The following is a 57,671-nucleotide window of genomic DNA, read 5'->3' as shown; positions in this document are numbered from 1 at the left end:
GCGGTCGTTTATCAAGATTTAAAACATTTAAACCAAAGCCCATAGCTCCTGAGGAAACTAGGACCAAATCCTTTCCTTGATTAATCAGGCTTGAGATCACAAATCCTAGCTCATCAATTTTTTTTAAATTTATTTTTCCATTCGCTAAAACCAGTGAGCTGGTGCCAATTTTAATAACAATACGGTTTACATCTTCAAAATTTCGCTTCATAAAGCTCATTATACCATACTTTTTTGTATTTTTCTGCTGATACTTACACCTGTCTAGAATCAGGAATAAAAACAGATCAAGCTGACTTAAAATCAGATGATCTGTCTTGGTTTATAAAATATTATCCATTAACTGCTTCTGTGGACTTTTCTACAATCGCACCTGTCTCAGAATTAATCGAATAACTATAATCTTGATGATTATAAACAAAATCAATCTCAAAGGTTATAGGTGTTTGATCAACATCTTGCTCAACCACTAGATTCGTCACTTTGGATTCTGTTACCCCAGCATCATCAAAGGCAATTTTCTTTGCTTCATCCTGTGAAATTTTTGTAGAACTAGTCGTTGTCTCAGTAATCTCTGTTTCTTTTTCAATGATAGAACCACTTGTCGTATCAATCGTGTAGCTATAATCTGTTCCCTTTGCAGAAAATTCTACATCATATTGACTTTGACCATTCTCTTGATCTAAGGTAATCGTCAAATTAGTAACCTCAGACTCTGATACTTCTGCATCATTAAAAGCTATTTCTTTAGCTTTTGTTTCTGAAATCTCTTGAGTAGTTGTTGTTTGACTGGATTGAACGGAGGATGTGCTATCATTACTATCCCAATCACAAGCAACAAGTGTCATCATTGAAAGAGCTATTAGCCCAAATGAAGTAAGCTTCTTAATAGACATAACATCACCTCTTTTTTATCATTTTAAACAATTTTATAGTTTTGAACTCATAACTGTCAACAAAAAAGCCTTGGAGAACTCCAAGACTTTCTATTTGTCTGATTTTATAAGGACTTGTAAAGATTAACAGCATTTTCTGCAGTGAAACCATATTCTTTAAAGATACGATCTCCTGGTGCTGATGCTCCCCAAGTATCAATCGTAAGGGTTTTACCTGTCAGACCAACGTATTTGCCCCAACCAAAGCTTGATCCTGCTTCAATGGCTAAACGTTTAGTGATAGCAGATGGCAGAACTTCTTCCTTGTAAGCTGAATCTTGCTCATCGAAGATATTTTGTGATGGCATTGATACCACACGAACAAAAATACCTTCTTTTTCTAACTCAGCTTGTGCATCAAGGGCTAATTTCACTTCTGATCCTGTTGCAACAAGGATACCATCCATCTCTCCCTTAGCTTCTGAAAGGACATAAGCTCCTTTATTAAGGCCTGCTGCAGCTAGACTGGCTGTTCCTTCAAGGACTGGTAAGTTTTGACGTGTTAAAACAAGGGCCGTTGGACGTTTTGTTTCTGCAAGGGCACGTTTCCATGCTTCATTAACCTCATTACCATCAGCTGGTCGAATAACATTTAGGTTTGGCATAGAACGAACGCTGGCTAATTGTTCAACAGGCTCATGTGTCGGACCATCTTCACCAACCGCAATGGAATCATGTGTTAAGACATAGACAGTTGGTAACTCTTGAAGAGCTGCCATACGAACTGCTGGAAGAAGGTAGTTTGAAAAGACGAAGAAAGTTCCACCATAGACACGTGTTCCACCATGAAGTGCAATACCATTCATCGCGGCAGCCATCGCAAACTCACGGACACCAAACCAAATATTACGACCAGCATAGTTATCTGCTTGGAAATCAGAATCTGCCGCAACCATTGTATTGTTTGAAGCAGAAAGGTCCGCTGAACCACCCCAGAATGATGGCACTTGTGCAGAAATTTGCTGAATAGCTTGCTGACTAGAAACACGGCTTGCCACACTTGAGCCAAGCTCATGTGCCGCTAAATCAACAGAAATCGGAGCATCTGTAAAGGCTTCTTTGTACTCTTTTGCTAATTCTGGATAAGCTTCTTCATAGTGCTTAAAGAGAGTATTCCATGCATTTTCTTTTTCTTCACCACGGAATTTAATGCCAACTTCAAAGCGACGGGCCACTTCTTCTGGAACAGTGAACTCTGGATAATCATAACCATAAACTTGCTTAGCATGAGCAATACCTTCTTCACCGATTGGTGCGCCATGAACAGCAGACGTTCCTTGTTTTTCAGCCCCATAACCAATAATAGTCTTCACTTCGATGATAGAAGGTTTCTCTGTTTCTGCTTTAGCTTCTTCAATAGCTTTTGCAATAGCTTCTAAATCATTACCATCCTCAACTAAAATATGCTGCCAACCATATGCTTCAAAGCGTCCTTTAACACTCTCAGTAAAGGCTTTTGAGGTTGGACCATCAAGTGAGATGTCATTCGAATCATAAAGAAGAACTAATTTCCCAAGCTTCAAGTGACCAGCCAAGCTTGCTGCTTCTTGAGAAACACCCTCCATCAAATCACCATCACCATTTAAGGCATAAGTATAGTGGTCCACAATGTCAAAACCTGGCTTATTGAATTTCGCTGCCAAATGTGCTTCAGCCATAGCCATTCCAACAGCATTAGCAATCCCTTGACCAAGTGGCCCTGATGTTGCTTCGACACCATCGGTATGGTTCACTTCAGGGTGACCAGGCGTTTTTGATCCCCATTGACGGAAGTTTTTAAGGTCTTCCATAGTCACACCATACCCTGACAAGTGAAGGAGGCTATATAAAAGGGCACTACCATGTCCAGCTGAGAGGATAAAACGGTCACGGTTTGTCCATGAACGACTTGTTTTTGGGTTGACATTAAGGTACTTGTTAAAGAGTACATAAGCCATCGGGGCCGCTCCCATTGGAAGACCAGGGTGACCTGAGTTAGCTTTTTGAATCGCTTCGATTGAAAGCGTGCGGACAGTGTTTACCGCTAATTGATCAATAGTGTCAAATGTCATTGTAAAGACCTTTCTAGATTGTTATCACTTTATTATATCACAATTTTCTGAATTTTTGAGAGGAAATCCTAGGGAGATAATAAAAATCGAGTACCTGAGAGCTTTCCTCAAATACTCGATTGTTGATTATGAATTGGGATCGTCTAAACTACGCCCATGAAGACCTTTTTCACGTTGCACTTGACGAAGCTTTTCAGGGGTCACATCATTTCCCTCTTCATCAACAATCTTAATCCCTTCAACATGATGGCGAACAGCACGGCGATAACCTTCAATATACTCTTCACGAAGTTTAGCTTGCTCAACTTTTTCTTCTGCTGTTAGAGTACCTTCCTTTTTCTTACGTGCCAATTCATTGATGCGTTCGATTTTTTTAGGATCCATCTTTTATTTCTCCTTACTTACTATTTAACTTATTAAAGACAGCAACACTGCTTGCTTTATCTGCCAATACTTTTAGAAGTGCTAAACGGTTAGCTTTGACTGCTGCATCATCTGCCATGACCATGGTATTGTCAAAGAAGGCTGCGATGACTGGGCTCAAAGCAAAAAGCTTGTTCAAGTTTTCTGTCATATCTTCCGTCAACTCTAAACCAACCACTGCTTCAAAGAGAGCTTTTTCTTCTGCATTTTCAAAGAGAGCTTCATCAATCGCAGTTGTTTCCGCCTTTTCAGCCAAGTTAAAGACACGTGACAAGTTTTCCACAGCTTCCTTGTAGTCAGCCTCTTTTGATTTTTGGAAAATAGCAGAGCTGGCTGCCAGTTGTAGTCTGACCACAAAGGTTGAGCTGGCAAGCACAGCTTCACGGATGTCTTTCGGAATCGCCTTATCCATCATCTTCTCTACACGCGCACGGATAAAGTCCATCACAGCTGGCTGGTTGTCATAGGTCAAGCTGGCAAAGTTCAAGCTATAGAGCTCCGCAATCAACTGATCCAATGGAATTTCCCAACCAAATGCTTCCAAGATCCGCACGATACCCTGTGTCGCACGACGAAGAGCATAAGGGTCGTTTGAACCAGACGGAATGAGACCTACTGAGAAGAAGGATAGAAGGGTGTCGAATTTGTCAGCCAGTGCCAAGACCGCACCAACCTTGCTTTCAGGAAGATCTCCTTCTGCAGAGTTAGGAAGATAATGCTCACGGATTGCTGCTGCTACCGCAGGTTTTTCCCCTGCAAGAAGGGCATACTTCTCACCCATGATCCCTTGCAATTCATCAAATTCACCGACCATGCCAGTTAAAAGATCAAACTTGTAGATGCTTGCTGCACGTGCTACATCAGCTTTTTCATCCGCAGACAAGCCTGCCAAGTCTGCCAGTTTTTCTGCGATAACTTTGGTGCGCTCCATGTGCTCGTAAAGCGAGCCGATTTTCTCATGGAAGGTCACGACTTTGAGGCGTTCTACCAAGTCAGCAATCTTGAGTTTTTGATCCTCACGCCAGAAGAACTCACCATCTTCCAATCGTGCCACCAAGACTTTTTCGTTTCCTTTGATGACATTATCAATATGTTGGTCATTTCCGTTTCGAACAGAGATGAAGTTTGGTAGAAGTTTACCAGATTTATCACGCACCACGAAGTAACGTTGGTGGTTTTTCATTGAAGTCACCAAAACTTCTTCTGGCACTTCTAAATACTTGGTATCAAAGGAGCCCATGAAGGCAGTTGGATACTCAACCAAGTTGAGAACTTCATTGAGCAGGTCCTCGTCAATCTCAACGGTCACATTGTGTTTATCCTCGATAGCCTTGATTTGCTCGACAATCATATTTTGACGCTCTGCGGGGTCTGTAATAACAAACTGTGCACGCAAGTCTGCCTCGTAAGAATCTGCACTTGCAATTTCTGTTTCTTTTCCAAGGAAACGATGACCACGGCTGATGCGAGCTGACGAAATGTCCAAGAAGTCCATATCCAATGCTTCATCATCCAACAAGACTGTCAAGGTATGAACAGGACGAATATAGGTAAAACTATTGTTAGCCCAAGCCATGCTCACAGGGAAAGTCAGGCTTTGCAAGAGTTCAGGAATAGCCACTAAAACGTCTTTAGCAGATTTTCCTTCTTCATTTTTAGTCACATAAACATACTCTTCACCCTTAATCTCACGAAACTCAATATCAGCGGTTGTTAAGCCTTTTCCACGAACAAAACCTTCTGCTGCTTTGGTGAAATTTCCATCTGCATCTAAGGCGATTTTCTTAGATGGACCTTTAAAATCTTCTGTTAAGTCTGTCTGTTTATCTGCCAGACCACAAACGCGTACTGCCAAACGACGCGGTGTTGAGAAAGTCTCAATCGTCTCAAAAGACAAGCGATGCTCTGTCAAAAAAGCTTCCATTTTTTGACCCAGTTGTTTTTCACTAGGTGTAACAACATAGGCTGGCAATTCTTCTAGTCCAAGTTCTACTAACAAATTTTTGGTCATGATTTCTTCTCCTAGTGATTTATTCTGTTTCTTCCGCTAATAATTTAGCACGACTAGCTTCATCCAAAAGAGGATAACCTAATTTTTTACGCTCTGCCACAAAGGTTTTGGCCACGACTCGCGCCAAGTTACGAATGCGAGCAATGTAACCTGCACGCTCTGTTACAGATACGGCACCACGTGCATCTAGCAAGTTAAAGGTATGTGAACATTTGAGTACATAATCAAAGGCTGGATGAACCAATCCTTCTGCTAAAGCACGCTCTGCCTCTTTTTCAAATTTAGTAAAGTTTTCAAGAAGCATGTCTTGATCAGATACTTCAAATGAATATTTAGAATGCTCGTATTCTGGCTGGATAAAAATCTCACCATATTTTACCCCTGCAGCCCACTCAATGTCATAAACTGAATCAACTTCTTGGATATAAGACGCTAGACGCTCTAAACCGTAGGTTACTTCTGCTGTGACAGGTCCTGTCGCCAAGCCACCAACTTGTTGGAAGTAGGTAAATTGTGTGATTTCCATACCGTCCAACCAGACTTCCCAACCTAGACCGGCAGAACCCGTCGATGGATTTTCCCAGTTGTCTTCAACGAAACGAATATCATGTTCCAAAGGGTTAATCCCCAAACGCTCCAAAGACTCTAAGTAGAGTTCTTGAATGTTAGACGGTGACGGTTTCATCACCACTTGGAATTGGTGGTGTTGATACAAACGGTTTGGGTTTTCCCCGTAACGACCATCTGCTGGACGACGAGATGGCTCTACATAAGCTGCATTCCATGGCTCAGGACCAATAGCACGCAAGAAAGTATAAGGACTCATAGTTCCCGCACCTTTTTCCGTATCATAGGCCTGCATCAACATACAACCTTGTTCATTCCAAAATTGTTGCAAAGTCAAAATAATTTCTTGAAATGTTAATTTTTTAGACATTGTTTTCTCCTTTTATTTATATTATCTTTTTAAATTTATTTATCAAGCAACCAAGAAAAAGCTGGGTCCTGAAAAATATGACGTTTGGGAACAGTTTGTAAATTCTGATCGCATTCATCTATTGTTCCTAATTTCAAAGCACAAACTTCTGGTATATTTTCTTGAGTAGTGAAAATTTGACTGTGACAGTTCTGGCAGTAATAACGTTGTTTCCCTGGAGATGAACTATAAGTAACCAACTTCTCTTTTCCATACAATACCAGGTTTTTGCTGCTAACTTTAGCATTAACTGTGTAGGCTGACGCAGTTACTTTCCTACAGAATGAGCAATGGCAAAAAACTATTTCCGACAATTCTTCATCTAAAGTGTAGGTGACTGCTTTACATAAACAAGATCCTTTAAGCATGATACTCCTTTCCACTTAGGTATTAGACGAAATTCAAAAAGAACCGAATTTCAACACCCAAGTCTTGCGACTAGGGGCGTCAGAAACGCGGTTCCACCCTAATTTATTACTTCATTTTTAATTGATAATAATCTCTGAAAGCGCCACTTCTTAAGATCACAATCTGGCTCACACTCTCCCAGACTCGCTATATGTTAGAGCTTAAGTCGTCTCTTTCTATCTGTTTATTCTAGCAAAATATTTTTCATTTGTCTATGGAAAATACTAAGCTTTCTGATAAACCACTTGACCTGCTAGATAAGTGGCACAAAGATTAAGCTCACTATCTAAAATAATAAAATCTGCTGGTAAACCTTTTTTTAATTGACCACATTGCTCTTCTATCTTCATAGAAAGTGCTGGAATAAAGCTAGCCATACGAACAGCCTCTAAAGGACTAGCTAAGCCCCAATCTACAATGTTTTTTAATCCATCTTTTAATTTTAAGATGGAGCCTGCCAAGCTCCCTCCCTCTTTCAAACGTGCTGTTCCATTTGAAACCACTACTGGATATTCTCCTAGCATATAATCACCATCATCTAATCCCCCTGCACTCATACAGTCTGTAATCAAGGCAACATGGTTATGCCCTTTTTGACGAAGTAAAATATCACAAGCAGAAGGATGAACATGGTAGCCATCGCAAATCAACTCCGCATAAGTATTTGGCAACTCATAAACCGCACCTACCATACCAGGTTCTCTATGATTCAGACCACTCATGCCATTATAAGCATGCACCCATACCGTTGCACCTGCTTCCACTGCACGAGTCGCCTCTTCAAAGGTCGCATCAGAATGCCCCAAGGCCACCACTAGCCCTTTGGATTTAGCATAAGCTACAAAATCCTCTACCCCCTCACGCTCTGGGGCAACCGCTATTTTTTTTAACCAGCCTTGACTTGACGCTAGCCAAGTATCCAATTCTTCCTTGCTAGGGTTTCGCATATACTTAGGATTTTGAGCCCCCTTATATTTTTCAGTAAAATAAGGACCTTCAAAATAAAGACCTTGAATACGAGCACCTGTTTCTGTTCCGGCTACTTCAGCTACCATCTGACAAACCTGATTTAAATCCTCAAAGGAAGCTGTTAAACCTGTTGGTAAAAAAGAGGTAACACCTGTTTCTAGCAAGTGCTGACTCATCTGATAAAGGCTATCTGTCTTTAGATCCATCACATCGGCTCCTGCATAGCCATGAACATGGGTATCCACCAACCCAGGTGCAACCTGATAACCGGTATAATCTAAAATCTCCCCATCATCAGGAACCTGACTAAACCAGCTTCCAAATCGACCATCACAAACCTCTAAATACCCTGCTGGCTTGATTTGATAAGGATAATAAAAAGCATCTGCTTTGATATAGTGTTTCATCGAAAACGCCTCCATTCTTTCTTTCATTATACTCTTTCCCCTTTATTTTGTAAACGGTATATACCAATTTGCTTTTAAAAAAAGTTATTGAAATTTTTTTCATTAGAACATATAATAGAAATGATAGCTCTCTTAGCTAAACTCTATAAAAAAAGGAAATATTATGAAATCTTCAAAAAATGAGTTACTCTACCTTATTTTAACTATCTTAGTTTTAATTGGGGGAGTTGGGATTTATGCTCTTTTTGGTCAACAGTCACAAAAAAGTACGGCTTCTGTGCAACAAAGTCAATCAACTAAGGCGACAAGCTCAAGCAGTTCTAAAGAAAGCAATCCTGAATTAGATAATCTGCTAAAAGAATTAGAAAAAGAAGCTACTCCTGACGACATTAAACGTGCTCAAGAAGCCATTGATAAGATGAACGATGGAGAGCTTAAAACTGAGTTCCAAAAACGTTTAGATGCCATCAAAGCAGATTTGGCGCACCAAACAGCAGCCGAAGATGCTGTAACAACACTAGAAGCTGAACAAACACAAGAAAATGTCGATAAAGCTCAAAAAGCGGTTGACAAAGTTAAAAATGCTGATAAGAAAAAAGCACTCCAAGAACGAATTGATGCTGTACAAGAAGCAATTGATGCAACAGCAGCATTAGCAAGTAGCTCCAGCAGCAGTCTTGAAACAAGTGTTTCATCTTCAACTGTCAGTGAAGTAGCCCCTACTACTGCTACTGAAACAGCAACTTATGTTGAACCAACTTATGCTTCAACTTATACGCCAACCTATGCTCCTACAGAGTCAGCTACTACCACAACCGTCACACCTAGCTCAAACACCACAGTAGCCAGTGACAACACCGCAACTTCAAGCGCTGACGATACCACAACTACTGTCACCCCTTAACTCAAAAAAATTCCAAAACAAAAATGTTTTGGAATTTTTTTTGATTAAATTTCATACCCCATTAAGATGCCACCATCTTCTGCGTAAAAACTACACAAACCTGAGGTTGGAAGAATACGAACATCAGCCTTTGGAAAATCTGCCTTAATGGTCTTAGAAAATTGTTCAGCCAGCTTATCATTATAAGCATGAGATAGCATCACACGTCCTCCTTGATAGCCTGCTTTTAGCATTTCAGCATAACCTGAGCTAATTGATTTTTTCTGACCACGTGCTTTATGAAGAAGTTCTAAGGTTCCTTCGGAACTAGCCTCTCCCACAAGTCGAATATTCAACATTCCCACTACTTTTCCTGCCAGTTTACTCAAGCGACCATTTTTGACCAAATTGTCGACTTTTTCTAAAATAAATAATAGTTTTGTTTTTTCTTGGTAAGCTGTGATAGCTGTGACCACTTGATCAAAAGATAAGCCTTGTGCTATCAATTCCACTAATTTTAAAACCAGTAAATCATTTTCTCCACCAGCTGATAGGGAGTCAATCACATGTACTTCTGTGTCAGGTTTTTCTTCTAATAAGAGATTTTTCGCCAGCTGAGCAGCATTGTGACTACCTGATAAGGCACCTGTAATGGTGAGAACAATCACACGATCGGCTCCTCTATAAGCAGACAAAAAGGCATCTGGGCTAGGGCAGGCAGAACTGGCTGCAGCTTGAGTAGAATAGAGCTTTTCCATCATAGCTGGAATATCGATCTTCTCATCATCAATATAAACTTCATTGCCGATTTGAAGCGTTAAGGGAACACTTTCAAATCGCACATTTTCTGGTAGATTCTCTAGCTGTTTCAAGTTACAACCTGAATCTACAACAATCTTCCACGTCATAGCAACCTCCTTAGGTTCACTGTTTTTATCGAAATATATTTTGATTATCAAAGTATATCTCTATTATACCATGATTGCACTCTTCCTGCATTAAAAAGATGTGTTAAAGGACATATTTCTCAATAGCTAAACCCACACCTGCTTGATCATGGTCGGCTGTTTCTACTGTTGCAAGAGCTTTAATGGCTGGAGTAGCATTTCCCATCGCCACACTTAAGCCTGCATAAGCTAACATTTCTGCGTCATTTCCAGCATCTCCTAAAGCCATGATTTCTGAAGGTGCAATAGAAAGATGTTCAGCTAATTTTTTTAGACCACTCGCTTTTGTCACACCTTTTGGCATCACTTCAAAAATATATGGCTGGCTACGAACCACGCTAAAACGTTCTGCTAAAGTTGCTTCCTCTTGAGCTTGAAAGGCATCGATTGCTTCGGGGTCACCCATGAACATAGCTTGAAAAACTAGCTTATCTGCCTGCTGGGCTTTTTGACTAGAGATAGATACAGGCTCTGCAAAAACTAAGCTCGCATCATAACGTACAAGCTCTGAAGGCTCCTCATCAACCACTAAAAAGTCTTCCTTTTCCGTCAACACAAGCTGAACCTGTAGATAAGCCTTAACCTTATCTGCCAAAAAAGCAATATCAGAGGCTTCAAGATAAGCATAGTCCACCAAAGACCAATCAGATGTCTGATGAATCGAACACCCGTTATTTAAAATAGCATACTCTTCCTTAGCTGAAAGACCTAGCTTCTCATAAAAAGGGACAACTCCTGATTGGGCACGACCTGTACAGATAACAATCTTAACCCCTTTTTCAGCCGCTGCTTGAATGGCAACTTGATTTTGTTTAGGAATCTCTTTTTTACTATTTAACAGAGTACCATCCATATCAATCGCAATGAGTTTAATCATAACTTTCTCCTTTGGAGTTTTTCTCTAGTGTATCACGAAATCAGCAAAATAAAAAGAGACTACTGTGCTCTAAAAAGTAGTCTCTAGTGAGGCTTATGATTTATGAAGTTGAAATTTGGTTCCCTTTAAGGCTGCCTTTAACAGCAAAGTTGGGGCAAAACCATCAATGGTAGCCTCTGACTTTTCTAAGTCCACTGATACGGACTTAACCCCTACAACCGAACTCAAGCGCTCTGTCACTGTATTGACACATCCTTGACATTTCATTCCACTAATTGTAACTGTTTTTTTCATTTGTTTACCTTTCTCATTTTTAAACGTAGGGCATTTAAGACCACTGATACGGAACTAAAACTCATAGCTAGACCTGCTAACATCGGATTTAAAAGCGGACCACCAAAAAGGTAAAGAACACCCATGGCAACAGGAATCGCTAAAATATTGTAAATAAAAGCCCAAAATAGATTTTCTTTTATCGTTGAAAGGGTTAGCTGACTAATGCGTAAACTTTTGACAAGGCTAGAAAGCTCTTGCTGCATCAAGACCACATCTGCTGACTCGATAGCAATGTCTGCTCCCTGTCCCATGGCAATCCCAATGTCTGCCAAGGCCAGAGCTGGCGCATCATTGATCCCATCTCCTATCATAGCCACCCGATGCCCCTTAGCTTTTAGTTTGGCAATAGCATCTGCTTTTTGATCTGGTAAGACCTGACTCATCACTTGATTGATTCCCAATTTTTGAGCAACGGCTTGGGCTGTCTGTTCGTTATCCCCTGTTAACATGATTAACTGATAACCTAAACTTTTAAGTTTAGAGAGAGCTTCTGGACTATCTGATTTGATCTGATCTGCCACCGTAATTAAACCAAGCAAGGTCTGATTTTTAGCCACATAGACGAGGCTCTGACCTTGTTGGCTAGCAGTTTGACCATCTTTTTCTGCCAGCTCAACCGAAATACCACTCTCCAACATCAAGGCCTGATTGCCAATTAAAATCTCTTGTCCCAAAACATTTCCCTTCAAGCCATGACCTGCCAAAGAGTGAAAAGCTTCCACTTCTGGAAAAGTGTAACCTTTTTCCACAAACTCATCCACAAGAGCTCGACTAATCGGATGTTGTGATAAGTTTTCCACAGCACCTGCCCAAAAAAGACTATCCTCATCACCATAGTTATAAACAGCTGCGACCTGCGGATGACCTTGGGTTAAGGTTCCTGTTTTATCAAAAACGAGAGTATCCACTTGATGTGCCAACTCCAAGCTCTCCCCGTTTTTATACAAGATTCCATTTTCAGCGGCTAATCCTGTTCCCACCATAATAGCTGTTGGCGTTGCAAGTCCCAAAGCGCAGGGACAAGCAATTACTAAGACCGCTAAGGCTGTTGTCAAAGCAAACGAAAAGCTTTCTCCCATGATGACAAACCAAAACAAACCTGTCAAAAGAGCAAGGACCATCACTAGAGGAACAAAAATTGCCGATACCTTATCAGCTATTTTAGCAATCGGAGCCTTGGTACCTTGTGCTTCTTCTACCAAATGGATAATCTGTGCCAGCAAGGTTTCAGACCCAACCTTTTGAGCTGTCATCTCAATTAAACCTTGACCATTGATAGAGCCCCCATAAACCAAACTATCTTTTGACTTATCCACAGGAATGGGCTCACCTGTTAACATAGACTCATCAATGGCAGACTGCCCTGTGACAATCACCCCATCCACAGGAATTTTTTCCTCTGGCTTAACCAAGAGACGGTCTCCCACTTCTACGGCCTCAATCGGTAAATCTTGCCACATCTCATCACGAAAGACATGGGCTGTCTTAGCTGAGAGCTGCATGAGCTTTTTAATGGTTTGAGAAGTCTTCCCTTTAGAGAGGGCCTCAAAATATTTTCCCAGAGTGATTAAGGTTAGAATCACCGCAACTGACTCAAAATAAAGCTCATGAGCAAAATGGTGATGCCCATTAAAAATATGATAACTGCCATACAAACTATAGATAAAAGCGGCGCTGGTCGCTAAGGCAACCAATGAATCCATATTAGGATGCCCTTTTAGTAAGGCTTTAAAACCTGACACATAAAACTGACGGTTTAAGAACATGACAGGTAAGGTTAAAGCGATATTAGCCAAAGCATATCGCCAACTGGAACTCCCATGAGGAGCTAAGACCTCAAAAATAGGGAGGCCCAGCATCGACCCCATTGTGAGATAAAACAAAGGAAGCGTAAACAGACTAGAATAAGCTAAACGCCGTTTTAAAGTCTGTAACTTTTGCTCTTCTCTTTTTTCTGGGCTTTCTAGCGGATTAGCCGTTTTTAAATGATAACCTGCCTCCTCAACAGCTTTAAACAAATCTTCTTCTTTTATCGAATGCTCTGTTTCCACTGTCAATTTTTCAGTTGCTAAGTTGACCACAGCCTTATCCACAAAATCCAGTTTTTGCACAGCTTTTTCCACATTAGCGACACAAGAGGCACAGGTCATGCCTTCTACAAGATATTCTGCTTTCATTTTAGCCCTCCAAATGTTCTAAACACTGACATTGGCCTTTGATACAGTTACAGGTGACCTCATCTACTGCTGATCCTTTTTTTGCCAATAAAAGCACTTCCATCGCTTTAATATCAGATAAAGTCATGGGGGTTTCTTTGATTAACTGATAAAGAACTGCTTGATGCTTAGTCAAACAGAACCGATCAAAAACTTGCTGAATTTCTTCATGAATGGCTTCTTTTTCAGATAGATTGGCTTGATAAAAAAAGCGATTCCCAACCTTTCTTGTCTTTAAATGTTCTTTTTCCACCAAACGAGCCAGTAAGGTCTTGATGGTCGAGACAGACCAGCCTTGCTTATCCTGCAAGATGGAGACGATTTCTTTACTGGTCGTTTCCTCTTTCGTCCAAACCACACGCATCACTTCCCACTCTGCTTGCGATATATGTGCCATAGCTTCCCCCTCTTTTTAGTTGTTTACATTTGTAGATATAGCATAAAACAAATGACGACATTTGTCAACGGCTTTCGTTTAAATGAGAATTTTCCTAAAAATTAGAATACCCCTTCAATCCCTCCTCTCCCCTTGAGAGAGTAAGGAGGGCAATGAGTTTAATGTATAATATGTGAGTATTATACATTAAACTCTCTTGAAAAGAGAGAGAGTTTAATGTATAATATGTGAGTATTATACATTAAACTCTCTTGAAAAGAGAGAGAGTTTAAAATTTTTATAGTAAGTAATAGGGACAAATGTGGCTATGAGATTTTCTTACTGCCACATTATTTATGGAGGAACTATGGCAAAATATCTTGTTGGACATGATGATTGGTTATTCTATGAAGCCTACAATGCTGCTAGCGACGGAGATATCATTGAATTCGATGAGGGATTTCATCTCAATTTAGCAAAAGGTGAGAGTTTTACCATCTCTAAAAACCTGACATTTATTGGTCATGTTATCACTAGAGAAAATGGCGGAAGAACTTTTAATAATATCCTATACGGGCAATTTGTTATCGATAACGGTGTAACTGCTACCTTTAAAAATTTCTGGGTTGATCCCCTAGATAATAGATCGGCTTTTTATGTCACCAATAAATCAACACTGATTCTTGACACCATTGTCTTTGAAAACAGCTATAGAGAGAATAAAAAATCTATCATCTACTCAGAAAAACAGTCGAAGATACAGATGAGCCAGGTCGAAACGAAAGTGGCTAATTCTAAAAACTTATCTTCTGATTTTATATTCTGTGATAACTCAAATGTTACAATTACCAATTCTAAATCCCTCAACAATACAATTACTTTGTTAGACAACAGTGACTTATCTCTCAATAATTGTCGAGTTTCTTACCCAAGTGGCAATGTTATCTATGCCAAAAACTCTAGAGTGTCACTAGTACAAACAATTATTGAAGGAGCAAGTGCTGAAAAAAATTTTCCTGCACTTTACTTAATAAATTCAGTTTTAAATACACATATTACTAGTATCACTCAAAAAGAATATAGTGCTGCAGTATCTTTAAATGATCGTTCAACTATCAATTCTAGAAATGATTACTTTAGTTCTATAAGGTTAGAAAACAGCAAGGGCATCTTAAAACAAACTAATATAGGAGTTAGTCTATATCTGTATCAGTCTTCTTCACTATTAAGTAAGGGGCTCTTAACACTTAATGGAGAAAGTGATAAGTGGCTCAATATCTATACAGAAGAATCTATCCTAGTAGCAGATAAAATAATGGTCAACCGAATTTCTAGTCCAAATTTTAACTTAGAAGAAGATTCCTTTCTATACGTAAAATCACTTGAGTGTCCTAATGGGAATAAAGATGAGCTTATTTTTGAGATAGATGACTCCAGTCAACTTATAGATGACACAACTAAAAATCAAACTCACTCAAATGAGGATGAAAATACGCAAGAACCCCAGCTTAGCGCTAAAGAAGAGCTCAACCAGTTGATCGGTTTAAAACGCGTTAAAGAACAGATCAACGTCATGTTAACACAGGTACAAGCCAATAAAATGCGTGCTGAAAAAGGATTAAAAACACAGCAGATGAATCTTCACTCAGTGTTTATGGGAAATCCTGGTACCGGGAAAACAACTGTCGCACGATTACTTGGAAAAGTTCTCTTTGAGGCAGGTATGCTATCAGGGGACACCTTTAAATTTAGAGAGGTTTCCGAACCCGATTTGATTTCTCAACACGTCGGTGAAACAGCCATAGAAACTCAGAAAATACTGGATGAGACCCGAGGAGGTGTCCTTTTTATTGATGAAGCTTATACCTTACATAAGGAAGGTGGAGGCACAAACTTTGGACAAGAAGCCATCAATACTATCATGAAATATATGGAAGATCACCGTGATGAAATCATGATCATCTTTGCTGGCTATACCAAAGAAATGGAAGCATTTCTCAAAACAAACCCTGGACTTACATCACGTGCGCCAAACCGATTTGACTTTGAAGACTATACAGATCAAGAAATCATAGATCTAGGTAAGACACTCTTGGACAACGACCAATTTGAATTGGAAGATGAGGATTACTATGCTAAGCAAGTCGCTAAAACTTATAAGGCATCACTTGATAAAAGTAATGGGCGTTGGATTCGTAACTTTAACGAAAAGCTATCGACTACAATGCTCAACCGAATTGTTAAAGAGAATAGTGATGATGTCATTACCATTCTAAATAAAGATATAGACAGCGTTACCCATCAAGGGCAATATCAAGAAGACCCTAAAAACGAAGATGCTCTTCAACAATTGGAAAATCTCATTGGTATCGCAAAAGTTAAAGAACAAGTTAAAGATTTTATTGCCCAAGCTGTCGTGAATCAACAACGCGAAGAACAAGGACTTTCCAACCCTTCATTTACCCTACACTCCATGTTCCTAGGCAATCCTGGCACTGGTAAAACAACCGTTGCACGTATTATAGGAAAACTTTTATACCAAAAAGGACTGACTAGCCAAAATAAATTTATCGAAGTGGGACGCAGTGATTTAGTTGGTAGTTATATTGGGCACACCGCAATCAAAACACGAGAAGTGTTGGAATCAGCACTGGGTGGTGTCCTTTTTATCGATGAGGCTTATACTCTTAGTAAAGGAGGTGATTCAAGGGACTTTGGTCGTGAAGCCATTGATGAAATTCTGAAGTTTATGGAAGACCATCGAAGTGATATAGTCATTATCTTTGCTGGTTACACCAAAGAAATGGGCGAGTTCTTAAGGATGAACTCCGGACTCCAAAGCCGTATTCCAAATACGTTTGATTTTGAAGATTACAGTCCAGAGGAAATCATTCAGATTGGTCTTCTAGGCATCAAAGCAGCTAAATATACAATCGATGCAGACCACTATGCTCAAATCGTTAAAGCTAGCTATCTTCACTCATCAGACCATAGTAATGGTCGCTGGATTCGTAATTTCAATGAAAAGCTACTGCGCATCGTATCTAGACGTATCACACAATCAGGTACAACAGATCTCACAACTATTACTAATGAAGATTTAGAAAGGTTAAAAGAAAGTATATCCTAATGTCAGAAAATGAATACGTACAGCCACCAAGAAGAGAAAAACAAGAAAATTATGTCCAACCTCCTCACAGAAGACGAAGTGAAGATTATGTCCAACCTCCTTCTCAACAAACTTATACGACATCTCAAGACTATTCAGAGGCTAACGAACCTTATCAAGGTTATTTCGATACCCCTAGGGTAGGAATAACCTTCTATCTGAACGGTTACCTATTCATCATGTTAGCATTGATTTTCACTTCGGAAGATACTTTATTTGTAAAGGGGATTTTAACCGCCTATACTCTATGGTCAAACTATACTTATTCATGGTATGCTGACTACCGTCGATTTATAAATGGGATGTTTACATGGTTATTCTTACCTTTTCAAGGAGTAAAAGCGGCTTCTGCCTCTTCATCCTTAGTCAACTTTCAAAAAGCTCATGTATCAAATGGTTTCCTCGGAGGATATAACGTTACGACAACAACAGATTTTTCTAAACATATTCTCTTTTTCGTAATAGTGACGATTGTGGTTGAAGCTATAAAATTTCTCATTACAATTCCGATTGCCTTCATTACCATATTTACCCATCGCTCAACGATAAAAAAATATACTCTGGCTGCTTCTAACAGCCAATTCTGAAATTTTTTGGAGGTTATGCATGACAACATCGTTAATCATCAACTTTAAAGATTACCCATCTGTTATTGAACTACTATTAAAGTTCAGTCATAGAAGATTAGCAGAAGAAAAGAAATGGGCAAGCAATAGCGCACAGCCGTCATTTCAAATCCAAGACAATGTCTATTATTTTACCAAATCAGGTTATTACGATCTTAAAATCACTCCTAATGGTGACAAATTGACGATTGAGGCTAACAGTCCTGCTCCTTATAATGAAGATATCATCAAGGATTTGGAAGATAATGCTTCTTCTAAAAATGTTGAAATCTCAAACAAACTTGCTAAGATTAAGCGACCTAAAAAAGATACTCCTGAGTATTCTGAGTTTATTGAACGTCGTGAAAACCTCTTTAATCAAGCATTCGGACAATTTATTATCAAATTTCCAAATCTCATAGTTCCAGAGGATACTCCTCCCACTGGAAATGGGGTCAAAATCATCAAAGAGGTTTCTTATGCTACAGAGGAAGGCGACAAAACTCTCCAACTCACCCTCTATAGCACTGGCAATGTCACCTCTCGTGGTGCTAACTGGGGTTACCACGAGGAATTTTGGAAACTATACCTTGAAATACAAGAAAAAACATTGGAGAACAAAAATGAAAAAGAATCTTATTAAATCACTAACTCTCTCAACTGCGACACTTGCAGCTTTTAGCTTGGCAAATACGGTCTTGGCAGATGAAACAACTACCACCAACACCCCTGAACAAGCCAGCCAGGTCAATACGACCAGCTCACAAGAGCTTGAAAAACAGGTGGCTCAAGCTGAAACCACAGCTACTACAGCTAAAAGCAATCTTGAGCAATCTCAACAAGCGCTAGCACAAGAAGAAAAAGCACTTGCTGAGGCACAAGCACAGACAACATCAGCTCAAGCTGATGCAGATACTGCTACAGACAACCTCGCTAAAGCTAGTGAAACAGCTAAACAAGCCACAGATGAAAACATCGCTTCGGCACAAAAAGACATCGACACAGCAAGCACAACGGTTGCTCAAGCGACTAGCCAAATTGACGCGACAGAAAAGGCGCAAAAGCAAGCACAAGATGCTTATACACAACAAGCTAACCAAGTGGCTAATGCCCAGTCTAACCTAGATGCCAAAACAGCAACTTACCAAGCCACTCAAGAAACTATCAACAACACCCAAGAACAAGAAGCTCAGGCAAAAGCGCAACTCCAGAAAGACCTCAGCACTAGTCAAACAGAAGTGACGACTCTTGAAAACAAGATTTCAACCAACTCTAGTCAACTAGACAGCGCTAAAACAGAGCTTGATGCCCTAAAAAACAGCGTCAATGTCGATGAACTAGCGCAAGCCCATCTAGATAAAGTTGGGGAAGTCATGACAGCTGAAAAGGAGCTAAAAAGCGCTCAAGCACAGCATGACAAACTCCAAAAACGCTCAGAAAAACTGCTAAATGCTCAAGCAGCAGTTACCCTCACTACCCAAACCCCTACTGTTGTAAAGGAGAAACATAAACATCCAGAGATGTCAGCTACCATCTACTCTGGTGAACGGACAGAGACCATCTACCTAACCGCAGAGCAAGCCAAAGAGTATGCTGAAAAAGGCACAGTCACTTATGTCCCAAATAGCACCAAGATTACCGAATACTTTGTTGCCTACCTCAACGAGCTTAAACGCCTCAATGGTATGACCGATACCGTCGATGCAAGTAGTTCAGACCTCATCGCTTACGCGGCTGCCCGAGCAGAAGAAAATGCCGCTAGAGGACTACTAACCCATCAGACCGATTTAAATCTTTCTGATTTTAATTTAAGACAAGCTTACGACGTATCAAGCTACGACCCTAACAAACTTGCTCATTGGTTAGAAAATGCTGCAGGAGGCTATGGCAACTTATCCTATGACTCCGACTCATATCTAGATGTCAATTACACTTACTTATCTGACCAAGCTGTCGCTTACAACCTACTGTTGGGGTGGTTTACAGATTATAATAATATCGGTCGTACTGAAACAAGTAGTGAAAAATCGAACTATGGTCACCGTATTACTGAACTTATGGCAGCAGGTCCTATCGGTATCGGTCTCTCAGCTGATGGTAGTCAGGCAACATTACAAACTAGTCGTACATTTGACTCCATTGGTACAGATACTTCTAACTTTGAACCTGACTTTATCACTAACGACAAGGGGGAAACCGTCATGGTTAGACAAGGCACAGAGACGCCTGTCGTCTTTTTACCAGCTGTAACCTTTAACTTTGTCTATGATAAAGCCGTCCTCGGTCAAGAAACAGCACAAGCTGTTGATGCCATTTTAAAATCAGCATTAAACGAAAGTCAAGCAAATATCACAAGTAAACAGACAGTACTAAGTGAAGTGAGCGATGCTGCGGACAAAGCTCGTGCCGCCTACGTCTTTGCCCTTAAAAACCAAGCTAACCTAGCAGAAAAAACAGCTGAAAAAGAAGCAGAGATTAGTAGCCTTGAAACTAACCTAAAAACGGCACAAACTGATCTCAGCACTGCCAAGGCTAAGCTAGCTCAAACCCAAGAAAAACTCACTCAACTCGCACAAAACAGCCAGTTGGATAACTTAAAAGAACAACTAGCTAGCCAAGAAAAAGCTGTCCAAGAAGCGCAGGCAAACCTTGATACGCAAAAAGCAGAGCTTAACCAACGCCAAACAGCACTCACACAAGCAACAAACCTTACAGAAACAGCTAAACAAGACCTAGCAAACGCCCAAGTGCAGCTTGAAACCGCTAAAACAAACTATCAAGCACTAATCACAGCACAAGAAAACCTGGCTAGCGCACAAAAAGCTGACCAAGAAGCCAAAGACAAGCTCGCACAAGCAAAAACCGAGCTGGAAGCAGCTAAGAGCAAGCTCACTCAAGGTCAAAAAGAAGTTGATGAAGCACAACTTGCCTATGATACAGCTAAAGCAAACTACGACAAGCTCCTTGCTGACTACAAAGTAGCCAAAGACTTAGAAGACAAGGCAAAAGATAACACTATCTCAACTCTCCCAGACGGCACTATCATCGCTGTGCCAAAAGATAGCCCTAGCACGGACAAACCAAGTCTTGACATCGACAAAATCAAAGACACTACTAAACCTAGCGAGACAGAAAAAACTGAACCAACAAAACCTACGGTAGATAACAGACCTACAGTAGATAATAAACCTACAGTAGATAATAAACCTACAGTAGATAATAAACCTACAGTAGATAACAAACCTACGGTAGATAATAAACCAGAACTTGATGAGCCTAAAGGCAGTGAACAAGCTAAACCTAACAAGCCAGAAAACACTGAAAAAACTGACTCTCCTCAAGTTATCAAACCAGCTAAACCACAAGCACCTACAGCTAAGCAAATCCAAACAGCCCACAAGGCAAGTGTGACACAACAAGAAAGCCAAAAAGTTCTTGAGCGCCGTGGCACATCTGCTCACTACACCCCACAACTACCAACCACAGGGGAAAACCATTCTATGACATATGTCCTCACAGGACTAGCCCTTATCGGATCAGGACTAGTATTCTGGAAACGTAAAGAAAACTAAACATCAATAAAACCTGATAAGCTAGCTTATCAGGTTTTATGACAATAGCATTGCTGTATTCAGTAGAGAAACCCAAAAATGACCTCAATTTTGAGGTCATTTTTCTTAATCACGTTTTTCTAAGTCACGCAACATTTGGTCAATCTTATTGCCGTAAGCAATAGATTCGTCTTTTTCAAATGTTAGGTCAGGAATTTTATAAAGTGTGAGGTTTTTCCCAAGCTCGCGCTTGATAGTCCCTTTGGCTTTTTCTAGACCAATTTGTGCTTTTTGATTATCAGAAGCCAAATCACTCATAATGGTATAATACACCTTAGCCATTGAGAGATCTCCCAGCATCTGCACATCCGTGATGGTCACACCAGCTACGCGTGGATCACGAACTTTCTTTTGAAGGATCTCATTGACTTCACGTTTGATCTCCATCCCTACACGGTCTGTACGAAATGAATTTGCCATATCTTTATCCTTTCTCTTGATTTAATCGAAGAGACCAGGAGAGGCTCCCAGTCTCTTTTTTATCTTGCTTAACGCTTGATTTCTTCCATGATGTAAGCTTCAATGACGTCGTCCACTTTAAGGTCATTATAGTTTTCAACCATAAGACCACCTTCACGACCATTGGTAACTTCTTTAACATCATCTTTGTAGTGTTTCAGACTGGCTAAAGCACCATCAAAGACAACCACACCGTCACGGATCACACGAACTTTAGAGTCACGAGTGACTTTACCATTGATAACCATAAATCCACCAATAGTTCCAACTTTGGATACTTTGAAGGTTTCACGGATAAGGGCTTCCCCGATGACTTTTTCTTGATACTCAGGATCAAGCATTCCTTTCATCGCATCCTCTACTTCTTCAATCACTTTGTAGATAATGCTGTGTGAACGGATTTCTACTTCATCTGTTTCTGCTTGTTGACGTGCTTGTGGGGTAGGACGAACGTTAAAGCCAATGATAACGGCATTACTTGCTTCAGCAAGAGTGACGTCAGACTCATTGATTGCTCCTACTGCTGAGTGAACAACATTAACACGTACACCTTCAACATCAATCTTGAGAAGGGAAGCAGCAAGGGCTTCTACCGAACCTTGAACATCTGCCTTGATGATAACGTTAACAGATTTCACCTCACCTGCTTTAAGCGTATCAAAGAGGTTCTCTAAGCTAACACGTTGCGTGTTTTGACGTTGTTTAAGAAGGGCACGTTTGGCACGCTCTTCACCCGCTGCACGCGCAGCTTTTTCATCTTCATAAACCGCAAAATGATCACCTGCCATTGGAGCTTCATTAAGACCTGTAATGGAAACAGGTGTAGATGGCGCAGCTGTTTTAACACGACGACCAAGGTCATTGGTCATGGCACGAACACGTCCAAAAGTATTTCCCACAACAATTGGGTCTTGAACATTAAGTGTTCCTTGTTGAACAAGAAGAGTAGCCACTGCACCTTTTCCTTTATCAAGACGAGCCTCGATAACCGTACCGATGGCACGAACTGTAGGATCAGCTTTAAGCTCTTCCATTTCAGCCACTAAAAGAACAGTGTCTAGTAATTCTTCAATATTTTGACCAAACTTGGCAGAAATCTCAACAAACTCAGAATCACCACCCCATGCTGTTGACATAATACCATGTTCTGCCAACTCACCAATCACACGTTCTGGGTTAGCCCCCGGCTTATCAATTTTGTTAATCGCAACAATGATTGGAACACCAGCTGCTTTAGAGTGGTTGATGGCCTCAATCGTCTGTGGCATCACCCCATCATCTGCGGCAACAATCAAGATGGTAATATCCGTTACAGAAGCACCACGGGCACGCATTGAAGTAAAGGCAGCGTGACCCGGTGTATCAAGGAAAGTAATCATCTTACCATTTTCTTCAATCTGGTAAGCTCCGATATGCTGTGTGATACCACCAGCTTCTCCTGTTGCCACACGTGAATTACGAAGGGTATCCAAAAGAGTGGTTTTACCATGGTCAACGTGTCCCATAATGGTAACGACTGGAGCACGCTCTACCATGTTTTCTGGATTGAGGTAATCCTCATCCACAAAGAAACGCTCGATATCAGCATTGTCCACTTCAACCTTAGCCTTAGCTTCAATCCCATAATCCACCATCAAGAGTTCAATGGTATCTCCATCAAGAGATTGGTTTTGAGTTGCCATAACGCCCATCATAAAGAGCTTTTTAACAATCTCTGCTGGCTCGCGTTTGATACGTTTTGCAATTTCAGCAACCGTCATGCCTTCAGTATATTCAAACTCTTTTGGCAATTCATGGAATTTACGCTCCGTTACTGGTTTTGGAGCTTGGTTGCTATTACGGTTATTCTTACCTTTTTTGTTCTTATTCCAGTTACTATTTCTTTGATTTCTCACTTGGTTTTGACTATTCCAATTTTTCTTATTTTTGCTTGATTTTGGTCCATCTTCATTTTCATGACTAAAGTCACGTGATTTTTCTGGACGCACCTGTTTTTTACGACGATTATCTGTGACCTGTACTGGTTTTTCTACCACTACTGGTGCTGGTTTTACAGCTACCTTTTTAGCCTCAACCGCTTTTTTAGCAGCTTCACGTTCGCGTTTTTCTTTTTCTTGACGCGCTTGCTCTGCTTTTTGAGCTTCTAAACGTTTAGCTTCTTGCTCTTTACGGAAGCGCTCCTCACTTTGACGTGAGTACTCCGCATTTTGCTCTGCTTTTAACGCTGCTGCACGAGCCTTAAAGTCAATCTTAGTTTTAACTTCTTGTGATTTAGGTGGCTGTTTAGCAGGTTGAGGTTTTGCTGTTGCTTGAAGTGATTCAGAGCCTTTACGACGATCGTGACGTTTTTTATTGCGGTCTCTATCTTTATTGAATTGACCTTTTTGTTGTTTTTGACGCTCTGCTTGCGCTTTTGCTTTAGCTTCACGCTCTGCTTTAAAATTCCTGCTTTTTGGTTTAGCAGAAACTGTCGTTTCAGATGGTGAGGATACAGCTTTTTCCTCTTTTTTCACCTCTACTTGAGGAGCTGATTGTTTTTCTACCACAGAGCTTGACTCAGCCTGTTTCGCTGAAAAGCTTTCCACTAAACGTTTAGCTTGATCAGCTTCCAGACCAGAAGCATGACTTTTAACTTCAAAGCCTAAACTCTGTGCTTTTTCAACAACTTCTTTACTTGTTTTGCCAAGTTCTTTGGCAATTTCATATAATCTTTTCTTAGACAAATCTTGTCCTCCTATTTCCGTTATGCCATAAGAGTCCTCATTTTCTTTGAAAATCCAGCATCACTAATGGCGATCGTCTTACGACTCTTGCCAATGGCAATGCTTAAATCAAGTGCAGTAAACACTTGAGAGACTTCTATTTCATAGTAGTGACATTTATCTGTGATCTTTTTTGTCAAATTTGGTCCCGCATCTGAAGCCAGAAATACCAATTTTGCCTGACCCGTTTGAATGGCTTTCACCACCAGTTCTTCGCCAGAAATGACCTTTCCTGCCCTCTGAGCCAAACCTAAAAGATTTGACAATTGTTGTGAATTATTCAAGACCTAACTCTCTTCTTTTTACTTTATGATCTACATAAGCAATCAACTCATCATAAAAGCTCTCAGGAACTTCTACTGAAAAACTGCGGTTGAAAACTTGTTTTTTCTTAGCTAAAAGAGCTTCTTCATTGTCCAACTTGATATAAGCACCACGCCCATTTTTTTTACCCGTCGGATCAATAAAAATTTCACCTTCTTTAGTTTTTACAATACGAAGGAGATCACGTTTATCAATAATCTCACCAGATACAACAGATTTTCTTAAAGGTATTTTTCTTGTTTTTGCCATAAAACACCTCTCTTTATCTTAATCTTCAGAGCTTGTTTCGCTAACTTCTGTTAAAACTTCCTCTGTAGCTGGCGCTTCTAAAGCTGCGGCTTCTAGTGCTTCATATTCACTAGCTGATTTAATATCAATTCTAAATCCTGTCAAGTGAGCAGCTAAGCGCACGTTTTGACCACGACGTCCGATGGCTAATGATAGCTTATTATCAGGTACGACAACTGTGGCACGCTTGCTATTTTCATCATCAAAGATGACTTGATCCACTTCAGCAGGAGCAATCGCATTGTAGATAAACTCAGCTGGATCAGCTACCCATTGGATGACATCAATATTTTCCTCAACAGGCACCAAGAGTCCTGTCTTTTGATCCAAACGTTTTGGATGGAAACGACTAATGACTTTTTTGATATTTGAGCCTTGTTTCCCGACAATCGTTCCGATTGCATCTACATTAGGGTTGTGGCTGACAACCGCAACTTTTGTCCGATCTCCTGCTTCACGCGCCACACTTTTAATCTCAACTGTCCCATCAAAGACTTCAGGAATTTCTTGTTCCATGATACGTTTGATAAATTCTGGATGGCTACGGCTAACAAAAACGTTAACACCCTTAGGATTGTTTTCTACTTTATACACATAAACATCGATGCGATCATGAGATTTGAATGTCTCACCTGGAATTTGATCTTGGCGTGAAAGCTGCGCTTCAATGCTGCCGAGATTGACATAGATAAAACGATCATCAAAGCGCTCCACTGTTCCAGACATGATTTCACTTTCATGTTGTTTATACTCATTGAAAGTAATCTCACGCGTTTGACGACGCATTTTTTCCATGATAGTTTGTTTGGCAGACTGAGCAGCCACACGACCAAATTCTTTTGGAGACTCTTCAAAACGGATGCGATCACCTAGTTCATAAACACTGTTGATGGCAAGTGCATCTTTTAAACTAATTTCAAGTCGGCTATCAAAAACTTCCTCAACAACCTCACGGACTGTATATACTTGAAAATCACCAGTCTTTTCATCAAAAGTGATGTCTGCACTTTCTGATTGACCATAACGACGTTTATAAGCTGATCTCAATGATTCTTTAACGGCATCAATGATGTCGTCTTTTTTAATGCCCTTATCTTCTTCCAAAATACGGAAGGCTTCTAACATTTCTTTGCTCATAGTTTTATACCCGACTTCATGCTGACGGGGCATTCCTTTCTTAAAGTTTAACCGCAAGACGAGCTTTTGCAACCGTCTTATAGGGAATCTCAACAGTTTTTTTACGCGTTTTATCCATATAATCCATCGTCAAGGTTTCACCATCAAAGGCAACTAAGTCCCCTTCAAAAATCTTGACTTTATCAATTGCCTTATAGAGACTCACATTGATATATTGACCAATCGCAGCCTCTAGGCTTTCTTTTGTTTTAAGCGGACGCTCCAAACCAGGGCTAGAAATCTCTAGGAAATACTGCTCTGGAAATGGATCAGGCTTGATAGTATCTAACAAGGGACTGATAATCTCTGTTAAATCTGCTGTATCTTCAACCGTAATCCCTTCTGGCTTGTCAACTAAGATGCTGAGAATATAGTCTCCTCCCATCTTTTCATACTCGACATCAACCAACTCAAAGGGCTCAACAATAGCAGGTGCAACAATTTCTGTTACAATGTCAACAATTGTAGCGATGACATCTCCCTCCTTTTCTTACTTTTTGAACACAGATAGAGGCGAAGTTCTTACTCCGCCCCTTTCTCATATGATTTTTACATATTATATCACAATATCCCGAAATTGCAAGTAAAAAGATTAATAAGGACGTAGAGCTATTTTTAATGCCCTACTTCCCTTCTTTAGTTTGTGCTTTCTCTAAAGCAGCAGCAATGTTATCAACATAGTAACCTGATGCGAGCGCTAGCATCTCATAATCTTCAAAACCAACTTCGTGATCAAAGTGCACCTTATCTGTGCCTTCCCAAATTTCAGGGTGCTCTTTAGCAACCTTAGACCAATCTGCCACAGTGATATACGAATATTTTTTTGCTAACTGTAATTCATATTCTTTTAATTGATTAACCGTAGCTGTCGGCTCATCCACATAATTTCCATTATAAGGCGTGACTAAAACTAAGCGTGTCCCACTAGGTAACTGGGCCAACAAATCATCTAAGACTTCCTTGAAATTTGTGATTTCATTCACGCCAACAGCTAAGACCAAATTCTTTGGTAAACTACCATTAGCAATATAATTTTTCACAATTTCTACCGCATCTGCTAAATTACGGTTAGACTGGCTATCAATGATAGCCGTTGGAAATTTGGCAGTCAGAGCATCTCCAGCATGAACAGCCACTGAGTCACCAACAATCAAGGTACTATCTAAAACTGTGCCTTCCTCTCCTGTTTTAAAGGGAGCAAGACCATCTTTAATGGTTTGGATAAACAAATCTGACCCTTTAAGACTGGTTTCTGCGGTATGAGAAAAGTGCATCCCATCTGAACCCTCCCAAATTTCAGGATGATCAATAGCTGTTTGATACCAGTCTGCAATGCTCACACGGTCATACTGGCCAACAAGGCTCCGCTCAAACTCTACCGTTGCCTTTGTTTCCTCCGGATATTCATCACGACTATAAGGGGTTACCAATACTAAGTGCTTGTCTTTTGGAAGCGCATTGACAAATTGCATCACATCATTTTCATAGTCATAAACAGAATTTGCCCCCACTGCTAAAACGACAAAATCAGGCAAAGTTCCATTATCAATATGGTTTTGATAGATCTCATAAGCCATATCAAAACTACGACTCACCTGAGTATCAATAATGGCATTTCCCAAAGCGCCAGGCATGGTTTCAAAGGCATCTAAGGCAACTGAATCGCCAATCACCATGACATTGTCATAGTTTTCTGCCACCACTGTAGAACTTGACTGTCCTGAGACCTCTACTAAGCGCCGTGTCGTGGCTAAACTGGTTGCTGATTGGCGTAAGCCTTTATCTAACATCCCAGACTCAAAATGTCCTAATTTTGGAGCCTTTTGAGCAATAGTGATCGTTGTGATGGTTGATAATAACACAACCGTGACCATCAATAACATCAAGGTCTGATTTAACCATTTCGGATTTTGTTTCAGAAAATCTGGTTTTTTCCCCATCAACAAAGGTTCGATGACATAAAAGGAAATCGCAGCCAAAAGACTGGAAAAAATGAGTGTGACCAACACCGCTATTTCATGCGGCATCAGTTCTTTGGTAATTTGATAAATTGGCCAATGAAAGAGGTAAATACCATAGGAAATTGCAGCTAAAATAGTTGCCCAGACAGGCTCTGATGTCTTCGGTAACTTATCATTTAAAACTCTAGTGCATACAATAAACAGAGTCGCCAACAAGCTAGCAGCTAAAAAGCCAACACTATATGTAATAGGATTGGTGAAACTAAGAAAAAGCGCTAAACTCACTAACCCCATAAGACTAAGACCTAGTCCGATGACAATTGTCTTTATTGGTAAAATTTGAGCTAGTTTTTGATAATAGACACTTTTTTCACGAATCCCAACAACAGTCGCTAGAAAGCTTCCTAAAAATAGCGGATAAGCGTGACTGAAGCTAGAATAATAAAGCACAGATTGCTCTACCCCAGTCTGCTGACCAAAAACCATCAGCGCCCAGCTAGCTAAACCTAACAGAATGGATAAAAAAGCCACAACTTTTTTAAAGTTTTTTTTAACCCACTTGAGCTGACCAAGTAAAACCAAGGCGATAGCCCATAAAATATAGTAATGCACCTCCACAGCCAAACTCCACGTATGCAACAGCAAATGGGGAGCAAACTGCGCCTCATAATGACTTCCTAAACGTATTTCATAAAAATTAGTGACAAATCCAAGCGCAGCTAAGATTTGGTTTCCAATAGAAGCTCTAAAGTCATCACGAAGGACTAAGGTCAACGGGACACACATTAAAATCATAAAGATCAACGGAGGAACAATCCTGTAAAAACGCCGTCTAAAATAGCCAAGTAAGTCAATCTTTCCCTTTTTTTGAAACTCATCAATCAACAAAGCTGTTATGAGATAGCCTGAAAAGGTAAAGAAAATATCAACGCCTATAAAACCTCCAGGTAAAAAATCTTTATAAAAATGGTAAACCAAGACAAAAACTAAACCGATGATACGGACAAAAGAAAACCACTGTATTCTCATTTTTGATACATCCCTTGCTTAAACTTTCCTTCAAAAACACGCCCATCCTCAAGGGTTAACTTTCCTTGACCATGAGCTTGCCCTTTTTTAAAATCACCTTGATACGACCAACCTGCTGCTGAGGTAAAGGTTCCTTTTCCATCAAAACTACCATGGCTAAAATTCCCTTCATACCGATCTCCTGTATCGTAAACCAGACTACCTTGACCGTTTAGCCGATCATCTTGGACATAACCTGTGTAGTGAATTTTACCTTGATCTAAGGTTAGGCTTGTTTTTTTAGGTGCTTGCCCTAAACTAAAAATAGCTGCTCCTAAGATCACAAAAACACACCCCAACTCCAATAAACTTTTCAAAAATCTCTGTTTCATTTCCTTCCTTTTTCTAGTAAAAAAAGCTAGTGATGAGCTAGCTTTTTTTTCATATTGTTATCCTTACTAGTCGTCAGCTTTTATACTAGTAATTTCACTAAAGGAGAGGAGGGGATTCGAACCCCCGAGCCCCGTTAAGGACTACACGCTTTCCAAGCGTGCGCACTCGGCCACTATGCGACCTCTCCATCAATAATAAGAACAAAATTTGCCCCTATTATATCTCATTTTGATAATATTAGCAAGCTAATTTTAAAATTGAGCTTCCACACGATAAATCACTTGACCCTTGTTAGAAAATTTTTCCTCATACTCTGTCATAACATTACCTTCATAGTCACTAGCATGTAAATCCAACCAAACTTGTTTTAATAACATACCATATTGTGAAAAACTTGCCAGGCTATACTCAAATAAACCACGATTATCTGTCTTAAAATGAATTTCACCGTTTTCAGGCAAGATTTGTTTATAGGTATCTAGAAAACTCTTATAAGTCAAACGACGCTTCTCATGACGTTTTTTAGGCCAAGGATCACTAAAGTTAAGATACATCAAATCAACTTCACCATCAGCAAAATAATTAGTCAAGCTAGAACCATCAACTAATAACAACTTCACATTTGGCAAATCAGCTTCCAAAACCTTATCCAAGGCATAACTCAAAACCGATAATTGAATATCAATCCCAATATAATTAATATGAGGATTTTGTGCTGCCATCCCTGTGATAAAACGTCCTTTACCTGATCCAACTTCAATATGAATAGGATGGTCATTGCCAAAAACCTCATGCCAATGACCCTTAGCTTCTTCTGGGTTTGTAATAACGTACTGAGGATGATTAGCCAATAGATCCTCAGCACCTTTACGTTTTCTCATGCGCATAATTAAAACTGCTCCCTAAATTTGCGTAATGCATAAATTTTCTTGTTAACGTATTCCATATCTCCAATTGCAAAAAATTTTACAATTTCAGACAGATAATTAAATTGTCCATACCACTTAACCTTACTCAAAACCTCTTCAGGAGTATGGTAGCCATAATAGTGTAGCCAAGTCTTCCAATTCTGACGTGGGATATAGTGGCTGAGCAAATAAGCAATGTCATACATCCGATCTGTTAGACGAACAGAATCCCAATCAACCAAATAAATCAGACCACTTGTGGTAATCACCCAATTGCTATGTTTCACATCGCCATGAACAATAGTAGCTTGATCTTGCTCAAACTCTGGCAAGGTTTTTCTTAATTCTTGAGCAACAGATTGTAAAAAGGAATTTTTTTGAATGTCAATCGGTGCATTAGCTTGCCAACTTGTTAGCAAATCATATGGATTTTCGATTTTATAGTTTAGTTGTAACAACTGATTCACAAGATGACGTGATTTATGTAAACGTAACAAAATATGCACAATTTGCTTACTGGTCATATCCTCTTTGGTTAAAATCCGTCCTTGTAACCATTCTTGAGCCGTCATCATGCCACCATTAGCTTGACGTTTTGCCCATAATAGTTGAGGAGCAATTTGTTCTTTGGCTAGGGCTGCTAAGATTGGTGTCGTATCCATTTTAACAAAGATGCGCTGGCCGTCTGGATAAGTCCCAATAAAGGCTTTACCACTTTTGCCTTTTAAAGGCGTCAATTCTAAATTATTTTCTTCCAATGACACCTACTCCTCCTTCTAAAACAACAGTATTATTTATTTTACTCGTTTTGACGAACTTAGTCAACAATCTTTCTGATTTTATAAGCTAAATAGATTTCAACCAGTACCACTTGCCCTAAAATCAACCCTAAACTAACCCATGAAAAACCTGTAGCTACTACTTCAAAAAGAACAAGGACATAAGCCAAGCCTCTCAAGACATTCATCAAGCCCTTCTTTTTATCCGAAATTTCTACTGGAAATAAACGTGGAGCATAGGTGTAATCATAAACATGATATAAGCCTAAAAGCTGGAATAATAGTAAATAATTTAGTGTCAGAGTCAAACCAACTGCCAGTAATTTTTGAGGAAGAAAAAGTAACACTAAGAGGGAAATAAAAAACAGGCGAAGTGTTAAACCAAAATAATCTCCTGTGCGAAATAAGGCTCTAATCAGAAGATTTTCCCAAGTCAATCGGTGAGCTTGAGGCATAAAAAATAAGAGCCGATCTAAATAACCCCTTCTTTTAACGCTTGTTGTGACGCCCTTAACCGTCGTAAACAAAGCAAAAAAACTTAAAATTCTACGTTGGCGCTTATTCTCAATCGCTATTACCCGATCCCAGTTCAAGAAGTTCCCCTCAACACTTGCTTTTTTTCTATAATGACTGATGACGTAACGTAAAAGTATCAGACTCATCACAAACAAAATAAAGTGGATAAGCGATAAACCTAATTTTAAAAATAAAGGTAAGACTAAAACTAAGATCGCCGTTTGAAGGGCTGAATAAGTCCAAAAACTACTCCGATAGGCCTTACGAACTTCTCTTATTACCTCTTCTTCTTTTGTCAGAAAGTAGAGCTTATCAGCCTCTTGAACATAAGTGGCAGGTCCACCTAAAAAAGGTAATAGCAAGGAGATGGAAAATAAAACAAGCGCAATAGGGTACGGATTCTTAGGAAAGTTTTGCAATAATTGGCTGTATTGCACCAATACAAATCCTAGTAGAAGCATTAAGACTAAAACAAAGTGATCATTCAAGACATACCGCAGATACTTCAAGGATTGCTGTCTAAAAACGTGTCGCCTTTTTCTAAAAGCATTTTCTACCATTTTAATCCTCTTTCGTCAATTTCATATAAATGGCCGTCAAATCTGCTTCAGGGTCTCCAAATTGTTGACGAAGTTCTTCCAAACTACCATTAGCTCTAACTTCTCCTTTATGAAGAATGACAAAGCGATCGCACATTTTCTCCGCTGAATCCAGCACATGGGTGGACATTAAGATAGACTTGCCAGCTTTCTTTTTTTCAGCTAATAACCTTGTCAAATCTGCGATGGCAATGGGATCTAATCCCAAAAACGGCTCATCCACAATCAACAAACTCGGATCAACCAATAAGGCGCAGATAATCATCACCTTTTGCTTCATGCCCTTAGAAAAATTAACAGGAAACCAATCGAGGCGATCGGTCAAGCGAAAAAGATCAAGTAACTCCTTTGCTTGGTCCATGGCTTTTTTATCGTCTAAATCATAAGCCATAATGACCGTTTCAATGTGTTCTTTTAACGTCAATTCTTCATATAAAATTGGGGTTTCTGGAATCAAAGCTACTTTCTTTCGATAAGCTGCTAAGTCATCAGACAAACGTAATCCATCAATACTAATCGTTCCTTGATAAGGTTGTAATAATCCAATAATTTCATTTATAGTAGTTGATTTTCCTGCCCCGTTCAAACCAATCAGGCCAACCAATTCACCATCTGCTACTTCAAAAGAAATATTTTTTAAAACAGGAATATTGACATATCCCCCTGTTAGATTTTCGATTTTTAACATAAGTTTTCTCACTAAAATTTGATATAATCATTATAACAAAAAGACTTAACTAAAGGAGAAATCAATATGGAGAATTGTATTTTTTGTCAAATTATTGCTGGAGAAATTCCATCATCTAAAATTTATGAAGATGATCAAGTGCTAGCCTTTTTAGACATTTCTCAGACAACTAAAGGTCACACCTTAGTGGTTCCAAAAACACATGCTAGAAATACACTTGAGATGACTGAAGAGGCTGCGTCACAATTATTCAGTCGTATCCCTAAAATTGCCCGCGCCGTTCAATCTGCTACACAGGCTAAGGGGATGAATATTATTGCTAATAACGAGGAAATTGCAGGGCAAACTGTTTTTCATACACATATCCACCTTGTTCCTCGATTTGATGAAAACGATGGCATCGCTATTCACTACACTACACATGAGCCTGACTTTACAGCCCTAGCTGAGTTAGCTAAAACAATTTCCAAAGAGGTGATTTAATTGAAACTATCCCATCTTGCCTTAATCAGTGGGTCAGCTGTTCTTGCCTATACCCTTTATAAAAAAAGAGACCACATCACACAATTTGCTCAAGAAGGTCTTAAAAATTTAGATGAAGCTAAAACGGATTTAGACAATATCCAAAACAACCTTTCTATTATCCAAGAGCAAACACAATTACTCCAAAAATACGGTCAAGATTTTCAGCAAAAATGGCGGTATTTTGAAAAGGAAAAAGATGCCCATATCTCTGAAATCAATCGCATTCTAGGACACTATCAAAAAACAAACTCATAAAAATATCCCCTGACAGAAAATTCTGTCAGGGGATATTTTTATGAAAGACTACTGAATCGGTTGTAAAGTAGCTGTATCTTGATAAGTTTGCTGGTATTGACCAACTGACGACGGAGCCTCTTGATAAACAGTACTTGGAGTATAAGTCTGATCTGTAGTAGATTGCTCTGAAGAGTATGAATCTGCAGTAAGATTTTCTGAATACCCATCACTACCACTGTCTAAGGTCACTCCATAATAATCATCATACAAAATAGCAGTCGTTGTCAAAGTCTTACTAGTTTTAAGTCCTAGTGCTTTCTTAATACGATTCTGAACAGTTAATAAATGTTCAGAAGTGACTAGCTGATAAGAACCGCCATTAATGGTAGCATCTTCACCTTTTAGCTGGTAGGTCTTGATATTTTTCAAAGCATCACTATAGCCTAACAAGCTTGGAATGGTTGAAGAGCTAATTTCAATATTAGTCTGCATATTGCCACTAACTGCTTTTAAAATGTCCTTGTACTTGCTCACACTATCTAAGGCTAAGACCTTCTTGACCACTTTGGTGATGACCTCTCGTTGACGACGTTGACGACCATAATCTCCCTCAGGATCATCATAACGCATACGTGCATAAACCAAAGCTTGATCTCCATTGATATGATGTGTCCCTGGTTCAACAGTTGCCGTATAAGCAGGTTCATTTGCTTCAATAGAAATAGGGAAATCAAAATCATTTGTCACGGTAATCCCACCTACCGCATCAACAAGCTGTACCAAACCTTCCATATTAATTTGAATATATTTATCGATGGTGATATCTAACATATCTTGAATGGTCATAATCGCCATTTGGGCTCCTCCAGCCGCATAGGCTGTATTTAGCTTCGCCTCAGAATTTGTGGCTTCATTATTTTTAGGTCCAGAAAGATTAATTAAAATATCACGCTCTAAACTGGTCATAGTTGTCTGATTTGTTTTAGGATTTATAGTTAACAGGATCATAGAATCACTATTTCCTTCCCATTTCGATGTTCGATCAGCAGAGCCTGTATCAACTCCCATTAACAAGATAGAAAAAGGCTTTGTCTGCTTAATAACATCCTGACTCCCCGAATTTTCTGAGGTATTAAAATCCTTAAACGTTTTTGATAACTCCTCCGTTGAAAAACCATAAATATTAGAAGTATAGACTCCTAGTGCAACCAAACTAAGTGTAAAAATTGCACCCAACATTAACAAAATTTTTCTACCAATTTTCATACGACTCTCTAATTTATCAGCTTACTCATCAAGTAAACATCTAAAAACTCCCCATCTTTTGTTTTTATGCCACGTTTTTTCAAACCTTCTATCTCAAAACCAAACTTTTCATAAATATGGATAGCCCGTTTATTGCGCTTTTGAACTGTCAGCTCCAAGCGCCTAATCTCCCCTGATTCTTCCGCCCAAGTCATAGCCGTATCTAAAAGAATTTGCCCGATACCGTAATTCCAATAATCCCTTTTGACCGCTATAAAAACATCACCTATATGGGATAAGGCGGGATCTTCTTCTCCTTTAATATTAATCAGTCCCAAAATAGTCTCTTGTGTTTTAGCCACAAGACAAATATTATTGTTCGACACACTAGACCATTCTAGAAAATCTTTCAATGCTTCTTTTGTGAAAGAAGAACTAGGAGTCTGCCAGGCAATATAATCTGTCTCTTCTTTAATGAGTAATAAGGCTTCTAATAATGCTTCTGCAACAAGTGGACTGGCTTCCACAATATCTAAGGTCGTCTCTGTCATACAAGTTCTCCAATGATTGCTTTGGAACGTGGTCCATTTGCAGATAGACTTACACAACGACCATCGTCAACCTTGCGGATTACAACCTCTAGATAATCATTTGGTAAGCTATCATTAAGAAGCTCTCCCCACTCAATCACTGTGACACCCTGACCAAAAAGAAATTCATCTAAATCAATAGAATCAGGATCATCTCCAATACGATAGACGTCTAAATGATATAAGGGAAGTTGCCCTTCATATTCACGAACTATAGTGTAGGTGGGGCTTTTAATCATTTGGGTGATCCCCAAACCACGCGCCAAGCCTTTGGTCAAGGTTGTCTTTCCAGCACCCAGATCTCCTGTTAATACTACTACATCTTGTTTTTTTAGAATACGGCCTATATTTTCACCAAGGGCCATCAATTCTTCTTCGTTATGACTTTTAAACATAAGGAAATTATATCAGAATTCTCTTTCTAATGCCACAGCTAAAAGAAAGAAAGCAAGAAAAAAAGAGAAGCTCAAGCTTCTCTTCAAACATCCTATAATATGGCTAAGATAACAAAGTTTAAAATAAATAAACCAGTTGCCACCCACAAAATAGGGTGAATCTCTTTAGATTTTCCAGTAGCTACTTTAACCAAGCAATAGAAAATAAATGCCGCTGCAATCCCGTATGAAATCGAATAGCAAAGTGCCATAAAGAAGGCTGCAAAGAAAGCTGGTAGAGCTTCTTCAAAGTTTTGCCAATCAACATCTAGGAATGAAGATACCATCATCACACCAACAATAATCAAGGCTGGTGCAGTGGCCGCTGCTGGCACAACGCCAATAAATGGCAAGATAAGAATAGAAAGTAAGAAACAAACTGCTGTAGAAACAGCTGTTAAACCAGTACGCCCACCAGCTGAGATACCTGCTGCTGATTCAACATAAGTCGTCGTATTAGATGTTCCAAAAATAGCACCGATAGATGTTCCAATCGCATCTGCGAAAAGGGCACGGTCCATCTTGGAATTAAACCCTGTGCTATTTTCAAGCGCTGCTTCATCTTCTGCTGAGAAGATTCCTGTTTTACGGCCTGTTCCAATAAAGGTTCCTAGAGTATCAAAGGTATCTGAAAGACTAAAGGCAAAAATCGTCATCAAAACCAGAGGTAAACGACTAGAATCACTAAAGAGTGAACTCATACCACCAAAGGCAGCAAGGAAAGTTGTTCCCAACTCTTTAAACCCTGTACTAATGTGATTGTTAGCAAAATCAATTGCTGACAGATCAACTACTCCCATAGGAATACCGATCAATGTGGTCAAAACAATCCCCAAAAGGATACCGCCACGAACATTTTTAATGACCAAAAATGCTGTTAAAATTAACCCAATGACTGCCAGTAAAACACTTGGATCCGTAAAGGTTGAAATAGCTGGGACAACACCACCATTACCAAAAACAGAGGTCACACCATTTTCAAATGTCTTTGCTGTTGCATCTGCTGGTGCGACACCATTGACTGTAATGATATTACTTGCAGAGGTTGAGAAGGTAATCAAATTAGCATTTTTAAATCCTAGGTAGGCAACAAAAACACCGATCCCTCCACCAATAGCATGTTGTAAACTAACTGGTATAGCCTTAATAATGCTTTTACGCACCTTAGTTACTGTGATAAAGATGTTAAACAAACCACAGATAAAGACCATAGCTAGCGCTTCTTGCCAAGAAAAGCCTAAACCAAAAACAACCGTATAAGTAAAGAAAGCATTTAACCCCATACCTGGTGCTAAAGCATAAGGGACATTAGCAAAGAGTCCCATGATTAAGGTTGAAATAACACTAGCAATAATCGTCGCTAGAAAAACAGCTTGTGTCGGCATCCCTGCTGCACCCAAAATAGATGGGTTGATAAAGAGAATGTACGACATTGCAAAGAAAGTAGTAATACCAGCAAAAATTTCTGTACGAACTGTGGTATTATGCTCTTTTAAGTTAAAAAACTTTTCCATTTGATTTGGATTCTCCTTTTTTCCGAACATTATTCAATTATACAAAAAAAACATTCCTTTTTCAAGGAATGTTTCTCCTTTTTTATTCTTTCTCTGCAAATACCATGACCATTATCTGGATAAAGGTAAATCCTAAAATAAAAGGTAGCGCCTCCCACGAAACCACTTCTACTATTTCCTTAACAACAAGCATCGGACGAGTAAAAATATCCCATGAATTTAATCTAGCATAACGTCCAATATGAATCGCAAAACTCGAAATAAATGATAAGCCACCAATGGTCAACAATCGTAAAACATAAGACTGCAGCTTAAACGCTTCAAAAATTAAGCGAACACTTTCAACACCAGCCATAACCCCAAAAAAGATACTAGGCACATAGAGCATAAATAAAATCATACTCTCTCTTTGCCACAAAACGGTGCTGGCAAAGTGCATATGTACAATATCTGTTACCATATAAAACGTATTAGGATAAAAAAATAGCCATAGTCCCGTCGCAATAACCTTTAAAATCCCTTGTTTACTCCAATGCGCTATCACTGCAAAATCTAGTGCCACTAAGGCTAAAAACATATTCCAAATGAGGTTTGGTCCTTGCAAATTATAACGTAAAATACTTGCTGAAATCAGCATAAAAAATAAATGAATCAATAAATTTTTCTTCATATTTAATTACTCCTAAACGAACCTTTCTTTAATAGATATTATAACACACTTCATCTAACTTTATCTTCACCCTTATTTTTGATATAATAAGCCCATGACAAAAAAAGTAATTGCTATTGACTTAGATGGTACCTTATTACAAAGTGATAATACCATCTCTGACTATACTATAGAAACCATTAAGAAAATCCAAGAACAAGGACACCTCGTCATTATTACCACGGGACGTCCTTACCGCATGGCTATTGAATATTACAAAATATTAGGCTTAACAACTCCTATGATTAATTTCAATGGCTCACTGACTCATATTCCTGAAAAAAAATGGGAATGGGAGCATAGCGTCAAAATTGATAAGAAGTATCTCTTTGAAGTTCTAAAACACGAAAAAAGTTTTGAGATGGACTTCATTGCCAGTGAATACCGCAAAAATTTCTACGTCACTAACCATCATCCAGATACTATTAAACCCGAACTATTTGGTGTTAAAAAAATGACACCAAATATGGTATTGATTCCAGAAAAAATTACTCGTGATCCTAATGCTCTTTTGATGCAAACGCGTGCTAAAGATAAATACCAATTGGCTTTAGATATTAAAAAGCACTTAAATGATGCTATCGAAGTTGATTCTTGGGGTGGACCACTTAATATCCTTGAATGCTCTCCTAAAGGAGTCCACAAGGCATACGCACTCCATTATCTCCTAAAAGCCTTAAATAAATCTCAAGATGATTTGATTGCCTTTGGTGACGAACATAATGACACCGAGATGCTAGCTTTTGCCAAAGTAGGCTATGCTATGAAAAATGCTAACAAGATCCTTCTTCCTTACGCAGACCAAATGACAGATTTTGATAATAATCAAGATGGGGTTGCCAAACAATTAGAAAAGTTGTTTTTGTAGAATATTTTTAATATTTTATTTTTTTCTCTGAAATAGGCTTAATAAGGGACTTTTTCCAACTTTATTAAGTCTATTTTTCTGTCATCATTTTGATAATTTATGAAATAATTTGCAAAACTTCTTGACTTTTAGTTGAAAACGCTTTAAAATTGTTTTGTTCTCATCTTTCATTGGGATCTCTAAGAATTGCCTTGATCGGTGACTGGAGATTATTTTTAGATATTCTAGTGAAAAAATTTAAATAAGGAGGAAGAACAAGAATGGGTATCGGAATCGTTATCGCAAGCCATGGTGAATTTGCTGCTGGCATTCATCAATCTGGTTCTATGATCTTTGGCGATCAAGAAAAAGTACAAGTTGTCACTTTTATGCCAAGCGAAGGACCTGATGATTTATACGCTAAGTTCAACACTGCCATTGCTGCATTTGATGCTGATGATGAGGTATTAGTTCTAGCTGACCTTTGGAGTGGGTCTCCATTTAACCAAGCTAGCCGTGTCGCAGGAGAGAATCCTGACCGAAAATTTGCCATCATCACAGGTCTCAACTTACCTATGCTGATTCAAGCTTACACTGAGCGTATGATGGATGCCAACGCTGGTGTAGAGCAAGTCGCAGCAAACATCATCAAAGAAGCTAAGGATGGTATCAAAGTCCTTCCTGAAGAACTTCAACCGGAAGAAGCTAGTGCTGCCCCTACAGAAACTACAGCACCTCAAGGAGCTATCCCTGAAGGAACAGTTATTGGAGATGGTAAGCTAAAAATCAACCTTGCCCGTATCGACACACGTCTGTTACATGGTCAGGTGGCAACAGGGTGGACACCTGCTTCTAAAGCAGACCGTATCATTGTGGCTTCAGACTCTGTCGCAAAAGATGACCTTCGTAAGCAACTGATTAAACAAGCTGCTCCTGGTAATGTCAAAGCAAATGTTGTTCCAATTAAGAAATTGATTGAGGTCTCAAAAGATCCTCGTTTTGGGAATACACATGCTCTCATTCTCTTTGAAACACCTCAAGAAGCCCTCGAAGCGATTGAAGGTGGAGTTGATATCAAAGAGCTAAACGTCGGCTCAATGGCGCACTCTACAGGAAAAACAATGGTCAACAACGTTCTCTCTATGGACAAGGATGATGTTGCAACCTTTGAAAAACTCCGTGATTTAGGTGTCAAATTTGATGTCCGTAAAGTACCAAACGACTCTAAAAAAGACTTGTTTGAGCTCATCAATAAAGCTAACGTTCAATAAATTTTTCATCTACCAAAACGAAAGGATTACATAACATGTCAGATATTTCAATTATTTCTGCGATTTTGGTCGTTGTTGTTGCCTTCTTAGCAGGTCTTGAAGGTATCCTCGACCAATTCCAATTCCACCAACCAATCATTGCCTGTACCCTTATCGGTCTTGTAACAGGACACCTCGAAGCTGGAGTTATGCTTGGTGGATCACTTCAATTAATCGCTCTTGGATGGGCTAATATCGGAGCTGCTGTAGCTCCTGATGCTGCACTAGCATCTGTAGCAGCTGCTATTATCCTTATTAAAGGTGGAGACTTCTCACGTGACGCTATCGGTGTGGCACAAGGGGTTGCTATCCCACTTGCCGTTGCAGGTCTTTTCCTTACAACACTTGTTCGTACAGTATCTGTTTCACTTGTTCATGGTGCAGATAAAGCGGCTAAAGAAGGAAATATTGCTGGTGTAGAACGTTTCCACTTAATGGCACTTGCTCTTCAAGGTCTTCGTATCGCTATCCCAGCAGCTCTTCTTCTTGCTATTCCTACTGAAGCAGTCCAATCAGCTCTTGAAGCAATGCCTGATTGGTTGATTGGTGGTATGAACGTTGGTGGTGGTATGGTGGTTGCCGTAGGTTATGCTATGGTTATCAACATGATGGCTACCCGTGAAGTATGGCCATTCTTTGCACTTGGTTTTGTATTTGCTACTATCGGTGACATCACCCTTATCGGTCTTGGTGCTATCGGTGTTGCCATCGCTCTTATCTACCTCAATCTTTCTAAAAAAGGTGGATCAGGTAATGGCGGTGGATCTGCTTCAAATGATCCAATCGGCGACATTTTAGAAGATTACTAAGAGAAGGGAGATCTATCATGTCAGAAAAAATTCAACTTTCAGTAGCTGATCGTAAAAAAGTTTGGTGGCGTTCTACCTTCCTTCAAGGTTCTTGGAACTATGAACGTATGCAAAACTTGGGTTGGGCCTACGCACTTATCCCAGCTATTAAAAAACTCTATACTACTAAAGAAGAACAAGCGGCTGCACTTGAGCGTCATATGGAATTCTTTAACACACACCCATATGTTGCTGCTCCTATTATGGGGGTAACCCTTGCTTTTGAAGAAGAAAAAGCAAACGGAGCTGAAATTGATGATGCTGCTATCCAAGGGGTTAAAATCGGGATGATGGGACCTCTTGCTGGTATCGGAGATCCAGTATTCTGGTTTACAGTACGTCCTATCCTTGGTGCACTGGGTGCTTCACTTGCTGTCAGTGGTAATATCATGGGACCTATCCTCTTCTTCGTTCTATGGAATGCTATCCGTATGGCTTTCTTATGGTACACTCAAGAATTTGGTTATAAAGCTGGTTCTGAAATTACTAAAGATATGTCTGGTGGTATCCTACAAGATGTTACCAAAGGAGCTTCTATCCTAGGGATGTTTATCTTGGCTGCACTGGTACAACGTTGGGTATCTATCAACTTTGCCTTCAACGTTTCATCTGTACAATTAGATGAAAAAGCTTATATCCACTGGGATGAGCTCCCTGAAGGTGGAGAAGGTATTCGTCAAGCCTTTGAACAAGTTGGTCAAGGATTGTCTCAAACGCCTGAAAAAGTGACAACTTTCCAACAAAACTTAGACTCACTTATTCCTGGTTTGATGGGACTTCTTCTAACTTTCCTATGTATGTGGTTGCTTAAGAAAAAAGTATCACCAATTACTATTATTATTGCACTCTTTATCGTTGGTATCGCAGCGCGTTTCTTCGGTATCATGTAATTAAAAGAGATTGGAACTTTATGCTCCAATCTCTTTTTGTTCCCCTAGTATTTTTGGTAAAATAGATAAAAACGAAAGGAGTACATATGGCACAATCACTCAATAAAACAGTTAGCCTACAAACAACAGGGGTTTCTTATATGACCGCTGCAGGAGGTAAGGTCGGAAAATTCCTTCTTGGTGATAAAGCCTTAGAATTTTATCCAGATAGTAATGTCGAGCGCTACATTCAAATTCCTTGGAATACTATCATTCAAATTGGAGCTAACGTTAGTGGCAAAAAAGTTAGCCGACATTTTGAAGTTTATACAGATAGTGGCAAGTTTCTCTTTGCCTCTAAAGACTCAGGTAAAATTTTAAAGATTGCTCGTGATGCTATTGGAAATGATAAGGTTGTTCGTTTCCCTACACTCTTACAAAAAATTGGACAGCTGTTTGCAAAAAAAGAAAAAAATTAGTATAATAGTAGAAACGGATAAGTAACTCTGCTACTTTTGCAGAAAGCCTGCGGTTGCTGCGAGCAGGTAAAGGAAACGAGTGAAATTCTACCGTTCATTTAACAATATGATAACCATTAAGTGCACTAAGGTGAAGCTGGATGGAACCGCGCATGAGCGTTCCAGCAACTAACTTGAGTGTGCTTATTTTTATATAAAATAGAAAGGATGATTCCATTACCCCTACGAGAGAAAATGGAATCAGGGCTATAACAAAATCCTAAAAAGCCCTAGGTAGTATACTTTATGCTAGATCTTAAACGTATCCGCAGTGACTTTGATACGGTTGCTAAAAAATTAGCAACTCGTGGTGTTGAAGAGAAAACACTACTAGAATTAAAAGCACTTGATGAAAAACGTCGTGAATTATTAGTCAAAGCTGAGAGCGCTAAAGCTGAACGTAATCTTGCATCTGATGCTATTGCCCAAGCTAAGCGTAACAAAGAAGATGCTAGTCAGCAAATTGCTGCCATGCAAACCTTATCCGCTGACATTAAAGCCATTGATACTGAGTTAGCCACTATTGATGAGCAACTCAACCAAATCATCACAATTCTTCCTAATACACCACACGATTCTGTTCCTGTCGGCGCTGACGAGGAAGATAATGTCGAAGTTCGTCGTTGGGGAACTCCTCGTGAATTTACCTTTGAACCTAAAGCACACTGGGACTTAGGAGAAGACCTGGATATTTTGGACTGGGAACGTGGTGCAAAAGTAACAGGTGCCCGCTTCCTCTTTTATAAGAACTTAGGTGCTCGTTTAGAGCGCGCCCTCTACAACTTCATGTTGGATGAACATATTGCAGAAGGCTACCAAGAAATCATTACACCTTATATGGTCAATCATGACTCTATGTTTGGTACAGGACAATATCCAAAATTCAAAGAAGATACTTTTGAGCTAGATGGAACTAACTTCGTTCTTATCCCAACAGCTGAAGTCCCACTAACAAACTACTATCGTAATGAAATTTTAGACAGTAAAGAGCTTCCTATCTACTTTACTGCTATGAGCCCATCATTTCGTTCTGAAGCAGGATCTGCTGGGCGTGACACACGTGGTCTGATTCGACTCCACCAATTCCATAAAGTTGAGATGGTTAAATTTGCTAAACCAGAAGAATCATACGAAGAATTGGAAAAAATGACTGCCAATGCAGAGAATATCCTTCAAAAACTTGGCTTACCTTACCGCGTTTTGTCCCTTTGTACAGGAGATATGGGCTTTTCAGCTGCTAAAACTTACGATCTAGAAGTGTGGATTCCAGCCCAAAACACTTATCGTGAAATCTCAAGTTGCTCAAACACCGAAGATTTCCAAGCTCGTCGTGCTCAAATTCGCTACCGAGATGAAGCTGATGGTAAAGTGAAACTTCTTCACACCTTAAACGGTTCAGGACTTGCTGTTGGCCGTACCGTTGCTGCTATTCTTGAAAACTATCAAAATGAAGATGGTTCTGTCACAATTCCTGAAGTACTTCGTCCATATATGGGAGGCATCTCTGTCATCTCTCCTAATTAAGTAAACATCCAGATTTGGCTCATTAAGCCAGTCTGGTTTTTTATTACCATCGACCATGAGTTTTAATAGAGCAAAAAAGACTGGATTCAAATCCCAGTCTCTCAATATTTTCTAAATCTTTGATAACGCGCATCAACTAAATCTTCTGCACTTAAGGCTTGTAACTCCTTAAAAGTTTCGATTAGATCTGATTTCAACATGGTAATCACCTCAGATGAAAAATAGCCACGTTCAGGAATCACCTTATCAATCACTCCCATACGTAGAAGTTCGCCTGCTGTTATTTTCATCAATTCCGCTGCTTCCGCTGCTCGAGTGCCATCTTTCCATAAAATAGAAGCAAATCCCTCAGGACTTAAAACGGCATAAATACTATGTTCTAACATCCAAACCTTATCTGCTACAGCCAAGGCAAGTGCCCCACCAGAGCCACCTTCACCAATAATAATAGCAATAATAGGAACCTTTAAATCACTCATTTCTAGTAAATTCCGAGCAATTGCTTCTCCTTGTCCTCGCTCCTCGGCACCAATACCAGGATAAGCTCCTACAGTATTGATAAAGGTAACGACAGGACGATTAAACTTCTCTGCTTGTTTCATCAAGCGTAAGGCTTTACGATACCCTTCAGGATGAGGTTGACCAAAATTACGATTGAGATTATCTTGAAGGTTTTTTCCTTTTTGAATCCCAACAACCGTCACTGCCTGACCATCTAGCCGCCCAATTCCACCTATAATAGCACCATCATCACGAAAATTACGATCCCCATGTAGTTCTATAAAATCATCAAAGATAGCCTTAGCATAATCAAGACTGGTTAAACGCCCTTGATCTCTTGCTTCTTTTAAAATATAGCTAACATCATTCATTAGCATCCTCCATGAAATCCTAGTAGTGTCGCAATGGTTTCTGGTAATTCCGTTCGTTTTACAATAGCATCAACAAAACCATGATCTAGTAAAAATTCTGCCTTTTGAAACTCATCTGGCAAATTTTCTCGAACCGTTGTTTCTATCACTCGACGTCCTGCAAACCCAATCAGTGTCTGTGGCTCAGCTAAGATGATATCTCCTTCCATAGCAAAGCTAGCAGTAACCCCCCCTGTTGTAGGATCTGTTAGTACCACCAAGTAAAACAAGCCTGCATTAGAATGTCGCTTAACCGCCGCCGAAACTTTTGCCATCTGCATCAAACTCATAATTCCCTCTTGCATTCTTGCACCACCTGAGGCGGTAAAAATAACAACAGGTAATTTTTCTGATATCGCATATTCAAATAAACGCGTTAATTTTTCACCAACAACGGTCCCCATACTAGCCATGATAAAATTGGAGTCCATAATAGCCAATGCTGTTTCTTTCCCCTTAATCCTTGCACGCCCTGTTAAAACTGCTTCATCCAGACCTGTTTTTTCTTGAGTTAAACGTAACTTTTCTTCATAATTTGGAAAGTCAAGGGGATTTTTGGTTTGAATACCTGTAAAAAGTTCCTCAAAACTCCCTTCATCAACTGTAATACAGAGACGTTCTTGAGCTGAAATTCTAAAATTATAAGAACATTGAGGACATATTTTGGCCACTCCAAGATCTTTTTGGTAAATCATGACCTTACAAGAAGGACATTTGGCAAACAACTCATCTGGAACTTCAGGAACCTCACGCTTTGGCTGCCTTACTGAGCGATTAGGATTGATACGAATGTACTTATCTTTTCTATTAAATAAAGCCACCTTAACTCCTATTCTTTAGTTTTATTATAGTTTGGTAAGAAAGTCTCCATCAAGAAAGAGGTATCATAATCTCCCGCCACAACATTAGGATTAGAGATAAGATCAAATTGAAAATCTGCATTTGTTTTAACACCTTCAATATCTAGCTCATACAAAGCCCGTTGCATTTTCATCAAAGCATCAAAACGGTTATCACCATGAACAATAATTTTTGCAATCATGCTGTCATAATAAGGTGGGATGGTATAGCCTGTATAAACAGCTGAATCAACACGGACACCAACACCCCCACTAGGCAGATACAAATCAGTGATGGTACCTGGACTTGGTGCAAAATTAAAATCAGGATTTTCTGCATTAATACGACACTCAATAGCATGACCAGAGATCGTCACATCCTCTTGTTTAAAACTCAAAGCCTGACCAGCAGCAATACGAATTTGCTCTTTGACAATATCCACACCTGTCACAAATTCTGTTACTGGATGCTCTACTTGAACACGCGTATTCATCTCCATGAAATAAAATTCACCACTGCTTTCATCCAGTAAGAACTCAATAGTTCCAGCATTTTCATACTGAACAGCCTTAGCAGCACGTACCGCAGCATTCCCCATCTCTTGACGAAGTGTTTTTCCAATCGCAATAGAGGGACTTTCTTCTAAAACTTTTTGATTATGGCGCTGTAGCGAGCAATCACGTTCACCTAGATGCACAATATTTCCATGACGGTCCCCTAAAATTTGTACTTCAATATGTCGAGCAGGGTAAATCACCTTCTCAATATACATGGCACCGTTTCCAAAGGCAGCTTGTGCCTCTTGTGACGCAGATTCAAAGGCAGCAATAAGATCTGCCTCTTTTTCAACTTTACGGATTCCTTTACCACCTCCACCTGCGGAGGCTTTTAACATCACAGGATAACCAATCGTATTTGCAATCTGAAGAGCTTCTTCAGCTGTCTCCACTTGACCATCAGATCCTGGAATCACTGGCACACCTGCTTTAATCATCTCTGCACGCGCATTGATTTTATCTCCCATCATATCCATTACCTGACCAGATGGACCAATAAATTGAAGATTCATCTCTTCACACATGGTTGCAAATTTAGAATTTTCACTCAAAAAGCCAAAACCTGGATGAATCGCTTCTGCTCCTGTGACAATCGCTGCAGATAAAACAGCATTCATATTGAGATAAGAATCTGTTGAGCGCGCTGGTCCGATACAAATGGCTTCATCAGCTAAAAGGACATGTAGGGCTTCTTTATCTGCTTCTGAGTAAACTGCAACAGTTGCAATTCCCAATTCTCTAGCAGCACGAATAATACGAACTGCAATTTCTCCACGATTGGCAATCAATAGCTTCTTAAACATTATTTCTCCCTTAGGTTTGCCCAACTAGTTCCCAATAGCAAATGTTAATATTCCACTCGCTGCTAATTTACCATCAACCTCTGCTTTTGCTTCAACCACTGCAATAGAGCCACGGCGTTTAATAAATTTAGCCGTCATCACCAACTGATCTCCTGGAACAACTTGTTTTTTAAACTTCACCTTATCCATGCCAGCGTAAAAAACTAATTTTCCTTTGTTTTCATCCTTAGATAATTCAAGGACTCCTGCTGTCTGAGCTAATGCTTCCATAATTAAAACACCAGGCATCACTGGATAGTCAGGGAAATGACCATTAAAGAATGGCTCATTAATAGTAACATTTTTAAGCGCCACAATTTCATCTTCTGAGACCTCTAACACACGATCAACCAAAAGCATAGGATAACGATGTGGAAGGGCTTCTTTTATCTTTTGGATATCTATCATTTAATGCGTACCAATCCTTTTCCAAAATCAACCACTTCTTCATTATTCACAAGAATTTCTGTAATGGTACCATCTTTTGGTGCTGGGACTTCATTCATCACTTTCATAGCTTCAATAATTAAAAGTGTCTGACCTTTTTTTACCGTATCGCCAACAGAAACAAAATTAGGTTTATCTGGTGCTGGTGCTAAATAAGCTACCCCAACAAGAGGACTATCAACAATATCGCCCTCACTCTCTCCGCTAACTGTCTCATTAATGATCTCATTCAAGGCAGATTCTTCAACTTGAATGGTTGAAACAGGCGCTACTGTAGCAAGAGAAACAGCTGGAGTATCTGAGACGACTTGACGGTCGTTTTTACTGAACACCAACTCTCCTTCGCTTGTTTTATATGAAAATTCTCTGAGACTTGATGTGTCAAACTGTGCCATCAAATCTTTAATTTCCGTAATATTCACGCTTCATCCTCCCAACGTTTAAAGGCGACCACTGCATTATGCCCACCAAAACCAAAAGTATTTGAAATCGCATAAGTTAGTTCTTTTTCTAATCCTTGCCCATAGACAACATTTGCTTCAATATAATCTGACAACTCTTTTGTTCCTGCTGTCATAGGAACATAGGCATGTCGAATTGCTTCAATCGTAGCAATAGCTTCAACCGCGCCTGCAGCTCCTAGTAAATGACCTGTGAATGACTTGGTTGAAGATACTGGAACGTCTTTTCCAAATACTGAAACAATCGCAGCACTTTCCCCTTTTTCATTAGCTGGTGTTGATGTTCCGTGAGCATTCACATAATCAACTTGACTAGGAGAAATGCCAGCCTCATCAATTGCTAGTTTCATCGCTTTAATAGCTCCTAATCCTTCTGGATGCGGAGATGTCATATGATAGGCATCACAAGTATTGCCATAACCTACTACTTCTGCTAAAATAGTTGCCCCTCGTTTTTGAGCATGTTCCAAGCTTTCAAGTACCAACATCCCTGATCCTTCTCCCATCACAAATCCATTTCTATCCTTATCAAATGGAATAGAAGAACGATTTGGATCTTCTGTTGTCGATAAAGCAGTTAAAGCTTGGAAACCAGCAATAGCAAATTTTGTGATGGAACTTTCAGATCCACCAACCAGCATGACATCTTGAAGTCCAAACTTGATAGTTCTAAATGCTTCACCAATCGCATCATTGGATGAGGCACAAGCTGTATTAACCGATTTACATATACCATTGGCACCAACTTTCATGGCTACATTTCCTGCTGCCATATTTGGAAGAGCTTTAGGAAGTGTCATAGGTTTAACACGTTTGGCACCTTTTTCATGAAGACGAATGACCTGATCTTCAATTTCGTAGATTCCACCAATTCCTGATGCAACAATCACGCCAAAGCGATCATGATCAAGATTCTCAAGATCTAGCTTAGCATTTTCAACAGCTTCTAGTGAAGCATATAAAGCATATAGTGAATATTGATCATAACGATTGGTATCTTTTTTTACAAAATATTTATCAAATGGAAAATCTGAGATTTCACCTGCATTGTGAACATTGTAACCCTCTAAATCAAAACGTGTAATCGGCCCGATTCCAATATGACCTTCTTTTAGGTTATTCCAAAATACTTCTGGTGTGTTACCGATTGGCGATGTGACACCGTATCCTGTTACAACAACTCGCTTATTTGTCATTTTTTACCTCAATCTCTCAAAAACTTATTTTAGTTCATCATTAGACAATAGAATTACATGGTCATCCCACCATCAATAGCAATCGTTTGACCTGTCAAATATTCTTGTCCAGCTAAATAAGCAACTAACTCAGCCACTTCTTCTGGCTTTCCGATGCGCTTCATTGGAATCTGAGCTACCATTGCATCTTTCATCTTATCAGGGATAGCATCCGTCATATCTGATTCAATAAAACCTGGTGCAACAACATTCACACGAATTCCTCTACTAGCCACCTCACGCGCAACAGATTTTGTAAAACCAATTAAACCAGCCTTTGAAGCAGCATAATTTGCTTGACCAATATTACCAGTTAAGCCAACCACACTCGATATGTTGATAATAGCACCTTCTCTAGCTTTTGTCATCGGTTTCAAGACCGATTGTGTCATATTAAATGCTCCTGTTAAATTAATCTTGAGAACAGCTTCAAAATCTTCCTCAGTCATTTTTAACATCAGCTTATCACGTGTCACCCCTGCATTATTGATTAATACATCAACTGAGCCTAGCTGTTGGATAGCTTCCTCTACCATTCGCTTGGCATCAGTATAGTCTGAAACATCTCCTGAAACGGCAATGACTTTAACACCATAATGAGCAAATTGCTTAATAATATCTGAGCTGACTTCTGATCGACCATTCAATACCACATTAGCTCCCAGACTTGCAAATCGATGGGCAATGGCAAGACCGATCCCTCGAGTTGAACCTGTTATAAAAACATTTTTTTGGTTGATTTCCATTACCCTTTCTCCTGTTCTAAAAATGTTACTAAACTTTCACAATCTTCTACTTGCGCCATTTGAGCGGATGGATCAATTTTTTTAATAAAACCTGATAAAACCTTCCCTGGACCAATTTCAACAAATTGACTAGCACCCATTTCTTGTAATACGCCAATAGATTCATAAAAACGAACGGGTTCTTTCACTTGACGCGCCAATAATGTTTTTATGTCACAATCTGACATGACCTCAGCTTCCGTGTTGCCAACAAGAGGAATCTGAAAAGGTTTAAATGAAGTCATTTCTAATTCTTTAGCCAAAGCTTGACTAGCCGACTCAAGTAAAGCCGTATGGAAAGGACCAGACACATTCAGAGGAATCAAACGTTTAACACCTTCTAATTTTAAAAGCTCCACTGCTTCATTGACAGCAGCAACTTCTCCTCCAATAACAATTTGCCCAGGTGTATTATAATTAGCTGGTGTTACAATTCCTTTGACGCTAGCTTTTTGACAAGCTGCCTCAATGATCTCAGGTGCTGTATTCATCACCGCTACCATCTTACCACTCCCTTTTGGAGCAGCAATTTCCATAAACTCACCACGCTTAGCCACCAAAGGAAGCGCTTCTTCAAAAGATAAGGCACCACTAGCAACCAAAGCTGAGTACTCTCCTAAAGAAAGACCAGCTACCATATCAGGTCGAATCCCTTTTTCTAACAGTAAGCGATAGATGGCCACAGATGTCGTGAGAATAGCAGGTTGAGTAAAACGTGTTTGATGTAATTTGTCCTCATCTTCATCAATCAATTGACGTAAATCATACCCCAATAATCGACTGGCTTGATCAAAGGTTTCCTTCACAATAGGATAGTGATCATATAAATCTCTAGCCATGCCCACTTTTTGAGCCCCTTGGCCAGCAAATAAAAATGCTGTTTTCATCTCCTAGTCCTCAATTACATTAGCCCAACGGCTTGCTTGCTCTTTAATCACTTCAGCCGCACCATAATAAAGATCTTTTAAAATCTCTTCACAAGATTCTTCTCTTTTAATTAAACCAGCAATTTGTCCAGCCATTACAGAACCATTAGCTACATCTCCATCAACAACAGCGTTACGAAGAGCTCCAGCCCCTAATTCTTCAATCGCGTCTGCACTAATTTTACCAGCTAGAAACTCTTTTTCTGCTGCTGCATAAGCACTAGATAATTTATTTTTGATCGCACGTACAGGATGCCCGACAATTGATGCTGACACAACTGTATCAATATCTTTAGCTTTTAGAATCTTATCTTTATAAGCTTGATGAGCATTGGATTCTTTAGCTACTACAAATCGTGTCCCTACTTGCACTGCCTCAGCTCCTAACATAAATGCTGCTGCAACACCTGATCCATCAGCGATTCCTCCTGCTACAATAACAGGAATATCAACAGCATCAACAACTTGTCTTGCCAAAGTCATAGTGGTCAATTTTCCAATATGACCGCCAGCCTCCATCCCTTCTGTAATCACAGCATCAACACCCAATTTTTCCATACGCTTAGCTAAAGCGACACTAGGAACAACAGGAATCACTGTAATACCTGCATCATGGAAACGTTGCATATATTTTCCAGGATTTCCCGCTCCAGTAGTAACAACTTTAACACCTTCTTCAATGACCAAGTCAACAATATCATCAACAAAAGGGGATAAAAGCATAATATTAACGCCAAATGGCTTATCTGTCATTGACTTAATTTTATCAATATTAGCCTTTACAACCTCTTTAGGCGCGTTACCGCCACCAATAATACCTAGACCACCAGCTTTGGAAACAGCTCCTGCTAGATCACCATCCGCTACCCAAGCCATACCACCTTGGAAGATAGGATATTTAATACCTAATAATTCTGTTATACGCGTTTTCATTTCTTGTGCTTTCTAGTTTTAGATTTAAATAATTTGACTATCAAACTATAACTTATAAGAAGAGAGAATATCCTAAAGAATACTCTCTACTCAATTATTTTGTTTTTTCTTCAACGTAAGCAACAAGGTCACCTACAGTGTTAAGTCCATCTTCAGTTTCAATTTGGATATCAAAAGCATCCTCAATTTCTGAGATTACTTGGAAGACATCAAGTGAATCTGCATCCAAATCATCAAAAGTTGTCGTTAATTGAACTTCTTCTGCTTCTTTACCAAGTTCTTCTACAATAATTTCTTGTACCTTTTCAAATACTGCCATTTTAAAACTCCTTAAATATTTTTATAAATTTGTGCTTAGCACATGATAACTAAATTTTAACGATTAAATTGCCCCATGTCAAGCCTCCACCAAATCCTGAGAGCAATACAGTTTGACACCCTTCCAAGCGAATGGTACCATCTTCTACCAATTCTGATAACAAAATAGGAATACTAGCTGCACTTGTATTACCATAAGACATCAAATTAGCAGGGAACTTTTCTCTCGGTACACCAATCTTCTTAGCCATTTTATCCAAAATACGAATATTGGCCTGATGTAACAAAAAGTAATCGATTTGTTCATGAGCAATACCACTCTGAGACAGGGTCATCAAAATACTTTTTGAAACATCACGAATGGCAAAATCAAAGATTGCACGACCATCCATTTTGATGTACTGAGTCAATAAATCATCCTCTTGTCTAGAAAAAGGAGACGTCAAACCTTTTTGACCAGATACCAATCCTCCTCTAGAACCATCTGTATTCAGTGATTCCGCTACGAAGCGACAATCATCACTAGCTTCTAGCAGAACGCCTCCAGCACCATCTCCGAATAAAACAGCAGTTGACCTATCATTCCAATCTAAACTTTTTGAAAAGACCTCAGCACCGATTACAATGCCTTTTTTATAGAGACCTGACTGAATAAATTTATCTGCCGTTGCAAGAGCAAAAACAAATCCACTACAGGCAGCAGTCATATCAAAAGCAAATGCTTGTGTTGCACCAATCTTCCCTTGAACAAGAGCTGCCGTTGATGGCATCATGCTATCTGGCGTGATGGTCGCAACAATGATAAAATCTAGATCCTCTGGTGTTAGATTTGCCTTTTCTAATAATTTTTGTGCTACTTGACTGGCTAAATCACTCGTATTTTCATCGTAAGAAATACGACGTTCTCTAATACCTGTACGACTGGCTATCCAGTCATCACTCGTATCCATGATTTGAGATAAGTCATTATTCGTTACCGCCTGCTTGGGAACATAATGTGCTACTTGACTGATTTTTGCATATACCATTACATTAACCTCTCAAGAAAGCTATGAAGATTTTTTAGCCCTCTCTCAAGAGCCAAGACTTCACTTTCATCCATCTCATCCACAATTTGTGCAACCATATTTTTATGGAATTTTTGATGTAATCGGAACAAAAGCTTGCCTTTTTTAGTCAAAGTAATGTACACTACTCGTCGATCAACTTTTGACCTGGTACGCTCAATATAACCCTTTTTCTCCAGTTTATTTAAACTAGTCGTAACAGTCCCAAGTGTCAACATTAATTCACGAGCAATATCACTAGGTGTCACATTTTCAGTTTTACCAATGATATCAATGGTATGCATTTCTTTTAGAGATACCTCACTAAATCGACTAGTTCTCAAACTATTTTCTTCCACAATCAATACTCGATTAAAAATATCAACTAGATAGCTATTAATTTGATGATAGTCCATGATACACCTCCTAAAATAAAACTTTGACTATCAAAGTTTATCAAAAGAAATGCATTTTGGCAAGTAAAATACTGATATTTTCAAAAAAATAAAGGAGATTGACAGCCAAAAAGTAGCTCAAAAGCCCATAATATCAGCTCTTTTAGACTATAATTTAAATATAAAATTATTTTATCTTCAAACTATTAGACCTATTTCCCTTCAAATTTTGGACGGCGTTTTTCAGTATAGGATCTGACACCTTCTTTAAAATCATCTGTAAAAGCTAAAGATTTTTGAAGATCTAACTCAAGGTCTGTATAATATTCCCACTGTGAAAATTCACTCTCCCAGACCATCTGCTTGATAGCAGCATAAGAATTAAAAGATCCTCTCTGTAATCTCGTTACAAGACGTTCTACTGTTTTGTCTAATTTCTCAGAAGGACACATGCGATAAACAAAACCATACTCCACAGCCTTCTCAGCCGTAACTGGATCTGCTGTCATTGTTAATTGTGTTGCACGATTAACCCCTATCGAACGTGTCAATAAATAAATTCCCCCTGCATCTGGAGCCAAACCAACATTCACAAAGGCTTGAATAAAACGAGATTTCTCAGAAGCAATACAAAAATCCGCTGCTACAACCATGTTAAAGGCCGCTCCAGCTACTGCACCATCCACACTCATAATGACGGGCTTTGGCAGTTTTTTTAATCGAAATGAAATCACATTGACCAATTCTGCAATTTTTACTAAAGAATCAATATCATCCTCATCCACAGCTCTTTGCATTTCAGCTAAATCTCCACCAACTGAGAAGACTTTGCCAACAGCATCCACAATGAGTAGTTGAACTTGCTGATTAGCCTCGACCTCATCTAGCACTGCCAAAATTTCTTGACAAAATGGAATATTAAATCCATTTGAAACCAAAGGACGATTGAAGGTCAGTTTAGCAATACCGTCATTAACAGTATAAATTAAATGTTGAAAGTTCATCAATTTCTCCCAGTGGGTCATAAAACGGTTACGACTATTGAGACCTATTATATCTTAAAAAATTTTTTAATCAAGGCTTATTTTAGTTTCATCTATCTAACTAATAGAGTCAATCACTTGACAGCACTAGATTTTCTACTCAAAATTTTTAGAAGATTTTTTCACTCAATACCACATATTTATACCTCAAAACAAAAAAAGAGTAAGTATCAAGACTTACTCTTTTGCTTACTAATTGAAAAATGCTTCATAAAGTGCTTTAATAGCAGCTTTTTCCTGTTCTGTCTTAATCACAAACATAACAGACACTTCGCTTGACCCTTGAGAAATCATCTCAAGATTGATTCGCTTATCTGATAAAGCCTTAGTAGCAGTTGCTGTCACACCAATATGACTCTTCATATTTTCCCCAACAATCATAATAATAGACAGACCATGTTCTATTTCAAGTTCATCAACCCCTAGGTCTCTAGTCAATCTAGAAATAATCTCTTGTTCCTTAATCGGTGTTAACTCACGCTCTCTAAGAACGATTGACATATCATCAATTCCTGTTGGCATATGCTCCCATCTAATATTCAATTCTTCTAAAATTTGGAGTACTTTACGACCAAAACCAACTTCACGGTTCATCAAGTACTTAGAAATATTAATACTAACAAATTTATCATCACCAGCAATACCAACAACTGGAATCGTTTCTCCAGTATGCTCCAATACAATACGAGTTCCAGGATGGGTTGGATTATTCGTGTTTTTAATAACCAAAGGAATTTTTCCACGATAAGCAGGAATCAAGGCTTCATCATGCAAAACTGAAAAACCAGCATAAGCCAATTCTCGCATCTCACGATAAGTAAGTTCAGGAATTGAGTGTGGGTGGTGAACAACCCCAGGGTGAGCAGCAAAAATACCATCAACATCAGTAAAATTCTCATAAAGATCTGCTTTGACACCTGCAGCAACAATTGAGCCAGTGATGTCAGATCCACCTCTAGAAAATGTACAAATTTGATCATCAATTGTAACACCAAAGAAACCAGGAATGACTAAAATCTCATCACTATCAATCAATTCCTCTAGTTTATCATAGCTCGATGGTAAGATACGTGCATTTCCAGGCTCACTGGTAACAAATAGGCCAGCTTGTCTAGGATGAACATATTTAGCTGATAAACCATTTTTCTTAAAATATTCTGCAATCAATTTGGCATTATTATCTTCTCCTGCGGCTAAGAAAGCATCATACAAAAAATCGTTATGTTCAATAGGCAAACTAGCCAATTCAATAATCGCAGTTGAAATTTTCTCTAAAATCTTAGCCCCTAAATCTAGTTCATCAATAATAGACTGGTAACGTTGAATAATCCATTCTTGATGTTCTGTGACATCTTTTTCGGATGTATAAGCTTTATAATACTTGATTAAGGCATCCGTCACTTTAGTGTCCTCAAGAGAACGCTTTCCAGGCGCAGAAACCACAATAAAACGACGATCAGAATCAGATTGAACAATATCTAATACCTTTTGCAATTGAGTCGCAGAGGCTAAAGAACTACCTCCAAATTTCACAACTTTCATAAGCACTCCTAAAATAAATAATATGTAAATTATAGCAAAATTCTGACAATATGTCAGCAAGTATTTTTCTATACCTCCGACACTTTCACTTTTCTTCAGTAAAGCCATAACATCACTTCTGTTTTATTTGAACATGGCTTTTCTTTATAAAGGTGATAATTTGTGTTAAAATAAAAATATGACTTATAAAGCGATTATTTTTGACATGGATGGTGTTTTATTTGATACTGAGAAATTTTACTACGACCGTAGGAAAGAATTTCTTGACCAAAAAGGAATTAGTATTACACATCTTCCACCAACCTTTTTTATCGGTGGTAACATGCAACAAGTTTGGCAACATATTTTACGCGATGATTATGACAAGTGGGATATCGATACCCTTCAAAAAGAATACATTGACTACAAAAAAAAACATCCTCTTCCATACCGTTATCTTATTTTTAACGACGTTAGACAGACTTTGCACTGGGCTCACAAAGAAGGATACAAGATTGGATTGGCCTCTAGCTCAAGTAAATATGACATCTTAAAAGCCCTGTCTGAGACACACCTAACCGATTATTTTGATATTATTTTATCCGGTGAAGAATTCCCAGAAACTAAACCTAACCCTGAAATCTACAATACTGCCGCAAAACTATTAGGAGTGAAAAAAGAAGAGTGTCTAATTATTGAAGATAGTGAAAAAGGGATTTCAGCTGCAGTCAATGCTCAGATTGATGTTTATGCCATTAAAGATATCCATTTTGGCATCGATCAATCAAAAGCAAAGAAAACAATCAATAACCTTACCGAATTAGTAGGACAACTGACACTTAATCAATTTCTTCACTAACTCCTTCTTCTCTTTCTTGTTATACAAACATTATTAACGGGTGAGAGGGACACTAACTATCTAGAGAAGACCAAGTGGTCTTCTCTTTTTGTAGCTTTAAAATAAGCATAAAACTGTAGTCAGTAGAAACTACTTTGCTAAACATGAGCTTATTTTGAGTATAAGAAATCTAATGTGACATATTTTATAGATTTAAATACAAAAAAAGAAGACCAATACGTCCTCCCTTTATTTCTATAGTCCGTACGGGATTCGAACCCGTGTTACCGCCGTGAAAAGGCGGTGTCTTAACCCCTTGACCAACGGACCATATATAAAATA

At 39.1% G+C, this 57,671-nt stretch carries 58 protein-coding genes and 2 tRNA genes (1 of these 60 running past the window's edge); 14 read left to right on the top strand and 46 right to left on the bottom strand.

The genetic code is table 11. From position 1 onward, the window contains the following. The 8 genes from proB to nagA form a co-directional block, all read right to left on the bottom strand. Positions 1-211, bottom strand: partial view of a glutamate 5-kinase gene (gene proB / locus ACQRDX_RS00830; protein WP_427893703.1) — the 5' end (the start) only. 590 nt of this gene lie to the left of the window's left edge; the window shows 211 of its 801 coding nt (coding positions 1-211); the start codon lies at positions 209-211; its stop codon lies off the left edge, out of view. A gap of 121 nt (positions 212-332) precedes the next feature. Then, positions 333-896: a PepSY domain-containing protein gene (locus tag ACQRDX_RS00825; RefSeq protein ID WP_427893705.1), complete on the bottom strand. Its 564-nt coding sequence runs from the start codon at positions 894-896 to the stop codon at positions 333-335. Between the two features lie 104 nt (positions 897-1,000). Then, positions 1,001-2,986 carry a transketolase gene (gene tkt / locus ACQRDX_RS00820; protein WP_427893707.1) on the bottom strand — a complete coding sequence of 662 codons (1,986 nt, stop codon included), beginning with the start codon at positions 2,984-2,986 and terminating at the stop codon, positions 1,001-1,003. Positions 2,987-3,112: 126 nt separating this feature from the next. Further along, the gene (locus tag ACQRDX_RS00815; protein ID WP_354369503.1) at positions 3,113-3,370 is read right to left on the bottom strand and encodes a DUF896 family protein; all 258 of its coding nucleotides are present in this window, start codon (positions 3,368-3,370) and stop codon (positions 3,113-3,115) included. Between the two features lie 13 nt (positions 3,371-3,383). Further along, positions 3,384-5,420 carry a glycine--tRNA ligase subunit beta gene (gene glyS / locus ACQRDX_RS00810; protein WP_427893710.1) on the bottom strand — a complete coding sequence of 679 codons (2,037 nt, stop codon included), beginning with the start codon at positions 5,418-5,420 and terminating at the stop codon, positions 3,384-3,386. A 19-nt stretch (positions 5,421-5,439) separates the two neighbouring features. Then, positions 5,440-6,357: a glycine--tRNA ligase subunit alpha gene (gene glyQ / locus ACQRDX_RS00805; protein WP_354369499.1), complete on the bottom strand. Its 918-nt coding sequence runs from the start codon at positions 6,355-6,357 to the stop codon at positions 5,440-5,442. A gap of 35 nt (positions 6,358-6,392) precedes the next feature. Then, positions 6,393-6,764, bottom strand: a complete 372-nt coding sequence (locus ACQRDX_RS00800; protein WP_029172794.1) for a GFA family protein — start codon at positions 6,762-6,764, stop codon at positions 6,393-6,395. 264 nt (positions 6,765-7,028) lie between these two features. Beyond that, a complete protein-coding gene (gene nagA / locus ACQRDX_RS00795) occupies positions 7,029-8,180 on the bottom strand; it encodes an N-acetylglucosamine-6-phosphate deacetylase (RefSeq protein WP_354369497.1) in 1,152 nt (383 codons plus the stop codon). A 163-nt stretch (positions 8,181-8,343) separates the two neighbouring features. Here nagA and ACQRDX_RS00790 point away from each other — a divergent pair, with 163 nt between their 5' ends. After that, positions 8,344-9,084, top strand: coding sequence for a peptidase (locus tag ACQRDX_RS00790; protein WP_427893713.1), 741 nt, complete (start codon positions 8,344-8,346; stop codon positions 9,082-9,084). 44 nt (positions 9,085-9,128) lie between these two features. Here the strand turns inward: ACQRDX_RS00790 and ACQRDX_RS00785 are convergent, their stop codons facing one another. The 5 genes from ACQRDX_RS00785 to ACQRDX_RS00765 all read right to left on the bottom strand — a co-directional run bounded on the left by ACQRDX_RS00785 (position 9,129) and on the right by ACQRDX_RS00765 (position 13,836). Further along, positions 9,129-9,971: a DegV family protein gene (locus ACQRDX_RS00785; RefSeq protein ID WP_427893715.1), complete on the bottom strand. Its 843-nt coding sequence runs from the start codon at positions 9,969-9,971 to the stop codon at positions 9,129-9,131. A gap of 103 nt (positions 9,972-10,074) precedes the next feature. Beyond that, the gene (locus tag ACQRDX_RS00780; RefSeq protein ID WP_354369491.1) at positions 10,075-10,887 is read right to left on the bottom strand and encodes a Cof-type HAD-IIB family hydrolase; all 813 of its coding nucleotides are present in this window, start codon (positions 10,885-10,887) and stop codon (positions 10,075-10,077) included. Positions 10,888-10,980: 93 nt separating this feature from the next. Further along, positions 10,981-11,181, bottom strand: a complete 201-nt coding sequence (locus ACQRDX_RS00775; RefSeq protein WP_354369489.1) for a heavy-metal-associated domain-containing protein — start codon at positions 11,179-11,181, stop codon at positions 10,981-10,983. Then, a complete protein-coding gene (locus ACQRDX_RS00770; protein WP_427893718.1) occupies positions 11,178-13,400 on the bottom strand; it encodes a heavy metal translocating P-type ATPase in 2,223 nt (740 codons plus the stop codon). Before ACQRDX_RS00770 ends, ACQRDX_RS00775 begins: the two co-directional genes overlap by 4 nt. A gap of 1 nt (position 13,401) precedes the next feature. Next, positions 13,402-13,836 carry a CopY/TcrY family copper transport repressor gene (locus ACQRDX_RS00765; protein WP_427893720.1) on the bottom strand — a complete coding sequence of 145 codons (435 nt, stop codon included), beginning with the start codon at positions 13,834-13,836 and terminating at the stop codon, positions 13,402-13,404. A gap of 346 nt (positions 13,837-14,182) precedes the next feature. Between ACQRDX_RS00765 and ACQRDX_RS00760 the strand changes: the two genes are divergently transcribed. From ACQRDX_RS00760 to ACQRDX_RS00745, 4 genes are read left to right on the top strand one after another with little or no spacing between them, the layout of a single operon-like run. Next, positions 14,183-16,945 (top strand): AAA family ATPase, encoded by a 2,763-nt coding sequence (locus ACQRDX_RS00760; protein WP_427893722.1) that lies wholly within the window; start codon positions 14,183-14,185, stop codon positions 16,943-16,945. Then, positions 16,945-17,571 carry a hypothetical protein gene (locus ACQRDX_RS00755; protein ID WP_427893724.1) on the top strand — a complete coding sequence of 209 codons (627 nt, stop codon included), beginning with the start codon at positions 16,945-16,947 and terminating at the stop codon, positions 17,569-17,571. The genes ACQRDX_RS00760 and ACQRDX_RS00755 overlap by 1 nt, the downstream gene beginning before the upstream one ends. 19 nt (positions 17,572-17,590) lie before the next feature. After that, positions 17,591-18,232, top strand: coding sequence for a hypothetical protein (locus ACQRDX_RS00750; RefSeq protein ID WP_427893726.1), 642 nt, complete (start codon positions 17,591-17,593; stop codon positions 18,230-18,232). Beyond that, entirely contained in the window at positions 18,213-21,161 is a 2,949-nt protein-coding gene (locus tag ACQRDX_RS00745) for an LPXTG cell wall anchor domain-containing protein (protein ID WP_427893728.1), read from the top strand. Before ACQRDX_RS00750 ends, ACQRDX_RS00745 begins: the two co-directional genes overlap by 20 nt. A 105-nt stretch (positions 21,162-21,266) precedes the next feature. On the opposite strand, the gene rbfA is transcribed toward ACQRDX_RS00745, so the two are convergent. The 13 genes from rbfA to ACQRDX_RS00680 all read right to left on the bottom strand — a co-directional run bounded on the left by rbfA (position 21,267) and on the right by ACQRDX_RS00680 (position 33,061). Then, positions 21,267-21,620: a 30S ribosome-binding factor RbfA gene (gene rbfA, locus ACQRDX_RS00740; protein WP_354369479.1), complete on the bottom strand. Its 354-nt coding sequence runs from the start codon at positions 21,618-21,620 to the stop codon at positions 21,267-21,269. 68 nt (positions 21,621-21,688) lie between these two features. After that, on the bottom strand, positions 21,689-24,382 hold the full coding sequence (gene infB / locus ACQRDX_RS00735; protein ID WP_427893730.1) for a translation initiation factor IF-2: 2,694 nt from the start codon (positions 24,380-24,382) through the stop codon (positions 21,689-21,691). 20 nt (positions 24,383-24,402) lie between these two features. Then, positions 24,403-24,705 carry a YlxQ-related RNA-binding protein gene (locus ACQRDX_RS00730; protein WP_354369475.1) on the bottom strand — a complete coding sequence of 101 codons (303 nt, stop codon included), beginning with the start codon at positions 24,703-24,705 and terminating at the stop codon, positions 24,403-24,405. Then, positions 24,698-24,994 (bottom strand): RNase P modulator RnpM, encoded by a 297-nt coding sequence (gene rnpM / locus ACQRDX_RS00725; RefSeq protein ID WP_354369473.1) that lies wholly within the window; start codon positions 24,992-24,994, stop codon positions 24,698-24,700. Before rnpM ends, ACQRDX_RS00730 begins: the two co-directional genes overlap by 8 nt. 18 nt (positions 24,995-25,012) lie before the next feature. Next, on the bottom strand, positions 25,013-26,170 hold the full coding sequence (nusA, locus tag ACQRDX_RS00720; RefSeq protein ID WP_427893733.1) for a transcription termination factor NusA: 1,158 nt from the start codon (positions 26,168-26,170) through the stop codon (positions 25,013-25,015). Positions 26,171-26,210: 40 nt separating this feature from the next. Continuing rightward, entirely contained in the window at positions 26,211-26,681 is a 471-nt protein-coding gene (rimP, locus tag ACQRDX_RS00715) for a ribosome maturation factor RimP (protein WP_427893790.1), read from the bottom strand. Between the two features lie 151 nt (positions 26,682-26,832). Further along, positions 26,833-29,199, bottom strand: a complete 2,367-nt coding sequence (locus tag ACQRDX_RS00710) for an acyltransferase family protein (protein WP_427893735.1) — start codon at positions 29,197-29,199, stop codon at positions 26,833-26,835. Further along, positions 29,196-29,570, bottom strand: coding sequence for a hypothetical protein (locus ACQRDX_RS00705; protein WP_427893737.1), 375 nt, complete (start codon positions 29,568-29,570; stop codon positions 29,196-29,198). The genes ACQRDX_RS00710 and ACQRDX_RS00705 overlap by 4 nt, the downstream gene beginning before the upstream one ends. 101 nt (positions 29,571-29,671) lie before the next feature. Continuing rightward, positions 29,672-29,758: transfer RNA gene (locus tag ACQRDX_RS00700), tRNA-Ser, on the bottom strand. Positions 29,759-29,822: 64 nt separating this feature from the next. Next, a complete protein-coding gene (gene trmB, locus ACQRDX_RS00695; RefSeq protein WP_427893739.1) occupies positions 29,823-30,458 on the bottom strand; it encodes a tRNA (guanosine(46)-N7)-methyltransferase TrmB in 636 nt (211 codons plus the stop codon). 2 nt (positions 30,459-30,460) lie between these two features. Further along, positions 30,461-31,243: a cell cycle regulator CcrZ gene (ccrZ, locus tag ACQRDX_RS00690; RefSeq protein WP_354369417.1), complete on the bottom strand. Its 783-nt coding sequence runs from the start codon at positions 31,241-31,243 to the stop codon at positions 30,461-30,463. A gap of 53 nt (positions 31,244-31,296) precedes the next feature. After that, positions 31,297-32,334, bottom strand: coding sequence for an ABC transporter permease (locus ACQRDX_RS00685; RefSeq protein ID WP_427893741.1), 1,038 nt, complete (start codon positions 32,332-32,334; stop codon positions 31,297-31,299). 1 nt (position 32,335) lies between these two features. Next, on the bottom strand, positions 32,336-33,061 hold the full coding sequence (locus ACQRDX_RS00680; protein WP_427893743.1) for an ABC transporter ATP-binding protein: 726 nt from the start codon (positions 33,059-33,061) through the stop codon (positions 32,336-32,338). Positions 33,062-33,127: 66 nt separating this feature from the next. Between ACQRDX_RS00680 and ACQRDX_RS00675 the strand changes: the two genes are divergently transcribed. Together ACQRDX_RS00675 and ACQRDX_RS00670 are read left to right on the top strand one after the other, a co-directional pair. Then, positions 33,128-33,544, top strand: coding sequence for an HIT family protein (locus ACQRDX_RS00675; RefSeq protein ID WP_354369411.1), 417 nt, complete (start codon positions 33,128-33,130; stop codon positions 33,542-33,544). After that, positions 33,545-33,841, top strand: coding sequence for a chemotaxis protein (locus ACQRDX_RS00670; protein WP_354369409.1), 297 nt, complete (start codon positions 33,545-33,547; stop codon positions 33,839-33,841). It abuts the gene before it with no gap. A gap of 48 nt (positions 33,842-33,889) precedes the next feature. Here ACQRDX_RS00670 and brpA read toward each other — a convergent pair whose 3' ends face one another. From brpA to ACQRDX_RS00645, 5 genes are all read right to left on the bottom strand, one after another. Further along, a complete protein-coding gene (gene brpA / locus ACQRDX_RS00665; RefSeq protein ID WP_427893746.1) occupies positions 33,890-35,089 on the bottom strand; it encodes a biofilm formation/cell division transcriptional regulator BrpA in 1,200 nt (399 codons plus the stop codon). 8 nt (positions 35,090-35,097) lie between these two features. Then, positions 35,098-35,619, bottom strand: a complete 522-nt coding sequence (locus ACQRDX_RS00660) for an N-acetyltransferase family protein (protein WP_427893748.1) — start codon at positions 35,617-35,619, stop codon at positions 35,098-35,100. Beyond that, on the bottom strand, positions 35,616-36,053 hold the full coding sequence (gene tsaE / locus ACQRDX_RS00655; protein WP_427893750.1) for a tRNA (adenosine(37)-N6)-threonylcarbamoyltransferase complex ATPase subunit type 1 TsaE: 438 nt from the start codon (positions 36,051-36,053) through the stop codon (positions 35,616-35,618). The genes ACQRDX_RS00660 and tsaE overlap by 4 nt, the downstream gene beginning before the upstream one ends. Before the next feature lie 92 nt (positions 36,054-36,145). Then, entirely contained in the window at positions 36,146-37,606 is a 1,461-nt protein-coding gene (locus tag ACQRDX_RS00650) for an NCS2 family permease (protein WP_427893752.1), read from the bottom strand. An 82-nt stretch (positions 37,607-37,688) separates the two neighbouring features. After that, positions 37,689-38,276, bottom strand: coding sequence for a DUF1361 domain-containing protein (locus tag ACQRDX_RS00645; RefSeq protein WP_427893754.1), 588 nt, complete (start codon positions 38,274-38,276; stop codon positions 37,689-37,691). Positions 38,277-38,370: 94 nt separating this feature from the next. Here ACQRDX_RS00645 and ACQRDX_RS00640 point away from each other — a divergent pair, with 94 nt between their 5' ends. The 6 genes from ACQRDX_RS00640 (at position 38,371) to serS (ending at position 44,231) form a co-directional block, all read left to right on the top strand. Next, positions 38,371-39,183, top strand: coding sequence for a Cof-type HAD-IIB family hydrolase (locus tag ACQRDX_RS00640; RefSeq protein ID WP_427893756.1), 813 nt, complete (start codon positions 38,371-38,373; stop codon positions 39,181-39,183). A 260-nt stretch (positions 39,184-39,443) separates the two neighbouring features. Beyond that, positions 39,444-40,433, top strand: a complete 990-nt coding sequence (locus ACQRDX_RS00635) for a PTS sugar transporter subunit IIB (RefSeq protein ID WP_427893758.1) — start codon at positions 39,444-39,446, stop codon at positions 40,431-40,433. A 35-nt stretch (positions 40,434-40,468) separates the two neighbouring features. Further along, positions 40,469-41,281: a PTS mannose/fructose/sorbose transporter subunit IIC gene (locus ACQRDX_RS00630; protein WP_427893760.1), complete on the top strand. Its 813-nt coding sequence runs from the start codon at positions 40,469-40,471 to the stop codon at positions 41,279-41,281. Between the two features lie 17 nt (positions 41,282-41,298). Beyond that, on the top strand, positions 41,299-42,210 hold the full coding sequence (locus tag ACQRDX_RS00625; RefSeq protein WP_354369397.1) for a PTS system mannose/fructose/sorbose family transporter subunit IID: 912 nt from the start codon (positions 41,299-41,301) through the stop codon (positions 42,208-42,210). An 86-nt stretch (positions 42,211-42,296) separates the two neighbouring features. Further along, positions 42,297-42,668: a DUF956 family protein gene (locus ACQRDX_RS00620; protein WP_354369395.1), complete on the top strand. Its 372-nt coding sequence runs from the start codon at positions 42,297-42,299 to the stop codon at positions 42,666-42,668. A 285-nt stretch (positions 42,669-42,953) separates the two neighbouring features. Next, positions 42,954-44,231 (top strand): serine--tRNA ligase, encoded by a 1,278-nt coding sequence (gene serS, locus ACQRDX_RS00615; RefSeq protein ID WP_427893763.1) that lies wholly within the window; start codon positions 42,954-42,956, stop codon positions 44,229-44,231. 101 nt (positions 44,232-44,332) lie between these two features. Here the strand turns inward: serS and ACQRDX_RS00610 are convergent, their stop codons facing one another. The 14 genes from ACQRDX_RS00610 to ACQRDX_RS00545 form a co-directional block, all read right to left on the bottom strand. Beyond that, positions 44,333-45,103: an acetyl-CoA carboxylase carboxyl transferase subunit alpha gene (locus ACQRDX_RS00610; protein ID WP_427893765.1), complete on the bottom strand. Its 771-nt coding sequence runs from the start codon at positions 45,101-45,103 to the stop codon at positions 44,333-44,335. Next, positions 45,103-45,963, bottom strand: coding sequence for an acetyl-CoA carboxylase, carboxyltransferase subunit beta (accD, locus tag ACQRDX_RS00605; protein WP_354369389.1), 861 nt, complete (start codon positions 45,961-45,963; stop codon positions 45,103-45,105). The genes ACQRDX_RS00610 and accD overlap by 1 nt, the downstream gene beginning before the upstream one ends. Before the next feature lie 8 nt (positions 45,964-45,971). Then, positions 45,972-47,342 (bottom strand): acetyl-CoA carboxylase biotin carboxylase subunit, encoded by a 1,371-nt coding sequence (locus ACQRDX_RS00600; protein ID WP_354369387.1) that lies wholly within the window; start codon positions 47,340-47,342, stop codon positions 45,972-45,974. A 24-nt stretch (positions 47,343-47,366) separates the two neighbouring features. Further along, positions 47,367-47,789, bottom strand: coding sequence for a 3-hydroxyacyl-ACP dehydratase FabZ (gene fabZ / locus ACQRDX_RS00595; RefSeq protein WP_354369385.1), 423 nt, complete (start codon positions 47,787-47,789; stop codon positions 47,367-47,369). After that, positions 47,786-48,250, bottom strand: coding sequence for an acetyl-CoA carboxylase biotin carboxyl carrier protein (gene accB, locus ACQRDX_RS00590; protein WP_427893768.1), 465 nt, complete (start codon positions 48,248-48,250; stop codon positions 47,786-47,788). The genes fabZ and accB overlap by 4 nt, the downstream gene beginning before the upstream one ends. Next, a complete protein-coding gene (gene fabF / locus ACQRDX_RS00585) occupies positions 48,247-49,485 on the bottom strand; it encodes a beta-ketoacyl-ACP synthase II (RefSeq protein ID WP_427893770.1) in 1,239 nt (412 codons plus the stop codon). The genes accB and fabF overlap by 4 nt, the downstream gene beginning before the upstream one ends. Before the next feature lie 53 nt (positions 49,486-49,538). After that, positions 49,539-50,270 carry a 3-oxoacyl-[acyl-carrier-protein] reductase gene (gene fabG, locus ACQRDX_RS00580; RefSeq protein WP_427893772.1) on the bottom strand — a complete coding sequence of 244 codons (732 nt, stop codon included), beginning with the start codon at positions 50,268-50,270 and terminating at the stop codon, positions 49,539-49,541. Next, on the bottom strand, positions 50,270-51,196 hold the full coding sequence (gene fabD, locus ACQRDX_RS00575) for an ACP S-malonyltransferase (protein ID WP_427893774.1): 927 nt from the start codon (positions 51,194-51,196) through the stop codon (positions 50,270-50,272). The genes fabG and fabD overlap by 1 nt, the downstream gene beginning before the upstream one ends. 3 nt (positions 51,197-51,199) lie before the next feature. Then, complete coding sequence (gene fabK / locus ACQRDX_RS00570; protein ID WP_427893776.1) at positions 51,200-52,168, bottom strand: enoyl-[acyl-carrier-protein] reductase FabK; 969 nt, start codon at positions 52,166-52,168, stop codon at positions 51,200-51,202. A gap of 94 nt (positions 52,169-52,262) precedes the next feature. Further along, positions 52,263-52,487 (bottom strand): acyl carrier protein, encoded by a 225-nt coding sequence (locus ACQRDX_RS00565; protein WP_354369373.1) that lies wholly within the window; start codon positions 52,485-52,487, stop codon positions 52,263-52,265. Between the two features lie 49 nt (positions 52,488-52,536). Further along, positions 52,537-53,514: a beta-ketoacyl-ACP synthase III gene (locus tag ACQRDX_RS00560; RefSeq protein ID WP_427893778.1), complete on the bottom strand. Its 978-nt coding sequence runs from the start codon at positions 53,512-53,514 to the stop codon at positions 52,537-52,539. After that, on the bottom strand, positions 53,514-53,948 hold the full coding sequence (locus ACQRDX_RS00555; RefSeq protein WP_354369369.1) for a fatty acid biosynthesis transcriptional regulator FabT: 435 nt from the start codon (positions 53,946-53,948) through the stop codon (positions 53,514-53,516). Before ACQRDX_RS00555 ends, ACQRDX_RS00560 begins: the two co-directional genes overlap by 1 nt. A gap of 191 nt (positions 53,949-54,139) precedes the next feature. Continuing rightward, entirely contained in the window at positions 54,140-54,931 is a 792-nt protein-coding gene (locus tag ACQRDX_RS00550) for an enoyl-CoA hydratase (RefSeq protein ID WP_427893781.1), read from the bottom strand. A 231-nt stretch (positions 54,932-55,162) separates the two neighbouring features. Then, a complete protein-coding gene (locus ACQRDX_RS00545) occupies positions 55,163-56,512 on the bottom strand; it encodes an aspartate kinase (protein WP_427893783.1) in 1,350 nt (449 codons plus the stop codon). A gap of 178 nt (positions 56,513-56,690) precedes the next feature. On the opposite strand from ACQRDX_RS00545, the gene ACQRDX_RS00540 reads away from it, so the two are divergent. Continuing rightward, positions 56,691-57,350: an HAD family hydrolase gene (locus ACQRDX_RS00540; RefSeq protein ID WP_427893785.1), complete on the top strand. Its 660-nt coding sequence runs from the start codon at positions 56,691-56,693 to the stop codon at positions 57,348-57,350. Positions 57,351-57,587: 237 nt separating this feature from the next. Here ACQRDX_RS00540 and ACQRDX_RS00535 read toward each other — a convergent pair. Beyond that, positions 57,588-57,659, bottom strand: a tRNA-Glu gene (locus ACQRDX_RS00535). Positions 57,660-57,671 lie beyond the last annotated feature (12 nt).

Origin of the sequence: Streptococcus sp. SGI.013, from assembly GCF_050315295.1 — a bacterium.
Taxonomy (GTDB): Bacteria; Bacillota; Bacilli; order Lactobacillales; family Streptococcaceae; genus Streptococcus; species Streptococcus porcorum.
This window is presented reverse-complemented; position numbering and strand designations above follow the sequence as displayed.

Excerpts from the sequence above, each read along its gene's own strand:
- ACQRDX_RS00765 (WP_427893720.1), bottom strand. The coding sequence starts at position 13,836 with ATGGCACATATATCGCAAGCAGAGTGGGAAGTGATGCGTGTGGTTTGG.
- fabD (WP_427893774.1), bottom strand. The coding sequence starts at position 51,196 with ATGAAAACAGCATTTTTATTTGCTGGCCAAGGGGCTCAAAAAGTGGGC.
- rnpM (WP_354369473.1), bottom strand. The coding sequence starts at position 24,994 with ATGGCAAAAACAAGAAAAATACCTTTAAGAAAATCTGTTGTATCTGGT.
- glyS (WP_427893710.1), bottom strand. The coding sequence starts at position 5,420 with ATGACCAAAAATTTGTTAGTAGAACTTGGACTAGAAGAATTGCCAGCC.
- ACQRDX_RS00635 (WP_427893758.1), top strand. The coding sequence starts at position 39,444 with ATGGGTATCGGAATCGTTATCGCAAGCCATGGTGAATTTGCTGCTGGC.
- ACQRDX_RS00800 (WP_029172794.1), bottom strand. The coding sequence starts at position 6,764 with ATGCTTAAAGGATCTTGTTTATGTAAAGCAGTCACCTACACTTTAGAT.
- tkt (WP_427893707.1), bottom strand. The coding sequence starts at position 2,986 with ATGACATTTGACACTATTGATCAATTAGCGGTAAACACTGTCCGCACG.
- brpA (WP_427893746.1), bottom strand. The coding sequence starts at position 35,089 with ATGAAAATTGGTAGAAAAATTTTGTTAATGTTGGGTGCAATTTTTACA.
- ACQRDX_RS00780 (WP_354369491.1), bottom strand. The coding sequence starts at position 10,887 with ATGATTAAACTCATTGCGATTGATATGGATGGTACTCTGTTAAATAGT.
- nusA (WP_427893733.1), bottom strand. The coding sequence starts at position 26,170 with ATGAGCAAAGAAATGTTAGAAGCCTTCCGTATTTTGGAAGAAGATAAG.
- ACQRDX_RS00645 (WP_427893754.1), bottom strand. The coding sequence starts at position 38,276 with ATGAAGAAAAATTTATTGATTCATTTATTTTTTATGCTGATTTCAGCA.
- ACQRDX_RS00565 (WP_354369373.1), bottom strand. The coding sequence starts at position 52,487 with ATGGCAGTATTTGAAAAGGTACAAGAAATTATTGTAGAAGAACTTGGT.
- ACQRDX_RS00545 (WP_427893783.1), bottom strand. The coding sequence starts at position 56,512 with ATGAAAGTTGTGAAATTTGGAGGTAGTTCTTTAGCCTCTGCGACTCAA.
- ACQRDX_RS00710 (WP_427893735.1), bottom strand. The coding sequence starts at position 29,199 with ATGAGAATACAGTGGTTTTCTTTTGTCCGTATCATCGGTTTAGTTTTT.
- ACQRDX_RS00640 (WP_427893756.1), top strand. The coding sequence starts at position 38,371 with ATGACAAAAAAAGTAATTGCTATTGACTTAGATGGTACCTTATTACAA.
- ACQRDX_RS00620 (WP_354369395.1), top strand. The coding sequence starts at position 42,297 with ATGGCACAATCACTCAATAAAACAGTTAGCCTACAAACAACAGGGGTT.
- ACQRDX_RS00680 (WP_427893743.1), bottom strand. The coding sequence starts at position 33,061 with ATGTTAAAAATCGAAAATCTAACAGGGGGATATGTCAATATTCCTGTT.
- fabG (WP_427893772.1), bottom strand. The coding sequence starts at position 50,270 with ATGGAAATCAACCAAAAAAATGTTTTTATAACAGGTTCAACTCGAGGG.
- ACQRDX_RS00560 (WP_427893778.1), bottom strand. The coding sequence starts at position 53,514 with ATGGTATATGCAAAAATCAGTCAAGTAGCACATTATGTTCCCAAGCAG.
- tsaE (WP_427893750.1), bottom strand. The coding sequence starts at position 36,053 with ATGTTTAAAAGTCATAACGAAGAAGAATTGATGGCCCTTGGTGAAAAT.
- ACQRDX_RS00675 (WP_354369411.1), top strand. The coding sequence starts at position 33,128 with ATGGAGAATTGTATTTTTTGTCAAATTATTGCTGGAGAAATTCCATCA.
- ACQRDX_RS00770 (WP_427893718.1), bottom strand. The coding sequence starts at position 13,400 with ATGAAAGCAGAATATCTTGTAGAAGGCATGACCTGTGCCTCTTGTGTC.
- ACQRDX_RS00685 (WP_427893741.1), bottom strand. The coding sequence starts at position 32,334 with ATGGTAGAAAATGCTTTTAGAAAAAGGCGACACGTTTTTAGACAGCAA.
- ACQRDX_RS00750 (WP_427893726.1), top strand. The coding sequence starts at position 17,591 with ATGACAACATCGTTAATCATCAACTTTAAAGATTACCCATCTGTTATT.
- rbfA (WP_354369479.1), bottom strand. The coding sequence starts at position 21,620 with ATGGCAAATTCATTTCGTACAGACCGTGTAGGGATGGAGATCAAACGT.
- ACQRDX_RS00540 (WP_427893785.1), top strand. The coding sequence starts at position 56,691 with ATGACTTATAAAGCGATTATTTTTGACATGGATGGTGTTTTATTTGAT.
- ACQRDX_RS00600 (WP_354369387.1), bottom strand. The coding sequence starts at position 47,342 with ATGTTTAAGAAGCTATTGATTGCCAATCGTGGAGAAATTGCAGTTCGT.
- ACQRDX_RS00660 (WP_427893748.1), bottom strand. The coding sequence starts at position 35,619 with ATGACAGAGACGACCTTAGATATTGTGGAAGCCAGTCCACTTGTTGCA.
- fabF (WP_427893770.1), bottom strand. The coding sequence starts at position 49,485 with ATGACAAATAAGCGAGTTGTTGTAACAGGATACGGTGTCACATCGCCA.
- ACQRDX_RS00825 (WP_427893705.1), bottom strand. The coding sequence starts at position 896 with ATGTCTATTAAGAAGCTTACTTCATTTGGGCTAATAGCTCTTTCAATG.
- fabZ (WP_354369385.1), bottom strand. The coding sequence starts at position 47,789 with ATGATAGATATCCAAAAGATAAAAGAAGCCCTTCCACATCGTTATCCT.
- ACQRDX_RS00745 (WP_427893728.1), top strand. The coding sequence starts at position 18,213 with ATGAAAAAGAATCTTATTAAATCACTAACTCTCTCAACTGCGACACTT.
- ACQRDX_RS00610 (WP_427893765.1), bottom strand. The coding sequence starts at position 45,103 with ATGAATGATGTTAGCTATATTTTAAAAGAAGCAAGAGATCAAGGGCGT.
- ACQRDX_RS00555 (WP_354369369.1), bottom strand. The coding sequence starts at position 53,948 with ATGGACTATCATCAAATTAATAGCTATCTAGTTGATATTTTTAATCGA.
- ACQRDX_RS00650 (WP_427893752.1), bottom strand. The coding sequence starts at position 37,606 with ATGGAAAAGTTTTTTAACTTAAAAGAGCATAATACCACAGTTCGTACA.
- nagA (WP_354369497.1), bottom strand. The coding sequence starts at position 8,180 with ATGAAACACTATATCAAAGCAGATGCTTTTTATTATCCTTATCAAATC.
- ACQRDX_RS00630 (WP_427893760.1), top strand. The coding sequence starts at position 40,469 with ATGTCAGATATTTCAATTATTTCTGCGATTTTGGTCGTTGTTGTTGCC.
- serS (WP_427893763.1), top strand. The coding sequence starts at position 42,954 with ATGCTAGATCTTAAACGTATCCGCAGTGACTTTGATACGGTTGCTAAA.
- ACQRDX_RS00625 (WP_354369397.1), top strand. The coding sequence starts at position 41,299 with ATGTCAGAAAAAATTCAACTTTCAGTAGCTGATCGTAAAAAAGTTTGG.
- ACQRDX_RS00775 (WP_354369489.1), bottom strand. The coding sequence starts at position 11,181 with ATGAAAAAAACAGTTACAATTAGTGGAATGAAATGTCAAGGATGTGTC.
- ACQRDX_RS00785 (WP_427893715.1), bottom strand. The coding sequence starts at position 9,971 with ATGACGTGGAAGATTGTTGTAGATTCAGGTTGTAACTTGAAACAGCTA.
- ACQRDX_RS00755 (WP_427893724.1), top strand. The coding sequence starts at position 16,945 with ATGTCAGAAAATGAATACGTACAGCCACCAAGAAGAGAAAAACAAGAA.
- ACQRDX_RS00550 (WP_427893781.1), bottom strand. The coding sequence starts at position 54,931 with ATGAACTTTCAACATTTAATTTATACTGTTAATGACGGTATTGCTAAA.
- ACQRDX_RS00815 (WP_354369503.1), bottom strand. The coding sequence starts at position 3,370 with ATGGATCCTAAAAAAATCGAACGCATCAATGAATTGGCACGTAAGAAA.
- glyQ (WP_354369499.1), bottom strand. The coding sequence starts at position 6,357 with ATGTCTAAAAAATTAACATTTCAAGAAATTATTTTGACTTTGCAACAA.
- fabK (WP_427893776.1), bottom strand. The coding sequence starts at position 52,168 with ATGAAAACGCGTATAACAGAATTATTAGGTATTAAATATCCTATCTTC.
- ACQRDX_RS00790 (WP_427893713.1), top strand. The coding sequence starts at position 8,344 with ATGAAATCTTCAAAAAATGAGTTACTCTACCTTATTTTAACTATCTTA.
- trmB (WP_427893739.1), bottom strand. The coding sequence starts at position 30,458 with ATGCGCATGAGAAAACGTAAAGGTGCTGAGGATCTATTGGCTAATCAT.
- ACQRDX_RS00760 (WP_427893722.1), top strand. The coding sequence starts at position 14,183 with ATGGCAAAATATCTTGTTGGACATGATGATTGGTTATTCTATGAAGCC.
- ACQRDX_RS00705 (WP_427893737.1), bottom strand. The coding sequence starts at position 29,570 with ATGAAACAGAGATTTTTGAAAAGTTTATTGGAGTTGGGGTGTGTTTTT.